Genomic DNA, 54,926 nt, shown 5'->3' on the forward strand with positions numbered 1-54,926 from the left:
CCCAACGGCTCGTGGAAATGGTAGGCGACGGTGTCGTCGTCGATCTGGCTCAGCGACCCCTCCTGCGCCCGGATCGCGGCGGCGAAGTACCGAAAATGATCCACCGCCAACGGAATATCGGCGGCCAACGTCTCCCGGATCGGCTTGCCGTTGTCCCACGACTCCGCCAGCGCGATCGACTCCAGATTCGCCTCGATCCGATCAGCGATCTTGTTCAGGATCACCGCCCGGTCCGCCGCCGAGGTCTTACCCCACCCCGGCGCGGCCGCATGCGCGGCATCCAACGCCAACTCGATATCGGCATCCGTCGACCGCGCCACCTCACAGAACACCTCACCGGTCACCGGCGTCGGGTTCTCGAAGTACTGACCACCCACCGGCGCCACCCACTCACCACCGATGAAGTTCTCATAGCGCGATTGGAACGACATCGTGGACCCGGTACCGGGACGGGCGTAAACAGTCATAAGTCCTCCTCTACGAGATACTTTCCTTGATCCGAACGGCACGAACGGCAGGTGCGGTCGATGATGGCAGCACCATCGCCATGTCCGCGGGATAACGCACGATCACGTCGACGCCGCCGGCGAAACGGTACGGCTGAGCAGCCAGCAGGCCGGCGAACTGCTTACGCAGACGGGACAATTCGGCACGCACGGTGACCACTCGGGTGCGGTCCCCGTACAGGTCGTCAGCGAGTTCGGGCGCCGACCGACCCCGCGGGTCCCGCGCCAGGATCAGCAGGATCTCGGCGTGCCGCAGCGAGATGTCGTGGCGCCAGCGCCCGAACTGCCCGGCGATGTCGAGGGCGGGCGCACCGGCCACGGTCAGGTCCAGCGACACCCGCGCCAGCGCGGGCTCGTCGTCGTCGTCGGTGGGCCGCACCAGCCAGCCGCCGGGCAGCAGATCGACATCGCACATGCCGAAAGTCGGGATCCAAGCCCGGCCGGGGCTGATGCCGTCGGGCAGCAGGATCCGATTGTGCAGCGGCAGCGAGTCGACCGCCGCGACCCAGCCCTCGGGGTCCACCGCGAGCGCGGGCTTGCCGATCCGGGCCAGGATCGGGGCGGCGACCATGCGCAGCCGATTCAGGGTGCGGTCATGTTGTTCTCGCAGATGCGATTCCGCCAGGCGCGCGACAGCGTCGACCAGCGCGACCGTCGTGGGATGCACCGTCGCCGCTGGGCCCGATACGTCCACCACGCCGATCACCTGCCCGGTGCGCGGATCGCGGATCGGCGCCCCGGCGCAGGTCCAGGAGTGATGCGTGCGCAGGAAGTGCTCGGCCGAGAACACCTGGACGGCGCGATTGGACACCAGCGCCGTGCCGATCGCGTTGGTGCCGACCTCCCCTTCGCCCCAGTGCGCCCCCTCGATGAAACCGAGCCGGTCGGCGTTGTTGAGCACGGCCGGCGAACCGGAGCGCCACAGCACCCGCCCCCCAGAGTCGGCCACCACCAGGATGTTCGTGCCGTCGGCGATGATCGACTCCAGCCCGCGGGACACCTCGTCGAGCACGGCCGTCAAGCCCGAGGCCCGGCGCAGCGTTTCCAGCGCCCCGGCCTCCACCACCGGCGGGGTGTGGCTGTCCGGATCGACGCCCGCCGCCTTCATCCGTCGCCACGAGTCGCCGATCACCTCCCGCGGGCGGGCGGGTGCCCGGCGACCCGCCATCGTCGCGTCATAGACAGCCGACATCAACCGCGCGTAGCTGCGCGGGTCTTCACCGACCGCGACCGCGGGCTCAGGCACATCCGCCCCATGCATCAATGCCGATTGTGCTCCGCATCTCAGCGGTAGACCAGGCCGCCGTCGATCAGACCGGACTGGCCGGTCATGTAATCGGCGTCCGGGCCGGCCAGATACGACACGAAGCCCGCCACATCGTCGGGCGTTTCGGCGCGGCCCAGTGCGATACCGCCGACGAACGTGTCGTAGGTGGCGCCTTCGGCCGCGCCGGTCAACTCGGCGAAGCGCTTGTCGATCTCGACCCACATGTCGGTGCCGACCACACCGGGGCAATATGCGTTGACGGTGATGCCGCCGGCCGCGAGCTCCTTGGCGGCGGCCTGGGTGAGTGCGCGGACCGCGAATTTCGATGCGCTGTACACGCCGAGCATCGCGAAGCCGTCATGCCCGGCGATCGAGGAGGCATTAATGATCTTGCCGGGCCTGCCCAGCTCCCTGAATTTCGCGGCGGCGGCCTGGATGCCCCACAGCACCCCGTTGACGTTGATCGCCCAGACCCGCGCCGCCTCGTCCGGTGTCACGTCCGCGATCGGGCCCACCAGCGCGATTCCGGCGTTGTTGACCATGATGTCGAAGCCCCCCAGCGCCTTGGCGGCATGATCGACCGCGGCGAAGACCTGGGCGCGCTCGCTCACATCGGCGGCGAACACCGTTGTTTTGCAGCCGATCTCAGCGATCTCGGCGGCAACCGCTTCGATGCCGTCGGTGCGGACGTCGACCAGCGCGATGTCGGCGCCGTCACGCGCCAGGCGCAGCGCGATGCCTCGCCCGATGCCACGGGCAGCCCCGGTGACCAGGGCGACTTTGCCGTTCAAGCTCATGGTGCTCCGTTCGGGTCGACCAGTACCTTCATCTTCTTGCCGGCGTGCAACGCCTCGAAGCCTTCGTCGACGACGTCGTCGAGGCCGATCTTGGCGACCCAGCCGGTGGTGTCGTAGGCACCGGCGGCCATCAACGCGATCACGGACTCGAAGTCCGCACCGGTGTAGCACAGCGAGCCCTGGATGCGGCTCTCGTTCATGACCACGTTGAGAAGTGGTGTCTCTAATGGCCTTTCGTAGATCGCCACACTGATCATCGGCTTGCGAGAGCCCACACAGGCCAACGCCGTACTCACTGCCGGGGTGACGCCCGCTGCGTCGAAGACCGCGTCCGCCCCGTCGCCGCCGGTGTGGTCGGCGATGAAGGCGGCGACATCGAGCGCCGCGGGGTCGAGGGTCTTGGCACCGAGCACTTCTATCGCGGCGCGCCGGGTGGCCGACGGTTCGACCACGAATACGTCCTCGAGTCCCTTGCCGCGCAAGGCGAACCACAGGCCGATGCCGATCGGCCCGGCACCGAAGACCGTCGCGGTGTCACCCGCGGCCACCTCCCCCAGCGTCGCGGCGTGGTAGGCCACCGACATCGGCTCGACGAGAGCACCGAGTTCCAGCGACACGGTGTCGGGCAGCCGGTGCAGCATCCCGGTGGGCACCACGGTGTATTCGGCCATCCCGCCATCGGACATCAAGCCGTGAAATCCGATCTGTTGGCACACGTTGTAGTTGCCGGCACGGCACGGCCCGCAGTGGTCGCATTTGTAGATGGGCTCGACGGCGACGCGGTCGCCCTCGGCCCAGCCGGTGACGCCGTCACCGACCGCGACGATGGTGCCGGAGAATTCGTGGCCCATCGTCAGGGGCAGCTGCTGCCCGGTCAGCGGATGCGGGGCGGTGGGCACGAAGATCGGTCCGGCGTAGTACTCGTGCAGATCGGTGCCGCAGATTCCGTTGTAGCCGACCCTGAGCTTCACGGTGCCCGGTGCCGGCTCCGGCTCGGCGACGTCGTCGATCTCGACCTTGTTCGGCCCGTAGTAGACAGCTGCTCTCATGCGGCAGTTCTATGTGACGGCGACCACAGCCGGAAAGAGTTGCAGGGGGTTGCAGCCTGCACTGCAACCTCTCGCAACTCTTGTCGGCACCGCGGTCACCGATGTGTCCTGGCTCACATGACATCAACTCTGCAACCCCAGACGGATCTGACCCCACAGCAGCGGGTCGACGCCTGGCTCGCCGATTTCGAATCCGCACTGGCCGACCGAGACATCGACCGGGTGGCCGGCATGTTCGCCACCGACAGCTTCTGGCGTGACCTCGTCTCGTTCACCTGGAACATCAAGACGATGGAAGGTCGCGACGCGATCTCCGGCATGCTCGCCGCCCGCCTCGACGACACCGACCCCACCGGCTTCCGGACCCGGGAGGCGCCGACCGCCGAGGGGGACGTCACCTCGGCGTTCATCGAGTTCGAGACGAAGGTGGGGCGCGGGACCGGGCATCTGCGGCTCAAGGGTGACCAGGGGTGGACCTTGCTGACCGCGTTGCAGGAGCTGACGGGCTTCGAGGAGGCCAAGGGGCCGACGCGGGTGCTGGGCGCGGTGCACGGTGACGACCCGGATACCCGGTCCTGGGCGCAGAAACGAGCCGACGAGGAAGCCGAACTGGGCCGGACGGTACAGCCGTATGTGCTGGTGGTCGGTGGCGGTCAGGGCGGGATCGCGCTCGGGGCACGGCTACGCCAACTCGGGGTGCCGGCCATCGTCGTCGACCGCCACGAGCGGCCCGGCGACCAGTGGCGCAAGCGGTACAAGTCGCTGTGCCTGCACGACCCGGTCTGGTACGACCACCTGCCCTACCTGCCGTTCCCGCAGAACTGGCCGGTGTTCGCCCCGAAGGACAAAATCGGCGACTGGCTGGAGTTCTACACCCGTGTCATGGAGGTGCCGTACTGGTCCAAGACCACCTGCCTGTCGGCGTCCTATGACGAGGCCGCCGGGCGGTGGACCGTCGAGGTCGACCGCGATGGCGAACGGCTGACGCTGCAGCCGACCCAGCTGGTGCTGGCCACCGGAATGTCGGGCAAGCCGAGTGTGCCGACGTTGCCGGGTCAGGAGATCTTCGTCGGCGACCAGCACCATTCCAGCGCCCACCCCGGGCCCGACCCTTACGTCGGCAAGAAGGCGGTGGTGATCGGGTCGAACAACTCCGCGCACGACATCTGCAAGGCGCTCTACGAGAACGGCGTCGACGTGACCATGGTGCAGCGGTCCTCGACCCACATCGTCAAGTCGGACACCCTGATGGACATCGGCCTCGGCGACCTGTACTCGGAGCGCGCACTGGCGGCCGGGATGACCACCGAGAAGGCCGACCTGACGTTTGCCTCGCTGCCCTACCGGATCATGCACGAGTTCCAGATCCCGCTCTATGACCGGATGCGCGAGCGCGACAAGGACTTCTACGACCGCCTGACCGCGGCCGGGTTCGAACTGGACTGGGGCGCTGACGGTTCCGGGCTGTTCATGAAGTATCTGCGACGCGGTTCGGGCTACTACATCGACGTCGGTGCCTGCGAGATGGTCGCCGACGGCAGGATCAAGCTGGCACACGGCCAGGTCGACCACCTCACCGAGGACTCGGTGGTGCTGGCCGACGGCAGCGAGCTGCCCGCCGACGTCGTGGTGTACGCGACCGGATACGGGTCGATGAACGGCTGGGCGGCCGACCTGATCGGCCAGGACGTAGCCGACAAAGTCGGCAAGGTGTGGGGGCTGGGCAGCGACACCCCCAAGGACCCCGGCCCGTGGGAGGGCGAACAACGCAACATGTGGAAGCCCACCCAGCAGGAGAACCTGTGGTTCCACGGCGGCAACCTGCACCAGTCCCGGCATTACTCGCTGTACCTGGCCCTGCAGCTCAAGGCCCGCTACGAAGGACTTGCCACCCCGGTTTACGGGTTGCAGGAGGTGCATCACCTGAGCTGAGCCGCTGCCCGCAGAATGGAGGGCATGTCCGAAGACGACCCCTACCTCTGGCTCGAAGAAATCGCCGGCGCCGAGCAGCTGGACTGGGTGCGCAAGCACAACGATCCGACTGTCGCCGAGTTCACCGACGAGACGTTCGAGCAGCTTCGCGCCGAGGCGCTGGAGGTCCTCGACACCGACGCGCGGATCCCGTACGTGCGCCGGCGCGGCGAATACCTCTACAACTTCTGGCGCGACGCGGCCAACCCGAGGGGATTGTGGCAGCGGACCACGCTGGACAGTTACCTGACCGAGTCGCCCGCCTGGGACGTCATCATCGACCTCGACGCGCTGGCCGGCGCCGAGGATGAGAACTGGGTGTGGGCCGGGGCGGACGTCATCGAGCCGGACCACACCCGGGCGTTGGTCAGTCTGTCACGGGGCGGCTCGGATGCGGCGGTCGTACGCGAATTCGACATGTCGACACGGGAATTCGTCGCCGGTGGGTTCGAGCTGCCGGAGGCGAAGTCACGGCTGACGTGGGAAGACCACGACACCGTGCTGGTGGGCACCGATTTCGGTCCGGGGTCGATGACCGAGTCCGGCTACCCGCGAGTGGTCAAGAGGTGGCGGCGTGGTCAGCCGCTCGCCAATGCCGAGACGCTGTTCACCGGCCCGGTCACCGACGTGCTCGTGGGGGCGTCGGTGGACCGCACACCTGGCTTCGAACGCACCCTGCTGCACCGGGCGGTCGACTTCTTCAACGACCAGGTCTACCAGCTGCGCTCCGGTGAGCTGGTACGCATCGACGCACCCACCGACGCCTCGTTGTCGGTGCACCGCGAATGGTTGCTCATCGAGCTGCGCAGCGATTGGCTGACCGGCACGGCGTCCTACCGAACCGGATCGCTGCTGGCCGCCGATTACGAGCAATTCCTGGACGGCACAGCGGATCTGGTCGTGGTGTTCGAACCCGACGAGCACACCAGCCTGCACCAGTACTCGTGGACCCGCGACCGGCTGTTGTTGGTGACTCTTGTCGACGTCGCCAGCCGGGTCGAGATCGTGACACCGGGATCGTGGAAGCGCGAGACGATTGCCGGTGTCGGCGACAATACCGTGATCGTTGCCACCGACGACACGGGTGACGAAATCTTTTTGGATTCCAGCGATTTCGCCACGCCGTCGCGGCTGCTCCACGGCAGCGCCGGTGGGGAGCTGACCGAGGTCAAACGCGCCCCCTCGTTTTTCGATGCCGCCGACCTGGAGGTGTCGCAACATTTCGCGACCTCCGACGACGGCACCGCGATCCCCTACTTCGTCGTCGGTCACAAACACAGCCATGCGACGGGCCCGACGTTACTGGGCGGCTACGGCGGATTCGAGGTGTCCCGCACCCCAGGGTATGACGGCGTCCTGGGCCGGTTGTGGCTGTCACGAGGCGGGACGTACGTGCTGGCCAACATCCGCGGCGGCGGCGAGTACGGGCCCGGCTGGCACACCCAGGCGATGCGGGACGGCCGACACAAGGTCGCCGAGGACTTCGCCGCGGTGGCACGCGATCTGGTCGACCGCGGGGTCACTACCGTGCCGCAGCTGGGCGCCCAGGGCGGCAGCAACGGCGGCCTGCTGATGGGCATCATGCTGACCAAGTACCCCGAACTCTTCGGGGCACTGGTGTGCCAGGTGCCGCTGCTGGACATGAAGCGCTTCCATCTGCTGCTGGCCGGCGCGTCGTGGGTGGCCGAGTACGGCGACCCGGACGACCCCGACGACTGGGCGTTCATCTCCGAATATTCGCCATACCAGAATATTTCGGCCGGCCGGCGCTATCCCCCGGTGCTGATCACCACCTCGACGCGCGACGACCGGGTGCATCCGGGTCATGCCCGCAAGATGACGGCCGCGCTCGAGGCTGCCGGACATCGAGTCTGGTACTACGAGAACATCGAAGGCGGACATGCCGGGGCGGCCGACAATGCGCAGACCGCATTCAAGTCCGCGCTGAGTTACTCGTTCCTGCAACGCATGCTGGGCTGAGCCGTTTCACCGATCAGCACCGCTTGAGGTCTTCGCGGGCGTCCGCCGGGGTGCGCCATGTGCCGTGCCCGGGCGGCGCTGCGCACCAGTCCCCGTTTCAGCGGTGACGTTCTGCCGAGTCGACGCCGCGGAGACGCGCTCACGCGCGCTGCCCGGCGACGGCGGGGCAGATGGGTTGGCGTGCGGCTTCGTGCCTGCCGCGCGTTGCGCATAGGTCAGACCGAACGAGATGTCGTCGCGGGCATTGAGCAAGCCGGCGGTGATGCTGGTTGCCGGATCGGAAACCGCCTGCACGGCCACCGTTGCCAGGCCGGAGATCCCGTGCTCGACCGCCTTCACAACACCGAGCGGTTCGCCTGAGCGGGCCGCCGACGTCGCCTCGTCTACCGCTCGGCCGATGACCTTGACAGCCCGCGACACCGCGAGCACCGTCGGCAAAGCGACTTCATTGATTGTCGCTGGGAGCACCTTGACCAGGCCCGCCGCGCTTTGTAGCGGATCACGCAGGATGAGCATCGCCTGATCGAGAACAGCCGCGATGTTCACGGGCCCAAGCCGGCTCACCAGAGACGGGACCTGCTGAGTACCGAACACCTGGTTGAAAGAGCTCGTTCCCATCTGCGACTTGAGATCATCGATGGCGAGGTTGAGGGTGACCCAGGTGCTGTTCTTGCTCGCCGACAGCATGTAGCCCACTTCGGCAGAGCGGAGTGCGAGCTGTTCGGCGCGCTCCGCGGCAGTGACGACTCCGGTGTCGGCCGGCAGGTAATCACGTACGTCATCGACGTTGACGACCTGCGTGGTCGGCGTGCCTGTCGGCAGCGCACCTGGATAGTTCTGCCAACGCAGCACGATGCTGCCTTGGCCGTAGCCGGAGGAGTCGAGCCAGTTGGGCACACCCGGATCGGTCGGGCTGATCACGTACCTCGTATAGCCGTCGGCGTCGGGGATGACCTGAGCGTTGGACAGACTGATCTGGTGCGACTGCCAGGGCAGGGTCTGAGTGAACACATCGGTGAGCTCGGCACCCGTGTAGTCCGCCTGGATCGTCGGCACCGTCAGTATCAGAGCCTGCCCGGGCTCGAGTTCGAAGTTGCCCCACACCGACGCCTGCGCGGTCAATCCGGTTACTGCCCCTGGTGATTCACGGATGGGCGTGGTGGTGTTGGCAGGTAGATAGAACACCTGACCCACCAGCTGTTGTCCCGTGCCGCTGTCCTGCTGAACGCTGGCCGCGATGGTGTCCAGGATCGACTTCGTCTCATCGGGGGTCAGGGCCGGCGGTATCACGCGCGGCGTCGAGGGAACATCCGTTCGCGCGATCGTGACCCGCCCCGGCGTGGCGCTCCAATCCGACAGACTGTCGCGCACGATGACCGAGTTGGCGCCGTTGGTCAACGGAAGCCAGTTGCCCTCGTGTGGCGTCGCACTGATGGTGACCGTGTAGGTGCCGTCGGCGTTGACCTGCAGCTGGTTGATGTTCAGGTTGGCAACGGTGGCCGGCAACGAGTTGGCCGTGGAGAGACCGGCTTGCAGTGAGATGTTCAGATCGGTCCCCTCGCCGACCCGACCGGTGATGACGTATGTGCCATCGGGATCCAGAACGGTGTAGCCGTACACATTGTCGGGGTTGATCTGCAGGGGTCGCGTGCGCGGCTCGCTGCCCGCCGCGTTGAGCATGTCGGCGATACGCAAGAGGTACGGGTTGGCCGAATCCCGGCCGGCCAGCAGCAGCTGGAGTTCCGAGTACGCGACATTCTGGACGTAATTGGGCAGGAGGGCACGATCTGCAGCGGTGACATACGGCAGGGCGCCGGCCGCGACGGCGGCCTGCTGCTGGGCGGCGAGCACGTCGTCGATGCTCGACTGCAGCTCCGAGGAGGTCGCCGACGCGCTCGGGGCCGTCAGCAGCGCGGCGACCAAACCGCCCAGCACGGCTGTCGTGGGACCCACGTGTCGCAGGGAAACCTGATATTTTTCAACACTTTTGGGCATCATGATCTCTCCATTGAGTTCGGTGTGCGCACAGGGAGCAAGCTGGCGTACGCGGGTCCCCCGTCGCCGACGCTAGCCTTATTGCATATTGATTTGCAATACGACTCTCGAAAATGAGGTAGAGTGCCGCTATGACGACGACCAAGTCACGCCGCGGGCGCGCACCCTCGGTCACCCCGACCAAGATCGCCGATGCCGTGCGCCGCGTCAGCGCAACCGATGCCCTGTCGATGGCCGCCGTGGCCGGCGAGCTCGGAGTGGACGTCACGACGCTCTACCGCCATGTGGGCGGGCTCGATGCGTTGCGTCAGATCGGCGCCGAACTGACCGCGCCCACGGTTGGCGAGTGGCCCACGCCGGCCGGTCAGTCGTGGCGCAGCTGGCTGACCGCATTGGCCCACTACTACCGTGGCGTGCTGCGCCGCAATCCAGACCTGGTCGAGTTTGCGCATACCGCGATCGATCCCGACTTCGAGCGGTTCGCCCACGCGACCCGAACCCTGGTCGACTTCGGCTTCGAACCGCGTGCCGCCGGCTTCGCCCACGGATTTCTCATCAACACCGTGGTCGGCTATGTCGAGCAGGAGCTTCGTGAAGCAGAACTCCTGGCCCGAGGCGAGTCGTCACTGGCGCGATATATGCGGGCGTTGCAGGGCGACCGCGCCGACGACCGAATCACCACCTTGCGCCAGCTTGACCTCACGCCGTCCGATTTCGACCCTGACATCGCCTTCGATCGCTTCCTGCGCTATGCCATCGACGGCATCGGAGCCCAACCGGGAGTACCAGCATGATCAAGACAATCGCCTTGGTGTCGGCACCCACCCTGCTCTACATGGCTGCCGTGGCCCTCGCCATGGCGTTGCTCTAGCCGCACACACATCTCCGGCCCGGCAGCGAAAAGCACTGTGCTGCCGGGCTATCCGGCTGTTCACTCAGGGCGTGCGAGCTGCGCAAGTTTTTTGCGACTTTATTTGCAAAACTATTGGCAATAGCGCTAGGGTCAGCCGCATGACGCCGTCGAGTCGTGGCTTGAGATCCCTGTCGAACCTGGACCAGCTCATCGTCGGCTGCCTGGTTCTGCTGCTACTGGTCTATGTGCTGGAGTTGATGCTGCTCGTGCCTTGCGGCGGCTGGCACAATCTGCCGACCTGCACCGCGTCGGTCAAAACTGATGGCGCCTGGACCGATTACTTCGCCATCGACCCGTTCTGGTCGACCATGCCGGACTGGTACGTCGTGGTGATGAACTTCCAGGATTTCTTGTTCAATCCGTTCTGGGCGCTGTCGCTGGTGATGTACCTGCTGCACCGGCAGGATGCCCGGTGGTTTCGTACCGCGACCATCATCGTGTCATCGATGATCATCACCACCAGTCTCGTCGTTTTCCTCACCCAGGCGGCATACCCCGGCATCACGGGCCGTCAGCTTGGCCTGTTGCTCGTCATCAACGCGGGCTGGGCGGTATTGCCCGCACTGTTCATCGTCCGCATGCACCGCGCTGGAGGAACCCGTGTCGACAGTCATTGAGAAGGGACCGGAAACGGACCAGGCGCCCCTGCCACCCGGGCCCCGTTATGCCAACCCGCTCAAGTTTTTTCGCGAGTTGAAGGCCGATCCGCTCGGTTACTACCGGCGGATCGTCAGCGAGTACGGCGATATCGGATACATCGACATGTGGCCCCGGCCGCAGGTGTGGACCATCCGGCCCGAACACTACCGGGAGATCCTCGTCAAGAATGTGGACAACTACCCCAAAGGCATCGCGTTCGAACGACTCAAAGTCATCGGCGGCAATGGCCTGTTCTTCAGCGAGGGCGAGACCTGGCGCAAGAACCGAAAGCTGGTGTCGCGGTCGTTCACACACCGGGCCCTAGGCAAATTGCTGATCCATATCAGCAGCGCCGCAGTCGATTTCACCGATCGAATGGCGGCACGTGCCGGCCAGCCCGCGTTCGACATCGTGCCCGATATGGCCAGTGTCGCCATGGACGTCGCCTGCCGATCATTCTTCGGCGACGACATCCTCGACCGGGCGATACCGTTGAGCACCGCGTTGTGGGAAACCGCCGAATACGCTGACAACGCGATGAACTCGCTGTTTCCGCCACCGATCTGGGTGCCGACTCGGGTCAACCGCAAGACCAAGAAGGCGTTGAAGGTCATGTTCGGCACGATTGACGACCTGATCAACGACGCCCGGCAACGCGGCGAGACCGAGAACGTTCTCGGCAAGCTGATCACAGCGGTGGACAACGGCGAACTCTCGCCCGGCGAGTTGAGAGACGAGATGTGGACCCTGCTCAACGCGGGCCACGAAACGACGGCCACTACTTTGGGTTTCGCGTTCCACTTCCTCAGTCAGCATCCGGAGGCGCGCCAACGAGTGGAGGCAGAGGCCGACGCTCTCGGCCACCGGGCGCCCACCCCGGATGACGTCGAGCGACTGGACTTCACCCGGCGCGTGGTCATGGAAACTCTCCGCCTCTTGCCACCGGCATGGGGAACTTCCCGGGAAGCAGTGAGCGACGGCGTCGTCGGCGGGTACCGGATACCCCGCAAGGCGATCGTGCAGCCGCTGTTCTTCCTCACCCAGCGCCATCCGGAATTCTGGGACCATCCCGACGATTTCGATCCCGATCGATTCACCCCCGAACGTTCAGCTGACCGTCCGGCAGAAGCGTTCTCGCCGTTTGCCCTCGGCGCGCGCCGGTGCATCGGAGAACGGTTCGCGATTCTGGAAGCAACACTCGTTCTCGCGACGTTCCACCAACGACTGGAGTTCCGGCTGTCACCGGGATTCACCGTCGAACCCGGCCTGCAGGGCTTCGGACCCATGCGGGCACTCACCGGCATCCCGATGACCGTCCATCACCGCCACTAGGAGAAACAATGACGCGCTACGCCTTTGACCCGTACGAGCTTCGTGACCTCGCCCTCGAGCACGTGGGTAAGCCAGTACCGCAGATCGCGACCGACCTCGAACACGATCTGGTCGCGCGGTACGGCGACATCATCCAGACGGATATGCCCTGGGTCACGACGCCGGCCGGCTTCGTGATGTACCAGGTGAAGATGATCTTCGCGCGACGCAACGAATACATCGGTTTGATGGGCGTGCCAGTAGCCTCGACCGGGCACACGGGTCGCCATCCGGTCACCTACTACGACACCATCTTGTCCGGCGCGTCCCGCAACGCCTCGGCAACCGAGTTGTGGCCAAGGACGTCAAAGCCGGCGACTTTCTCATCACCCGCCCGTGGGAGGCCTTCACCGCATCCATCGAGGACCACATCTTCTTCTTGGAGTACTGCCGCGGCCCGTTGGCGACGATCATGCCGTTCGGCCTGGCCAATTTCATCTTCGGAACCCTCGACGCCAAGAGCATGGGCCAGATCATGCGGACCAACGCGACGCTGAACTGGCGCAGCCGGGGCGTGCCGACGCCGCACCGCGACGATCCGGACATCTGATCCGCCGAGGTGAGGCGATCGACTGAATTGACCAGCGAATCTGGCGTAGTACGCTCTGACTAGCAGCTAACTCGCCAGGGGGTGTTCAATGCGGGTCGACGTCGATGAGATGCGCGCCGGAGCACACCGCTCCTATACCGCGGCTTCGTTCGCGATGGAGGGCGCTGAACAGCTCAATCGTGTCACGCCGGCGTCGGGTATCTTCGGCAGTTTCGCCGCGGCAGAATCGTTCCACGGCGCGCTGACCGAGGCGCACAGCAACCATGTCCAGCGGTTGCGCGATCACCAGAACCGCCTTGGGGTGCTCGGCGACAAGGGACACAAAACCGCATCCGCGTTCGTCGAGATGGAGGAACGCAACGCCGAGGCCCTGCGTTCGGTGCTGTGACCGAGTATCCGAGCCTGACTCACATCAGCATCGGCGCCCTCATCGGTGAGGCCGGTGGCGATCCATGGAAAGTCGACGAGTCGCTGCAAAGCGGGGATCCCGGCCAGATCGCCGAGCTGGGCCGCGCGTTCTATGGCGCCGGCGCCTGCACGGCCGAGACATACTCGGAATTTGCCCAGGCGCAGGCGCGGTTTCAGGCGTCGTGGAACAGGGAGAACGGCGAACACCCGATCAACGACAGCGCCGAGGTGCAGCGAGCGACCACCCGGCTGATGGTTCAACGTGACCAATTGCCGGCCATCGGCGTAGACCTGTCGAACATTGCCGCGACGCTCGCTGAAGCACAACGCTTTTCCGGCATGCACGTGGACAACCTGAACACTCAGTTGCACTACATCGATGCACTGATCGATCAAGCTCTGGCGCACGATCAGGACACGTCGGCGCTGGAGGACAACGCGATATCGGTCACCTCCGGGGTGCTGCATCAGGTAGAAGCCTTGCGCGACGACTACAGCGCCAAACTCGAGTCCTCGTTGACAGACCTGCGCGCCGAGCACGGCTACGACCCCGCGGCGATCGAAGATGTCGACGGCGACGGTGAGCCTGGCGGCGAGCAACGTGGCCGGGAGTCCACCGAGTACTACGACACGAACCAGCGGGCCAAGGACGAGGCGCTGGTCAACGGCGGCGGTCCGATGACGCCGGAAAAAGCCGATGCCGCAGCGCGTTTGCGTGATTTTGTGACGGCGACCAACCCCGCCGCCGATGCCGATGCACGACGGCTGGCCGGCGAACGCCTCGATGACTTCCGCATGGCGCACTTCGTGGGCCCCCTGCCGAAGGACCCCGTACTGGGCGGGGACGCCCGAACCCGAGCACAACACCGACTGGACATGCAGCGGCAGTTGGAGCAGGGGCTTTATGGCCTGCCACCGATGTCGGCCGACCAGGCAACACAGGCTCTGGACGACGGGGACCAGTTCGGCCGCGTCGTTGCGGTGAAGCAGGCGATGAATGCACTCACCAGCCAGGGCATGTCCGAGGACGGCGCGAAGGCCGTCATCAACAACATGCTGCATGGGACAAGCGATCTCGCTGATGTCACCGGTCCGGCAGCCAATGGTGTCGAGGCCTACGGGGAGCGGGTGCCTGCCGGGCGGCACGCGAAGTTGGAAGATGTGCTGTCACCCAGCGATGCCGCCAAGTGGGCGCATATCGCCGGCAAGGTCGGCCGATATGGCGACATCATTCAACTGGCCACCGCAATCAGCGATCGCGCCCAGGGCGGCAGCAACGAAGAACTCGGTAGTGCGCTAGGGAGTGTGGCGGGCGGTTCCGCCGCCGCATGGGGTGCCGCAGCGGTGGCTGGATCGTTCACCGGCCCATGGACCACCGCGGCGATTGTCGTTGCAGCGAGCCTGGTAGGCGGTGAGATCGGCGACCAACTGGGTGGCGGCATCGGGTCAATGTTCGACCCGGCCGTCGTATCCGGCGGCGGCGGTAGGAGTTGGTAAGAAATGCAACAGATCTTTGGATACACGACAATCGCCGCGCTGGGCGCCGCCGCAATCCTCAGCAGTTTCCCGCTATGGAGATCGGCGACATTGTCACCAGACTCCATTGAACGGCGAACATGGTGGACCTGCTGCGCAGTCGCCGTCGTGTCAGCGTTCTTGTGGCAATGGCCGCAGTGGGGACCCGCGCTTTTGGCATCACTGATGTTGGCATTGGCGTTGGTCGCCGTCGCCGGCCGATGGACCACCTTCATCAAGATCAACGGTCGCATCTACGCTGCCTCGAGCCGGCCCGACCGCCCGCCGGCTTTGGCTCCTGCCGATCCCGATGACTGACCGCTGCTGAGCCCTATCCCGTCTTTGCCAGGCTCACCAGCAACGAGACGATCACTCCGATGATCACCAGACCACCGCCCACCACCAGGGTGATGTTGAGCCACTGGTGCATGCTGTCCGCCGCGGTACCCACCAAGACGTCGGCGATACGCCGAATGTCGCCGGAGGTGTTGTCCAACACCGCGTTGAGCCGTCGGCGGCCGAATTCGATTGCGGCCCAACCGGCCGCGCCGACCAGCAGCGCCGACACCCCCAACGCCACCAGCATCTTGCCGCGGCTGCGCGCGACGAACAACGTGAACACCGCGCACAGCCCGGCCAGTACCGCCACGCCGATACTCACCCACGGCCCGTAGGTCGCCGCCGGTCGCAGCGCGCCGGGGCGCAGCACCGACGGAGCGTTGTCGGTCAGGGGAATCGGCACCGAGGTCGGCACCGTGATGTCGTAGTCGCTCAGCGTCTCCTTGAACGCGGTGTCGGAGAGCATCGGCGCGACGTCGATCACCCAGCGGCCCTGCTCGTCGACGCTCGAGCGGATCGAGTCGGTGAAAAGCCACCGGTGCGCGAAGCGGTTCGCCTGCGCGAACTGACCGGGAAACGATGGACTCGACGTGTAGGCGGCGGCAACCAGACTCACCGCCCCGGTGTTCACACCGCTTCCCAGCCGGGCCACCTGGGTCGTCAGCTCTGAGGCCATCGCCGACTGCAGTCCGGGATCGGCGGCCGCCTTCTGGGACAGCGCCGCATACCCGTCCGCGTCGACCAGGTTCTGCTGCACCCACGCCAGCGGCAGGGCGACCGCGAGCAGGATCGTCGTGACGAGCCACATCAGTAGCGTCGCCGCGAACCGCACGCGTCCTCCTCGGCGGGGACGCGCGGGTTCAGTCGGAGTGAGTCGCGCGGCCCACGATCAGGGGGTCGGGCTGACCGACCACCTCATGGTCCTTGTTGTCGTAGTTGAACTTACTCAGCACGTGGCGCATCGCGTTGATCCGCGCGCGTTTCTTGTCGTTGCTTTTGATGACGGTCCACGGCGCGACCTCGGTGTCGGTCCAGGCGAACATGTCTTCTTTGGCCGCGGTGTAGTCGTGCCACTTGTCCAGCGACGCCAGATCCGTCGGCGAGAGCTTCCACTGCCGGACCGGGTCGACCTGGCGGATGGTGAACCGGGTCCGCTGCTCGGACGGCGACACCGAGAACCACAACTTGGTCAGGCTGATGCCGTCATTGACCAGCATCTGCTCGAACAGCGGGGCCTGCCGGATGAACTCGGCGTGTTGCTTGGGCGTGCAGTAGCCCATCACGCGCTCCACCCCGGCCCGGTTGTACCAGGAGCGATCGAACATCACGATCTCCCCCGCCGCGGGCAGGTGGTTGACGTAGCGCTGGAAGTACCACTGGGTGGTTTCCTTCTCGGTCGGCTTCTCCAAGGCGACCACCCGCGCGCCACGCGGGTTGAGGTGCTCCATGAACCGCTTGATGGTGCCGCCCTTGCCCGCCGCATCGCGTCCTTCGAACACGATGACGTGCCGCAGCCCGTGGGCCTGGCTCCACTTCTGCAGCTTCAGCAGCTCGATCTGCAGGAGCCGTTTTTGCTCCTCGTACTCGTTGCGCGACAAGCGCTCCTCGTACGGGTAGTTCTCCCGCCAGGTGTCGACGGCCAACCCGGCGGCGTCGAGCAGCACCGGGTCGTCATCGTCGTCGTCGAAGATCGTGTAGCCATGGCTGTCGAGTGACACGCGCGGAAATTAGCAGCGGCGGACAAACCCGCGGTGACGTCTCGGTGAACGGCGGATTCCCAGTCGGGTCGGCCGCGGCTATCCGCGGCCCGCGCCGCGCGCCGACCGGCCCCGACCGTCGCCGGAATCGCCTTGACTCTTTGTGACTTTCGGCTTGGCCGCGGCCGACGAGCGCGCCGGGGTTGCGGGCTTGCGGGCGGACTGACCCTGCGCCCGGACCCGCGGAGACTCGACAGCCGGTACGTCGGCCTCGTCGGACGCCGAACTCTGCGGCGCGGCGCTGTCGGTATTCCTGGCCGCGGCCGGAGCCGACGACGACAACGTCGCGGAAGCGGTGAACGCGCTCGGGGTGATCGGGGTCGGCAGGTTGCTCAGCAGGGCGGACACCGCGGTCGAGAAGCTGGTGTAGGCGGCATAGGCCAGCCCGTCGTTCATGCCGAACCCGGACTCACCGATCGGCGCCGGCAGGAAGAACAGTGGCTTGAGGAGGTTGTAGGTCAGATTGCCCAGCAGCCCCTCTTGCAGGTCGGGATCCAGGACGCCGTAGATCAGATTGCTCACCAGGCCAGGGATGTCGGCGGGTGTCGCGATCGCCGACTCGATGGTCGCCTCCACGGTGGCGGGAAGGTAGGCCAGCCAGAATGCGACCGCCGACCCCAGCGTCACAGGAAGCGCGAGGGTGTCCTGCACCGCGTACACCATGCGGCCGACCGGGGTGTTGTACTGCTCCCACATCTGGTTGATCGCCGGAGTCGGATCCGGAAGGACCGTGCTGAACACGTCGTTGATTCCGTCGGCGACGCTGTTGATCGCGTCGTTCACGGCCGTCGCCAGCTGGGCGGGCAGCACCCCCACCAGCCGTTCGATCACGGAGTTCTTCACGTACCAGGGGTAGGCGTAGTAATAAGTCGTGGGGTCAGACGGGTCGACATAGTTGTTGGACGGGTTGAGGTAGAGCTGCAGCAGATAACTCACCGCGCTGCCGGGATTGTCGACCGCGGCCGCCGCCCAGAACACCGGGTTGAACGGGACGCCCCAGCCGAAATCGGAGTCATCCCAGTAATAGTTGAGCCCCAGCGCCAGATCGGTACCGATCACCACGGCATCGGTCACCGCGGAGACGACGTCGCCCAAGGCCAGCAACCCATCGGTGACGAACGACGCCGGGCGGACGTCGATGCCACTGAGCGTGGGCAGTGCTTCCGGCCCCGCGCCGACCACCGCTGGGGCGGCGGCCACCACGCCAGCGGTGAGTAACGCGGCGAAGGCGGCTTTCGGCCGAGCCGTGCTGAGCATGTGATCTCCCCCGATCCAGCGGCGCCGGCCGCATCGGGAGCATCGCACGGGGTTACAAATGCGTCAATAACCTGGAATTCAGTGCGGCGGCCACACCGACGAGTGAACCGCCCAGCAGCAGGCCCCCGATCGTGTCGGTGAAGTAGTGGTACGTCACCGCCTGGCCCAGCATCCCCAGCAGCGCCCAGGCCAGGGCGACCGCCACCAGCCACAACCGCTGACCCGCGATCAGGATCGCCATGCCCAACGCCACCGTCATCAGCGTGGTGTGCCCGCTCGGGTAGGCGAGCGAGCCACCCTTCTCCCGGCCGAACCACTGCTTGAGCAGCCGCGAAAGCCATACGGCCACAACCGAGTTGGCCACCACGAGGGCGGCGAGCAGCCAACGCTGCCGATAGACCGCCACCACCACTGCGCCGAGCAGGAGCACCGCGATTGTGCGCCGGTCGGTGAAGAACAACAGCAGGCCCAGCGTGCCACCGTTGGCGCGCTGGAACCAGTCGTCGATCGGCGTCGAGCCCGGCCCCACCGCCCAGCCGAGCAGCGCCATGGCCGCCGCCGCGATCAGCGGCCACCACCGGATCGCGGTCGTCCTCAGCGGGCGATCCCCCGCACGTAGGCCGCCTGACCGAGATGCTGGGCGCAGTCGTCGATGATGCTGACCAACCGGATACTCACCGTCACCGGCGGATCCCAGTTCGTGTCGATCACCCGGGCGAGCTCGTCGGTGGTCACGCTGGCAACGTATTCCAGGGTGGCCTTGTGCACGGCGTGGTAGTAGCCGGCCAGCAGATCGGCGGGGGCGCGGACCTTGCCCACCTCCTCGGGGGTGTGCCCGTAGCCGTGCGCGTCGCGGGGCAGGTCGAGACCGAAACGATCCACCCAGCCCCCGGCGAACCACACCTGATCGGTGCCGGCGATGTCGGCGAGCTGGGCGTCCTGGACGCGCGCGCTGTGCCAGACCAACCAGGCGATGCTGTTGGCGGTCGAGGTCGGCCGGAAGAACGAGACCTCGTCGGTCAGGTCGTCGGTGAGGTCGTTGACGTGTTCGATGATGCGGATGAAGGAATCCCGCAGCAGTTCGCGGGAGGCGGTGGCATCGGACAGTGAGTCGGTCATGGGCCCGACGCTACGCGCCGTGAAAAACCGCCTCGACGTTGTTGCCGTCGGGATCGCGGACGAAGGCGCCGTAGTAGCCGGGATGGTATTCCGGCCACAACCGCGGAGCGTGCAGCGATTCGGCGCCGAGGGCCAAGGCCGTGTGGAAGAACGCCTGCACCGATTCGGGGTCCTTGGCCTCAAACGCGATATGCACCTCACGGTTGGGTCCGGACGCCTCCCCGGCTGAAGCGTCGGCGATCCAGAACGCCGGCTTGCCCTCGACGCCGTAGCCGATGGCCGGGCCGAAATCCATCACCCGGTGGTAGCCCAGGACGTGCAGGACCTTGTCGTAGAACTCTTGGGATTTCGCATAGTCGTGGCAGTTGATTCCGAAGTGATCGATCACAGCCTCCATCCTGACAGCCGACGTAATCTGTGCCCATGAGCTACGACCTGGTCATTCGCAACGGCACCATCCTCGACGGTCTGGGCGGCGAGCCTTATGTCGGTGACGTCGCCATCTCCGACGGCATCATCGCCGAGGTCGGCACCGTCACCGAGAACGGCGCTCGCGAGATCGACGCCACCGGACTGCTCGTCACCCCCGGCTTCGTCGACCTGCACACCCACTACGACGGACAGGCCATCTGGTCAGATCGGATGACCCCGTCGTCGGCCCATGGTGTGACCACCGCGGTGATGGGAAACTGCGGTGTCGGATTCGCACCGTGCCGCCCGGAGGACCATGACGTACTCGTCGATGTCATGGCCGGTGTCGAGGACATCCCCGGTGTGGTGATGGTCGACGGCCTGCCGTGGACCTGGGAGACCTTCCCGGAGTTTCTCGACGCGCTGGAGTCGCGACGGCGCGACATCGACGTGGCCGCATTCCTGCCCCACTCACCGCTTCGGGTGTACGTGATGGGTCAGCGTGGCGTCGATCGTGAGCTGCCCACGCCGGAGGATCTGGCGATGATGCGCAAGCTCGCTGCCGAGGCGGTGCACGCCGGCGCGCTGGGCTTCGCCTCGTCGCGACTCACGTTGCACAAAACCTCCGGAGGACAGCCGATTCCGAGCTACGAAGCGCAGTACGAGGAAATCGAGGCGATCGCCCGTGGCGTCGACGACGCCGGCGGCGGTCTGCTGCAGTTCGTGCCGGATCTGATGGCCGGAGACTACGAGGGAGCGCTCAGCGCGGTGTTCGACGTCGGCTCCGAAGTCGGACTGCCGGTGACGTTCACCCTGGCGATCGGCAACGCCGGCCCGCCGATCCACCTCGATGCGTTGCGGATGGTCGAGAAGGCCAACGCCAACGGCGGTGACGTCACGGGACAGATTTTCCCGCGGCCGATCGGGCTGGTTCTCGGTTTGGACCTTTCCGGCAACCCGTTCGTGATGTATCCGGCCTACCGGGAGATCGCCGACCTACCCTTGCCCGCGCGCGTCGCCGAGATGCGCAAGCCCGAGGTTCGCGAGCGCATCCTGAACGACAAGCCTGCCGGCGACGGGCATCCGCTGATGTTCGCCGCTCAGGCGTGGGACTACATGTACCCGCTCGGCGATCCGCCGAACTACGAACCGTCGCCCGAGGATTCGATCGGCGCACGGGCTCGCGCTCGCGGCGTGAACCCCCTCGAGGAAGCCTACGACCGCCTTCTCGACGACGACGGTCACGCCATGCTGCTGGTCACGCTGGCCAACTTCCGCGACAACTCCCTGGATACGGTGGCGGAACTGATCCAGCGCGACGATGTCGTCCTGGGCCTCGGCGACGGTGGTGCCCACTACGGAATGATCTGCGACGCAAGCTTTCCCACCTACATGCTGACGCACTGGGTACGGGATCGGTCATCGGGCCGATTGTCGGTGCAACGGGTGATCCAGGAGCTCACATCGGTGCCTGCCCGCATCGCGGGACTGGCCGACCGCGGTCGGCTCGCCGTGGGCTACAAAGGTGACGTCAACGTGATCGACGCCGACGCGCTGCGGCTGCACCGGCCGACCGTCAAGTCCGACCTGCCCGCCGGGGGGCGGCGACTCGACCAAACCGCCGACGGCTACGTGGCCACGATCGTCTCCGGCGAGGTGATCGCGGAGAACGGGGTGCCGACCGCGGCGCGGCCGGGCAAGCTGGTCCGGGGACGTCAACCGGCACCCGCCAGGTGAGCCGCGTTCCACCGCTGGCGCCGCCGTGGAGTGACTCCGACGCCGCCGACATCGGCAGCTGGGGTCACCCCGACCGGACGTACGAGCCGCTGCTGCTGGTGCGATGCCTCCAGCGCCATCCCGACATGGCGCGCAAGCTGCGCAAGCTGGGCGAATCGCTCTACCTCGACACCCGGCTGCCGGCGCGGACCCGCACGATCGCGATCCTGCGCATCTGCGGACTGCTGCGCTGCGCTTACGAGTGGGGCGGGCAGGCCGCGTTCTGGGGACCGATCGCCGGGGTGTCCGGCGACGAGGCCGACGCACTCGCCGTCGGTGACGCCACCGACCCGCGGTGGAGTGACGCCGAACGCACGCTCATCGTCGCCGTCGACGAAATCGAGCGCACCGGATCGTGGTCGGCGCAGACCTGGGCGGCGCTCGGTGCCGGCCTCGACGACGAGCAGCGGATGGAACTGCTGATCGCCGTCGGCTGGTATCGCACGGTGTGCACGCTGTGTAACGGTCTCGACCTTCCGGTCGAAGGCTGGATGCGGCCGTGGCCGTCAGTTGCGTGATGCGTCTCGCTTGAGCGCGGGGTGGCTCTTGCTCAGCAGCGGTAGCAGCACACGGTGCGGCAGCGCCTGAAAGAGCCGGGTGCTGATCACGTTCTGGATACCGGCGATGACGTCACCCTTGTCGCTGTCGAGCGCATCGATGCCGATCTTGGCGACGGTGCGCGACGGCATCCACATGAACTTCGGGAAGGCGTCGGCGAACGCGCGTTCGTCCATCCCTGCCGCGCTCAGGAATTCGGTGCGTACCGGGCCGGGGTGCAGAACCGCCGCGGTGACGCCGGTGCCGGCAAGCTCGCCGCGCAGCCCGGCGGTGAAGCTGCGGACGAAGGCCTTGGTGGCGGCGTAGCCGGCCTGGCCGGGGAACGGTTGAAAACCAGCAGTCGATCCGACGTTGAGGATCGCGCCGCGGCCGCGCGGCACCATCTGCTGCACAGCGCGTGCGGTGAGATCGATGACCGCTTCGACGTTGACGCGTACCTGAGCGATCTCGTCGGCGACCGGTGCGGTGGCGACCGCACCGACCACACCGATGCCGGCGTTGTTGACCAGGATGTCGACGGTCAGGCCGCGCCGCTCGACCTCGTCGAAGAGGGCAGCGCGGGCGTCGGCATCGGCGACATCACACGCGATGACCTCGACGCGGACCTTGTCTTGCAGTTCGGTGGCCAGTTCTCTGAGCTTGTCCTCGCGGCGGGCGACCAACGTGACCCCGTGCCCGCGGGCGGCGAGTTCACGGGCGAGGTCGGCGCCGATGCCCGAGGAGGCCCCGGTGACGACGGCGGTGGACTCAGGAGACGGCGGCGGCAGCGGCATTTGGTTGGCAACCCTATGGCACAGCGCCGGTATTCCCTCGATGGCTTGGGGTTATCGTCGGCCCATGAGCGTCAAGGTGGATCTCGATCAGCTCGCCGGCACGCTGGCCGATTATCCGTTCGGCTATCTGATCACCGTGAGCGACGAGCACCGCGCGCACACCGTCGCGGTAGACCCCCGGCTCGTCGGGGGCGTACTCGACGTCGGCTCGGTGGGCAACAGCACCCGCCGCAACGCGCTGGCCCACTCCGACGTGACGGTGCTGTGGCCCCCTCGCGAACCGGGCGGGTACAGCCTCATCGTGGACGGGCACGCCGATTTCCACGGCGACGCGCTGCGGGTGATTCCGCAGCGGGCGGTGCTGCACCGGCCTGCCGTGCCGGGCGTGGCCACGGCATCTGGCTGCGGCGACGACTGCGTTCCGCTGGGGTGACCGACGCCTCGAACGTGTGCCCTATGCACGCAAATCGCCGAAAAACCGTGCACAAGGCCCACACTCGGCGCTAAATCGCGCATCCCGCCGCGCGCAATTTCGTTGCTACCCGTTCGACGATGACATTCGGTCGCTTCATCATTTCGGCGCTGATTCGCACAACCACCCAACCCGCAGCTTCCAACTGCGCAATCCGCTCCAGGTCCCACGCCCGCTGCCGGCCATCAGTCCAATGTTGAACACCGTCGTATTCGACGGCGACCTTCCATTCCCGCCAGCCCATGTCCACGCGAATATGTAGATCTCGGAATTCGATCTGTGTCTCCGGCCGCGGTAGGCCGGCCTGAACCAGTAGCAGTCGTAACCTGCTCTCTTGCGGCGATTCGGCGCCGCCGTCCACCAACGGCAGTGTCGAGCGCAGTCGGGACACGCCCCTAGCGCGAGGGTGCCTTTCGGCAATCGCCTCCACCGCGGCGTACTTCAGCCCAGTAGCGTTCATCAATGCGTCGAGGACGGGAATGGTCTGGACTAACTGACCGCGACGGCCGATATCGAAGGCGGTGCGCGCCGCCGTCGTCACCGGCATGCTTGCGGTCAGGCACGTCTCGTCGGACTCAAGGTCCCACGTGTGCACGACTATGCCGCGGGCGGCATGCCGGTCGGCACGAATAATTTCCGCCGGGGCCAAGGGATCTATCCACTTCGTGCCGAACGCAGCTGCGGCGGATAGTCCACACAATGTGGCTCCGGTAGCCAGGTGTGCAGCCCGCGCTCGCAATTGAGCGGTCAGTTCGACGTCGCGGGATAGGTAGACATCGCGATAGACCGCTTTGTATCCACGCGCCAGCGCTCTTCTGGTGATCTCACCGCGGCGCACCGCAGCACTTCCGATAAATGGTTGCACCTCGACACGATCACTGCCTCTCTCTCGACTGTGGGTGCTGTGCACGCGATTTCGCCAAATTCTGTGCATAAAGCCCACACTCGGGACAAACGAAAAAGCCCGGCTCGCGAAGCGAGCCGGGCTTTCCCGTTGGACAGACTTAGAAGTCCATACCGCCCATGCCACCGGTCGGGTCGCCCGCGGGTGCGGCGGCCTTCTCCGGCTTGTCGGCGACGACGGCCTCGGTGGTGAGGAACAGCGCCGCGATGGACGCCGCGTTCTGCAGCGCCGAGCGGGTGACCTTCACCGGATCGGCGACGCCGGCCTTGAGCAGGTCCTCGTACTCACCGGTGGCGGCGTTGAGGCCGGTTCCCGACGGCGAGTTGGTGACCTTCTCGGCGACAACGCCGGGCTCCAGGCCCGCGTTGAAGGCGATCTGCTTCAGCGGAGCCGACAGCGCAACCTTGACGATGTTGGCACCGGTGGCCTCGTCACCGGACAGCGACAGCTCGTCCAGGGCCGGAGCCGACTGCAGCAGAGCCACGCCACCACCGGCGACGATGCCCTCCTCGACGGCGGCCTTGGCGTTGCGCACGGCATCTTCGATGCGGTGCTTGCGCTCCTTGAGCTCCACCTCGGTGGCAGCGCCGGCCTTGATCACCGCAACACCGCCGGCCAGCTTGGCCAGGCGCTCCTGCAGCTTCTCGCGGTCGTAGTCGGAGTCGCTGTTCTCGATCTCGGCACGGATCTGGGCCACCCGGCCGGCGATGGCGTCGGAGTCACCGGCGCCCTCGACGATGGTGGTCTCGTCCTTGGTGACGACGATCTTGCGAGCCTGGCCCAGCAGGGAGATGTCAGCGGTCTCGAGCGAGAGGCCGACCTCCTCGCTGATGACCTGGCCGCCGGTCAGGATCGCGATGTCCTGCAGCATGGCCTTCCGGCGGTCACCGAAGCCCGGGGCCTTGACGGCGACGGACTTGAAGGTGCCACGGATCTTGTTGACCACCAGGGTCGACAGGGCCTCGCCCTCGACGTCCTCGGCGATGATCAGCAGCGGCTTGCCCGACTGAATGACCTTCTCCAGCAAGGGAAGCAGGTCCTTGACGGTCGAGACCTTCGACGACACCAGCAGGATGTAGGGGTCCTCGAGGACCGCTTCCTGACGCTCGGCGTCGGTCACGAAGTAACCCGAGATGTAGCCCTTGTCGAAGCGCATACCCTCGGTGAGCTCCAGCTGCAGGCCGAAGGTGTTGGACTCCTCGACGGTGATGACACCCTCGTTGCCGACCTTGTCCATGGCCTCCGCGATCAGGTCACCGATGGTCTGGTCGCCCGCGGAGATTCCGGCGGTGGCAGCGATCTGGTCCTTGGTCTCGACCTCCTTGGCGCTCTTGAGGAGCGTCTCGGTGATCTTCTCGACGGCCTTCTCGATGCCGCGCTTCAGGCCAAGCGGGTTGGCGCCGGCAGCGACGTTGCGCAGACCTTCGCGAACCAGAGCCTGAGCCAGAACGGTGGCGGTGGTGGTGCCGTCGCCAGCGACGTCATCCGTCTTCTTGGCAACTTCCTTGACCAGCTCAGCGCCGATCTTCTCGTACGGGTCCTCCAGCTCGATCTCCTTGGCGATGGACACACCATCGTTGGTGATCGTGGGGGCGCCCCACTTCTTCTCGAGGACGACGTTGCGACCCTTGGGGCCCAGCGTCACCTTTACCGCGTCGGCGAGGGCGTTCAGGCCCCGCTCGAGGCCGCGGCGAGCCTCTTCGTCGTAAGCAATGATCTTGGACATTGCGAAGTGAATCCTCCGGTTGGGGGTTACACGTCTCTTGGCCGGACGCAGTGCCCGCGACGGACGACCGTAGGTGTGTACGACTTCGGTCTCACCGTCCCGACCTAGCACTCACTGGTCGTGAGTGCCAACCACCTTTTTAGCACTCGCCCATGGTGAGTGCAAGATCAATCACAGCCGTTCACCCGGCGCGTAAACCGGCCACGACGACGTTGGTGATCCGATCGGCCACGTCTTCTCCGTAGGTCTGGCCGCTCTTGCAGACGACCAGAAGCGCCTTGAGTTCGGCGACGCCGACATCGGTGCGGGCGGTGCCGGCCTGCTGCGCCGCCGCCAGCATCTCGCCCAGCAGGCCGAGGAACTCCGCCTCGGCACCCGGAGCAGCCGTGTCGAGGTCGATCCCGTAACCGGCCAGTGCCTCGACCATCCCGTGGTCGGCGGCACCCGTGCGCGCGGTCTCCCGCATGAAGTCGAACAGCGCGGTGGCCGGTTCGGCGGCCAGCAATTCCCGGCCGCGTGCCACGACGAGCCGGATCCGCTCGCCGATGACCGCCTCGAACAGTGCTTCCTTGGTCGGAAAGTGGCGATAGACCGTGCCCGCGCCGACGCCTGCCCGGCGGGCGATCTCGTCGATCGGCACGCCGAGCCCTTGCTCGGCGAACACCTCGTAGGCCACCTGCAGCACCCGGGCCCGGTTGCGCGCCGCATCGGCTCGCAGCGGCCGACAGCTCAGAGCCACCTCGCATCCCTTCCCGCGTTGACAAAGCGGGGCGCACGTTCCGTATAGTCGAAGAAACCGGGGCGCGCGCTCCGTTTATCCATCGTAATCGAGGAGACGCCGTGCCCCACCCAAGCCCACACTGGACCACTGCCGACATCCCGGATCAATCCGGCCGCACGGCCGTGATCACCGGGGCCAACACCGGGCTGGGCTACGAGACCGCGCGGGGTCTTGCGGCCCGCGGAGCCCGGGTGGTGCTCGCCGTCCGCAACCTCGACAAGGGCAAGGCCGCCGCGGACCTCATCGTCCGGCGCTACCCCGGCGCCGACGTCACCGTGCAAGAACTCGACCTCACCTCGCTGGCGTCCATCCGCGGCGCCGCCGAGCAGCTGCGCGCCACCTACGACAGCATCGACCTGCTGATCAACAACGCGGGCGTGATGATGACGCCGAAGCAGACCACCGCCGACGGCTTCGAGCTGCAGTTCGGCACCAACCATCTGGGCCACTTCGCCCTCACCGGCCTGCTGCTGGACCGCGTGCTGGCGGCCAAGGGTTCGCGGATCGTCTCGGTCAGCAGCAACGGCCACCGCATGGGCCGCATCCGATTCGACGACCTGCAGTCCGAGCGCCGCTACAGCCGGACCGGCGCCTACGGCCAGTCCAAGCTGGCCAACCTGCTGTTCACCTACGAACTGCAGCGCCGGCTGGCCGGCACCGACACCATCGCCACCGCGGCGCACCCCGGCAGCTCGGCCACCGAACTGGGCCGCAACCTGCCGCGGATCGTCGAGTGGGGATTCGGCCTCACGGTGCAGAGCTCCGAGATGGGTGCACTGCCGACGCTGCGCGCCGCCACCGACCCGAGCGCGCCGGGCGGCCAGTACTACGGACCCGGCGGGTTCCTGCAGATGCGCGGCTACCCCAAGGCCGTCCGGTCCAACGGCCGCTCGCACGACATCGCCGCGCAGCGGCGGCTGTGGGCGGTGTCCGAGGAACTGACCGGGGTGGTGTACCCGCTCGGCTGAGCGGCAGACTGGAGGCCATGTCGCTGCTGCACGTGCCGCCCTATCCCCCGCCGCGCTACGACGGCGACGGCGAGGTCAGCGCCACCCTGCGCAAGGGCGACACCCCGGCCGACTTCCAGTCGTGGAGAGTCAGCTACACCTACCTGGCCACCGAGCGGTCCACCGGCGGGGAGTTCGGCCTGTACCGGGTGGACCTGGGGCCGCAGGCCGGTGGACCCGGCCCGCATTTCCACAAGGCCATGTCCGAATCGTTCTTCGTGCTGTCCGGGCAGGTTCGGCTCTTCGACGGCCGGGACTGGACCGTCGGCGACCAGGGCGACTACCTCTACGTCCCGCCCGGGGGCCTGCACGGCTTCGGCAACGTGTCCGACGAACCGGCGTCGCTGCTGATGCTGTTCACGCCGGGCGCGCCCCGCGAGTTCTATTTCGAGGGTCTGCCCCGCCTCGGTGAGCTGTCCGAGGAGCAGCGCACCGAGTTCTTCCACCGCAACGACAACTTCTTCCCCGAACCGCCCGTCGACAAAGATGCGTATCCGTAATCCGTTGCGCTAAGGTTCTTCTCGACCGAGAGGAGTCCCAGGGGTGCGGGCAGTTGATGCGCCCAGCACCCAGGCATTGCGGGGCTGGCAACGGCGGGCGTTGGTGAAGTATCTGGCCGCCAAGCCGCGTGATTTTCTGGCCGTCGCGACCCCGGGCGCCGGTAAGACCACCTTCGCCCTGCGGATCGTGGCCGAGCTTCTCGCCGAGGGCACCGTCGAGACCATCACGATCGTCGTCCCGACCGAGCATCTCAAGATCCAGTGGGCGCAGGCCGCGGCACGGCACGGGATCGCGCTGGATCCCAAGTTCTCCAACTCGAACTCGCAGACCTCGGCGGAGTACCACGGCGTGGTCGTCACCTACGCCCAGGTGGCCAGCCACCCCACCCGCCACCGGGTCCGCACCGAGAACCGCAAGACCCTGGTCGTGTTCGACGAGATCCACCACGGCGGCGACGCCAAGACGTGGGGCGACGCCATGCGGGAGGCGTTCGACGACGCGACGCGGCGCCTCGCCCTGACCGGGACACCGTTCCGCAGCGACGACAGCGCGATCCCGTTCGTGAACTACGAAGTCGGTCCGGACGGCTTCGCCCGCTCCCAGGCCGACCACACCTACGGCTATTCCGACGCGCTGGCCGACGGCGTCGTGCGACCGGTGATGTTCATGGCCTACTCCGGCGAGGCCCGCTGGCGCGACAGCGCCGGCGAAGAGCACGCCGCGCGCCTGGGCGAACCGTTGACCGCCGAGCAGACCGCCCGGGCCTGGAAGACCGCGCTCAACCCGGCCGGTGAATGGATGCCCGCGGTGATCGCGGCGGCCGACACCCGGCTGCGCGGCCTTCGCGAACACGTGCCCGACGCCGGCGGCATGATCATCGCCTCCGATCAGACCGCCGCCCGCGCCTACGCCGACCTGCTGCGCAAGATCACCGGTGAAGCGCCCACCGTCGTCCTCTCCGACGACAAGGGCGCCTCGGAGCGCATCTCGCAGTTCTCGGCGAGCACGTCGCGCTGGCTGGTGGCCGTGCGCATGGTCTCCGAAGGTGTCGACGTGCCCCGCCTGGCGGTCGGTGTCTACGCCACCAGCGCGTCGACGCCGCTGTTCTTCGCCCAGGCAATCGGCCGGTTCGTGCGCTCCCGGCGACCGGGCGAGACGGCCTGCATCTTCCTGCCGTCGGTGCCCAACCTGCTGATGCTGGCCAGCGAGATGGAAGCCCAGCGCAACCACGTGCTCGGCAAGCCGCACCGGGAGAACCTCGACGACGACCCCCTCGAGGCGGAGCTGGCCAAGCAGAAGCGCGACGAGCCCGACGAGGGCGAGAACAAGATTGAATACCTCGGCGCCGACGCCGAGCTGGATCAGGTGATCTTCGACGGCTCGTCGTTCGGGACGGCGACACCGGCCGGCAGCGAGGAAGAGGCCGACTACCTCGGCATCCCCGGCCTGCTCGACGCCGAATCGATGCGAGACCTGTTGCGGCGCAGGCAAGAAGAGCAACTCACCAAGCGCACCGCCAGCGGTGAGGCACCGCGGCTGACCACTCATGGCCAGCTGCGGGACCTGCGCCGCGAGCTCAACGCCCTGGTGTCACTGGCGCACCACCGCACCGGCAAGACGCACGGCCAGATCCACAACGAACTGCGCCGGGTCTGCGGCGGGCCGCCGGTGGCGGCGGCCACCAGCGATCAGCTCAAGGCCCGCATCGAAGCGGTTCGCGGCCTCACGTCATCGACCTGACGTCGGCCAGCGTGCCCAGGTTGGCCAGCGAGTTGTCCAGATGGGACACCGGGAACGCCGGGAAGGGGATGTTCTCCCGGATCTCCGGCGGCACCTTGGACCAGTCGTAGGTCAGCGTCACCCGGGTCTGGTCGGCGGCCACCGGCTCCAGGTCGTAACGCCAGGTCCAGCCGCCGAGTTCCAGGCTGCCGTCCTGCGCCAGCCCGCCCGGTGCCCAGGCGATGACGCGATCGGGTTCGAGCGCGACGACCTGGTTGGCCATCTCGTAGTGCTTGTCGGGGTGGCCCTCGTGATACATGGCGACCCGGAAGACCTGCCCGACGTGGCGCAGCGGCTGCGGGTCCACCGGGTCGCGGACCCAGCCGGTGCCGTCGATGTCCTTATGGGTGGTCGGGTCGGCGAGCACGCCGAACACGGCGGCGGCCGGTGCGTGGAGGACGGCGGTGACAATCAGAATTTCGGTCATGCTCTGGCTGACCGCCGCGGCCGGGAAAACTCATCGCTAGAGCCCGCCGTGGCTGCACGGCTGGCGATGACATCGTGAGGATCCGAGCTTGTCATCCCTGAACTGTTGCAGACCAACAACTTTCAATCGCCGGTGTCAGCGGACTGCAGGGGTGAACCGTCGACAACGTCCCGGCTAGCGCAAGTTGGGCCCTGTCAATCCGCGAGCAACGGAATATCGAGGTCGTAGGTCAGCACGATTGCGGTTGCCAGTCGCCTTTCCTGCGCCTCGGAGAGATAGCCGACCGTTTTCCCGAGCAGCGCCCGCGGGATCGTCACCACATTGTCCACTGATATGGCCCCCGCCTGGTCCAGACCGTTCTCCGGGCCGACGGGCACTTCACTACTGAGGCCCTTCACCGTCGACGTGATCGGGGCAACCGTCACCTTGGTCATCGCCGGCCGGGCGATTGCCCGCGTCAAGACAGCAACCGGCCGGGTCTTATCAAGTTTGGCCAGACAGATCTCCCGCCCGCTCATTCCTTGACACCGATATTGGCCACGGTCCATTCGACCAGGCTGTCGAGGTCGTCATCTGTTCCGACTCGACGAAGGGTCTCGGCATCACTCGCAGCTGCCAAGCGACGCAATTCGCGTTCAAGGGCCGCTTCTACCAGGGACGCGCGACTACGCGCGCGGCCCGAGGCGACAAGCCGGTCCAGCTCAGCGACCAATGAATCGGCCAAGCGAATCGCGATCTGAGTGCTCATGTACCAAATCTACCACGTGCATCCCAATTCGGGATGCACGTGGTAGACGCATACACCTACAGCCCGAGCAGCCCCGGCAGTCCGGCGACCGAATCGATGACATGGCTGGGCTGCATCGCGAATTCGTCTGCCGCCCAACGGTCCAGCGTGTCCTGGCGGAACTTGCCGGTGCGCACCAGCACCCCGGTCATGCCGACCACCTGGGCGGCGAGCACATCGTTGTTGAGGTCGTCGCCGACCATGTACATCTCGTCGGGGTCGACACCGAGCCGAGCGGCCGAGGCCAAGAACCCCGCCGGCGCGGGCTTGCCGACGGCCGTGGCCTTACGCCCGGAGGTCTCCTCCATGCCGATCAGGTACATTCCGGTGTCGATCCGCAGCCCCTCGGTGGTGGTCCACGCCGTGCTGCGGTGCATGGCCACCACCGGGATCCCCTGGGCCATCCATTCGTAGACCCGGCTCAACGTGCGGTGGCTGTATTCCGGCCCCGCCCCGCCGAGCAGGATGACGTCGGGGACCTCGGGATCGATGCCGTCGTCGTAGACCACAGAGTCGATGATGTCGATGCCCGGCATGTCGTCGGTGATCTGGCCGTTGTTGACCAGGAAGCACCGCGCGTCCGGATAGTTGGCGCGCACGTAGTCGGCGGTCAACGCCGCGGCGGTGATCACCTCGTCGGGACGCACCTCGATACCGGCCTGCGACAGCGCCGCGGCGATCTGCTGGCGGGTGCGGGTGGTGGTGTTGGTCAGATAGGAGCAGGCGATCTGGTGGTCGGCCAGCACCGCGAGCGCCTCGGCCGCACCGGGGATCGGCTTCCACGAGGTCACCAAGACGCCGTCAATGTCGAACAGCACCCCGCCGATAGCCATACCGCGACAGTAAACGGCCACCGGTCGGACGCAACTTGGGCCGACGTATCGTCGTCGCATGAGCAGCAAGTGGACCGAAGCGAACGTCCCCGATCAGCACGGCCGCGTCGCGATCGTCACGGGCTCCAACACCGGCCTGGGCTTCGACACTGCGCGCGTGCTGGCCGAGCGCGGCGCCCGGGTGGTGATGGCGGTCCGCGACACCGCCAAGGGCGATGCCGCCGCAGCGCAGATCCGGCGCGCCGTCCCGAGTGCCGACGTCGCGGTGCACCGACTCGATCTCGGCTCGCTGGCTTCGGTGCGCGAGGCCGCCGCCGAGCTCGGCAACAGCTACCCGCGCGTCGACCTTCTGATCAACAACGCCGGGGTGATGTACCCACCCAAACAAACCACCGCCGACGGTTTCGAGCTGCAGTTCGGCACCAACCATCTGGGTCATTTCGCGCTGACCGGGCTGCTGCTGCCCAACCTGCTGCCGGTCGACGGGTCGCGGGTGGTGGTGGTCGCCAGCATCGCGCACGACATCCGGGCCAGGATCGACTTCGACGACCTGCAGTGGGAACGCCGCCGCTACGAACGCGTCGCCTCCTACGGGCAGTCGAAATTGGCCAACCTGATGTTCGCCTATGAATTGCAGCGCCGGCTGGCCGCCGCGAACGCGAAAACCATTGCGGTGGCTGCCCATCCGGGTGTGTCGAACACCGAGCTGACCCGCCACGTGCCCGGCGCGTCGCTGCCCGGAGTCAAGATGCTCGCCGGTCTGGTGCTCAACAGCCCGGAGCTGGGTGCCCTGCCGACATTGCGCGCGGCGACCGACCCCGCTGTCGTCGGCGGCCAGTACTACGGTCCGGACGGGTTCCGCGAGATCCGCGGCTATCCGAAACTGGTGCAGTCCAGCCGCCAGTCGCACGACCGGGCCGTGCAGCAGCGGCTGTGGGCGGTGTCCGAGGAGCTCACCGGCGTGAGCTTCGACATCTGATGCGCACCGTCGCCGAACACCAGCGCGTCGTCGCCGAACTGATCGCTGCCCGCCCGGCGACGGCGGTAGGCCTGACCGAGGCCGAAGGGCTGGCGCTGGCCGCCGACGTGACCGCACCGCTGTCCCTGCCGGTGTTCGACAACTCCGCGATGGACGGTTACGCAGTCCGCGCCGACGACGTCGCCGGAGCTGACAGCGCACCGGTGAGACTTCCTGTCGCCGAAGACATTCCGGCGGGCCGAACCGACCCGCTCACGCTGGCTCCGGGCACCGCGCACCGGATCATGACCGGGGCGCCGCTGCCGGCGGGTGCGACGGCGGTGGTGCCGGTCGAGGCCACCGACGCCGGTGTCGAAACCGTCGAGATCCGCGCGGCTGCCAAGGCCGGCCAGCACATCCGCCGCGCAGGCGAGGACGTGACCGCGGGGACGACGGTGCTGCAGACCGGTCACCTGGTCACCCCGGCCGCACTCGGCCTGGCCGCCGCACTCGGACTGGGGTCGCTGACGGTGCGGCCGCGCCAGCGGGTGCTGGTGATGTCGACGGGCACCGAACTGGTCTCGGCCGGCACCGAACTCAAGCCCGGCCAGATCTACGAGTCCAACGCCATCATGGTGGCCGCCGCGGTCCGCGAGGCGGGCGGCGACGTGGTGGCCACCCCGACGTCCAGTGATGACGTCGCCCAGTTCAGCTCGGTGCTCGAAGGCTATGCCGGGCAGGCCGACCTGATCATCACCACCGGCGGCGTCAGCGCCGGTGCGTACGAGGTGGTCAAGGACGCCTTCGGCGCAGGCTCCGGTGGTGGCGTCGAGTTCGTCAAGGTCGCCATGCAGCCCGGGATGCCGCAGGGCGCGGGCCTCATCAATGGGTGCCCGATCGTCACGCTGCCCGGCAACCCGGTGAGCGCGCTGGTGTCCTTCGAGGTGTTCGTCCGGCCGGCCCTGCGGGCGGCGATGGGCCTGCCGCACCCGCACCGGCCGCGGCGCACCGCGGTGCTGGCCGACGGGCTCACCTCGCCGAAGGGCAAGCGTCAGTTCCGCCGCGGGGTCTACGACGCGGCGGCGGGCACGGTGACCACCTACGGGCCGCCGGCGTCGCATCATCTGCGCTGGCTGGCCTCGGCGAATTGCCTGCTGGAGATCGCCGAAGACGTCACCGAGATGGCCGCAGGCGAGCAGGTCCAACTGTGGGACCTGTCCTAGCGCGGCCGGACTGCGGGCGCACGTAGAATCGTCGCCGATGGCCAGACGCCCCCGCACCGCGGAAGACACCATGAAGTCCGGCCCCCAGCGGCTGGTCGCGCTGGTGCGTTCCTCCGTTCCCCCTGTTCACCCCGCCGGGCTTCCGTTCATCTCGGCCGGTCTGGCCGTGGCGGCCGTCGGCCGTAGGAACCGCTGGATCCGCCGAGCGGGCCTGGTGGCTGCTGCGGCCAACGCCGGCTTCTTCCGCCACCCACCGCGGACGCCACCGACCCGCCCGGGCGTGGTGGTGGCCCCCGCCGACGGGCTGATCTGCCTGGTCGAAGAGGCCGAACCGCCCGCCGAACTGGGCCTGCCCGCGGGACCGCGGCCGCGGGTCAGCATCTTCTTGTCCCTGCTCGACGCCCACGTGCAGCGGCTCCCGGTCGGCGGCGAGGTGCTGGCTGTCCAGTACCGGCCCGGGAGCTTTCATTCCGCCGACCTGGCGGCGGCCAGCGAGGACAATGAGCGCAACAGCGTGCTGATCCGCACGCCGGAAGGACGGGAAGTGGTGGTCGTGCAGATCGCCGGCCTGGTCGCGCGTCGCATCATCTGCGATGTGCACGCCGGGGACAAGGTCGCCATCGGCGACACCTACGGGCTCATCCGGTTCGGCTCGCGGCTGGACACCTATCTGCCGGCCGGCTCGCAGCTGCTCGTCGAGCCCGGCCAGCGGGCGCTGGCCGGTGAGACGGTGTTGGCGCAGCTGCCGTGATCAAACCCCGCCCCCGCCCGCTCATCAGCACCCGTCTGCTGCCCAGCGCGGTGACCGTGCTGGCCATCTGCCTGGGCTTGACGTCGGTGAAGTACGCCCTGGACCACCGGCCCACCGAGTCGATGGCGTTCTTGGCGGCCGCGGCCATCCTGGATGCGCTCGACGGGCGGATCGCCCGGGTGCTCAAGGCCACCTCCCGGATGGGCGAGGAGATCGACTCGCTGGCCGACGCGGTGAACTTCGGGGTGGCCCCGGCCTTCATCGTCTACGCCCTGCTGCTGGCCGACACCCGCATCGGCTGGGTCGTGGTGCTGCTCTATGCGGTGTGCATCGTGCTGCGGCTCGCGCGCTACAACGCATTGCTCGACGCGGATCTGCCTGCCTACACCAAGGAGTACTTCGTCGGGATGCCCGCGCCGGCCGGCGCGATCGGCGCGATCGGCCCGCTGGCCGCCAAGATGCAGTGGGGCGACGGCTGGTGGACGTCGTACTGGGCGGTGTCGATCTGGATGGTGGGTGTCTCGCTGCTGGTGGTCAGCCGCCTTCCAATGCGCAAGGTGCACACCTTCACCGTGCGGCCCAACATGGTGGCCCCGATGCTGGCCCTGCTGGCGATCGCGGTTGCCGCGGCCTTCGTCTTCCCGTATCTGGTGATCCTGGTGATCATCGCCGCCTACGTCGTGCACATCCCATTCGCCTTCCGAAGCCAGCGGTGGGTCGCCGCGCATCCCGAGGCGTGGAACGACCAGCCGCGCCAGCAGCGCGCCGCGCGCCGGGCGATCCGCCGGGCCAAACAACCGACGCGGCGCCGGTCGGTGGCCCGGTTGGGCCTGCGCAGGCCGGGCGGGTAGGGCATGCCCGCGAATCTGGCGCTGACGGCACGGTTGAACACCTCGGCGCTGGACTCCCGCCGGGGCGTGGTTCGGTTGCACCCGGAGGCCATCGCCGCCCTGGGCATCCGGGAGTGGGATGCGGTGTCGCTGACCGGTTCGCGCACCACCGCGGCGGTCACCGCGATCGCCTCGCCGGACACCCCGGCCGGCACCGCACTGCTCGACGACGTGACCCTGTCCAACGCCGGTCTGCGGGAGGACACCACCGTGCTGGTGGCGCCGGTCACCGTCTTCGGCGCCCGCTCGGTGACCCTGCGCGGCTCGAACCTGGCCACCCAGTCGGTGTCGTCGGCGACCCTGCGCCAGGCGTTGCTGGGCAAGGTGATGACGGTCGGGGACACGGTGTCGCTGCTGCCGCGCGATCTCGGTCCCGGCACGTCGACGACGCAGGCGAGTTCGGCGCTGGCGTCCTCGGTGGGCATCACGTGGACCTCGGAGCTGCTCACCGTCACCGGCACGGACCCGGCGGGACCGGTGAGCGTGCAACCGAATTCGTCGGTCACCTGGGGTGACGGCGTGCCCGGGTCCGCCGCGCCCGGCCCGACCGCGGCGGTCAGCCCGCCGATGGTGTGGCCGGCCTCGCCGGCGGTGTCCGTCGACGACCTCAAGGGTCAGCACGTGCAGGCCGGCCGGCTGGCCGAATGGCTCAAGCTCGCCCTCGACGAGCCCCAGCTGCTGGAAAAGCTTGGCGCCACACCGAATCTGGGAGTCCTGGTCACCGGCCCTGCCGGGGTCGGCAAGGCCACGCTGGTCCGCGCGGTGTGCGCCGGGCGGCGCCTGGTCGAACTCGACGGGCCCGACACCGGCGCGCTGGCCGCCGCGGATCGCCACCGCGCCGTGGTCGACGCCGTCGCCACCGTCACCGCGGGTGGTGGTGTCCTGCTGATCACCGACATCGACGCACTCTTGCCCACGCCTGCCGAGCCGGTGGCGGCCAAGATCCTGACCGAATTACGCAAGGCCGTCGCCGCGCCCGGGGTCGTGCTGGTGGCCACCTCCCAGCAGCCCGACGCGGTCGATCCGCGGCTGCGCGCGCCCGACCTGTGTGACCGCGAGCTGGGCTTGAGCCTGCCCGACGGCACCACCCGCAAGGCACTGCTGGAGGTGCTGCTGCGTGATGTCCCCGCCGAGGATCTGGCATTGGACCAGATCGCCGAGCGCACACCGGGATTCGTGCGGGCCGATTTGGCGGCCCTGGTGCGGGAGGCGGCGCTGCGGGCGGCCGCCAGAGCCAGCGAGGATGGTAAGCCGCCGGCCCTGACCCAGGCCGACTTCGCCGGGGCGCTGACCGTCATCCGGCCGCTGTCGCGCTCGGCGACCGAGGAGGTCTCGGTCGGATCGGTGACCCTCGACGACGTCGGCGACATGGTCGAGGTCAAAGCGGCCCTCACCGAGGCGGTGCTGTGGCCGCTGCAGCACCCGGACACCTTCGCCCGCCTGGGCGTCGAGCCACCACGGGGGGTGCTGCTCTACGGGCCCCCGGGCTGCGGCAAGACGTTCGTGGTGCGCGCGCTGGCCAGTTCCGGGCGGTTGAGTGTGCATGCCGTCAAGGGCGCCGAACTGATGGACAAGTGGGTCGGCTCCTCAGAGAAGGCCGTCCGCGAATTGTTCCGGCGGGCAAGGGATTCCGCGCCGTCACTGGTATTCCTCGACGAGATCGACGCGCTCGCACCCCGGCGTGGGCAAAGCTTCGACTCGGGAGTCACCGACCGGGTGGTGGCGGCGCTGTTGACCGAACTCGACGGCATCGAGCCGCTGCGCGACGTGGTGGTGCTCGGCGCCACCAACCGCCCCGACCTGATCGATCCGGCCCTGCTGCGACCAGGCCGCCTGGAGAAGCTGGTGTTCGTCGAGCCGCCCGACGCCGACGCTCGCCGCGACATCCTGCGCACCGCAGGCAAATCCGTGCCGTTGTCGCCGGAGGTGGACCTCGACGCGCTGGCCGGCGAGCTGGACGGGTACAGCGCCGCCGACTGTGTCGCACTGCTGCGCGAGGCCGCGCTGACCGCGATGCGCCGTTCCATCGACGCCGCGGATGTCACCGCCGACGACGTGGCCAAGGCCCGCGAGACGGTGCGCCCGTCGCTGGATCCGGCTCAGGTGGAATCGCTGCGGGCGTTCGCCGCGGGCCGTTGATCAGCTAGCCGGCCTCGGCCAGCGCGGCGAGCCGGTCGATCGAGGCCAGCAGCTTGTCCGCCGTGGTGGCCGCAGCGCGCGCCAGCCGGTTCGGATCGCTCAGATCGGTCCAGTCATAGGTGTGGGTGACCACGGTGGTGGTGTCGTCGACGGGCTCGAGCTGCCAGCGCCACAGATGCCCCGGCGGGGCGGTGCCCGGCTCGGCCGGACGCCAGGCGATCAGCCTGCCCTCGTCGAACTCGACGATGTGGTTCTCCCGCACGGGCCCTTGGGTGAGCGTCATGGTGAACACGTCGCCCACACCTCGGATGCGCTGGCCCGCGGCGGCCTGCGCGAGGTTCTCGTTGCCGTCCCATTCGGGCTGCCGAGCCGGGTCGGCGATCAGCTCGAAGAGGGCGGCGGCGGGTGCGGCGATCCGGCGGCTGGCACTGACGATGCGATCGGCCATGCGGCCATTCAACCGCATCCGTTGACAGTCCATTAGTGACATGTCAGAGTTGGACGGTATGACCGCTACCGTGCTCCGGATCGGCGACCACGACCGGACAGCTGCCGCCGACCTGCTCTCCCAAGCCCTCGCCCAGGGCTATCTCGACCTCGACGAGTACGAGGCCCGCGTCCAGGCCGTGTTCGGCGCACGCAGCGCGGAGCATCTGAACCTCGCGCTCGCCGACCTCCCCCATGACCGGATCCAGCGCGCCGACCCCCGCCGACTGGCCGCCCGCCGGCGAGCGGCCCGCGCCTCGGTCCGATTCCACCTGGCCGGCTACCTGGCGATGGTCACGATCGTCGTGACGGTGTGGCTGGCCGTCGCGCTCACCACCGGGCAGACCGCGTACTTCTGGCCGGTCTGGCCGATTCTCGGCGGGGCCGTCGGATTGCTGGGTCACGCCCTTCCGGTGCGCTTCGGAGCCCTGCCCCCTACCGGGTTCGGATGCCGAAATATGCTGTTGCCCAGCCATATTCGCAGGTAAAGCGGGAGCACACGCCGGCACGTCCGGGTCACCGGGAAATCTGCCCCAGTGTCAACACCGTAGACTGTTGACAGGACATAGCCGAAAAACTTTGGCTGACACCCCGACCGACCGGTAGATCACCGACGCGCTGGCGCGCCCAGATTGCAGCGCCGGCACGTCCTATAGATCGGAGTGCCATGCTCGTCATCCTGATCGCGCATGCGATCGCCGCCGCCGTGGCGCCGGCGCTCGTGTACCGATGGGGACGGCTGGCCTTCTACCCACTCGCACTCGTACCCGCCGGATCGCTGATCTGGGTGGCGCTCAACTGGCCGCATGGCGGGCGGGTGGCGGCGGTGGACATCCCGTGGGTGCCCGAGCTGTCGATGAACATCACCCTGCGCTTCGACACCCTGACCGCGATCATGAGCGTGCTCGTGCTGGGGATCGGCGCGCTGGTGCTGTTCTACTGCGCCGAGTACTTCCACCACCGCGACGGCCACACCGAGAACCGGCTGCCCAGTTTCGCCGCGGAGCTCGTCGCCTTCTCCGGCGCCATGTTCGGCCTGATCGTCAGCGACAACATGCTGCTGCTCTACACGTTCTGGGAACTGACCACGGTGTTGTCGTTCCTGCTCGTCGGACACTATGCCGAGCGTGCCACCAGCCGCCGGGCCGCGATGCAGGCGTTGCTGGTCACCACCGCGGGCGGGCTGGCGATGCTGGCCGGCGTCGTCGTCCTCGGCCACGCCGCAGGCACCTACCTGCTGTCCGAGCTGGTGGCCGACCCGCCGCAGGGCACCGCCGTCTCCGTCGCGATCGTCCTGGTGCTCGTGGGCGCGCTCTCGAAATCGGCCATCGTGCCGTTCCACTTCTGGCTGCCCGGTGCCATGGCCGCGCCGACCCCGGTCAGCGCCTATCTGCATGCCGCCGCGATGGTGAAGGCCGGCGTCTACCTGATCGCCCGGCTGGTCCCCGGCTTCGCCGACTCGCCCGGCTGGCGGCCCACCGTGATCACCCTCGGGGTGCTGACCATGCTGCTGGCCGGCTGGCGCGCGGTCCGCGAATACGACCTGAAGCTGATCCTCGCGTTCGGCACGGTCAGCCAGCTGGGGTTCATCACCGTCATGGTCGGCGCCGGCGGCCGGGACCTGATGCTGGCCGGGCTGGCCATGCTGTGCGCGCATGCGCTGTTCAAGGCGACCCTGTTCATGGTCGTCGGCGTCATCGACCACTCGACCGGCACCCGCGACATCCGCAGGCTGGCCTGGCTGGGCCGCCGGATGCCGGCGTTGTTCGTCATCGCCGCCGCGGCGACGGCGAGCATGGCCGCGCTGCCCCCGTTCCTGGGCTTCGTGGCCAAAGAAGCCGACTTCGAGACCATCGCGCACAGCGAATCGCTGGGACCGTGGGCACCGGTGGTGCTCGCCGGGGTGGTGACCGGGTCGGTCTTCACCACCATCTACAGCCTCCGGTTCCTGTGGGGTGCGTTCGCGCGCAAGGGATCTGCCGGCCCGACGACGTTGGTGGCCAACCTGCACCGCCCGGCCGCGGTGTTCCTGGTGGCTCCGGCGATCCTGGCGGCGGCCGGGTTGTTCTTCGGCTTGGTGCCGCACCGCCTGGACGCCACCCTCGACGGTTACGCCGAGACGATGCCGGCCGCCGGCGCCGACGACGGGCAGTACACGCTGGAACTCTGGCACGGCTTCGGTCTGCCGCTGCTGCTGTCGGTGGTGGTGCTCGCGGTGGGCACCGCGGCGTTCTTCAGCCGCGAGCGCCTGCGCCGTGCCCGGCTGGGAGCCTGGCAACCGCTGGGCAACGCCGACCGGATCTACGACGCCGTCATCCGCGGCGCCGACGTCGCCTCGGTCCGGCTGACCGCGATCACCCAGCGCGGGTCGATTCCGGTCACGCAGTCGGTCATCCTGACCACCCTGGTGCTGTTCCCGGTCGCGGTGCTGGCCTTCGGCGCCACCAACCATCCGCAGTTCCGGCTGTGGGATTCCCTGGTCCAGCCGGTGGTGGGCCTGCTCATCCTGGCCGCCGCGGTGGCCGCGACCGTGATGCGCAACCGGCTGGCCGCCGTGCTGCTGGTCGGCATCACCGGCTATGGCTGCGGCGCCATCTTCGCCTTCCACGGCGCCCCCGACCTGGCCCTGACGCAGTTCCTGGTGGAGACCCTGACGCTGGTGATCTTCGTGCTCGTGCTGCGCACGCTGCCCGCCGAGGCCGACGAGGCCAACATCCGCCGCTACCGGCTGCCCCGGGTGGCGCTGTCGGTCGCGGTCGGGGCCACCGTCACCACGCTGGCGGTGTTCGCGATGGCCGCCCGCACCGGGACGCCGATCGCCGACCTGCTGCCCGACGCCGCCTACTACCGCGGCCACGGCGCGAACACGGTGAACGTGCTGCTGGTCGACATCCGCGCCTGGGACACCCTCGGGGAGATCTCGGTGCTGGTGGTGGCCGCCACCGGCGTCGCGTCCCTGGTGTTCCGCAACCGCAGGTTCGGCTCGGCGCCGCGGGTGTCCGACGTCGGCCAGCCCGACATCGGGGCGCTACCCACGACCGCCTACAGCCCCGCCGCCGGCGACACCACCTGGTTGCGCGGCAGCGAGCTGCGCGACCCGCGCAACCGCTCGCTGGTGCTCGAGGTCGCCACCCGGATGATCTTCCCGCTGATCATGGTGCTGTCGGTGTACTTCTTCTTCACCGGGCACAACACCCCCGGCGGCGGGTTCGCCGGCGGGCTGACCGCCGGCCTCGCGCTGGTGTTGCGCTACCTGGCCGGCGGGCGCTATGAGCTCGGCGAGACGCTGCCGCTGGACGCCGGCAAGATCCTCGGCGCCGGGCTGGCCCTGTCCGGCGGCACCGCGGTGGGCTCGATGCTGCTGGGCGCGCCCGCCCTGTCGTCGGCGGTGATCACCCTGCACCTGCCGCTGCTGGGCACGGTGAAGTTCGTGACCGCGCTGTTCTTCGACCTGGGGGTCTACCTGATCGTGCTCGGGCTGGTGCTCGACGTGTTGCGCAGCCTCGGCGCGCGGATCGACGAGGAGCTGGCCACCACCCGCCCCGCGCTGAAGGTGAGGGCATCGTGACCGTCTACCTGGTTCCTCTGATCATCATCGGCGGCCTCACCAGTTGCGGGGTCTACCTGCTGCTGTCGCGCAACCTGACCCGGATGCTGCTGGGCCTGCTGCTGGTCGGCAACGCCGTCAACCTACTGATCCTGACCGTGGGCGGGGAATCGGGTAACCCGCCCATCCGCGGGCGCACCAGCGGCGCGGAGACCACGACGGCCGACCCGCTGGCCCAGGGCATGATCCTGACCGCGATCGTGATCGCGATGGGGATCGCCGCGTTCGTGCTGGCGCTGACCTACCGGTCATTCCGGTTGACCACCGAGGAGGAAGTGGGCAACGACCCGGAGGACACCCGGGTGTCGAAGCTGTCCGGCGAGGAGGCTTCCTCGATCGACGAGGACGCCCCGCAGCATGTCGCCGCGCGGGATACCGACGAGCCCGACGAACTCGACGCGCTGCCCGGACACGAGGGGTCGCGATGAACCTCTCGGGTGTGCTGATGCCGCTGCCGGTGCTGATCCCGTTGGTGGCGGCCGCGCTGACGCTGATCGCCGGGCGCCGGCCGCGGCTGCAGCGGCTGATCACCCTGGTCGCCCTGACCGGGGTCCTGGCGGTGTGCGCAGTGCTGCTGTACCTGACCGACCGGGACGGCACCCAGGCCCTGCACGTCGGCGGTTGGGGACCCACCGACGCCGGACTCGGACCGCTGGGCATCACGCTGGTGGCCGACCGGCTTTCGGCGCTGATGCTGGTGGTCTCGGCGATCGTGCTGCTCGCCGTGGTGTTCTACGCCATCGGGCAGGGTATCCGCGACGGCGATCAGCATCAGCCGGTGTCGATCTTCTTGCCGACTTATCTGGTGCTGTCGGCCGGGGTGTGCACGGCGTTTTTGGCCGGCGACCTGTTCAACCTGTACGTCGGGTTCGAGGTGCTGCTGTCGGCGAGCTTCGTGCTGCTCACCATCGGCGCCAGCAAGGAGCGGGTGCGCGCCGGCATCTCCTACGTGATGGTGTCGATGGTGTCGTCGCTGATCTTCCTGATCGGCCTGGCCTTGGTGTACGCGGCGACCGGCACGCTGAACATGGCCGAGCTGTCGCTGCGGCTGCACGACGTCAGCTCCGGCACCCGAAGCGCGGTCTTCGCGGTGCTGCTCGTGGCGTTCGGCATCAAGGCCGCGGTGTTCCCGCTCTCGGCCTGGTTGCCCGACTCGTATCCGACGGCACCGGCGCCGGTCACGGCGGTGTTCGCCGGGCTGCTGACCAAAGTCGGTGTGTACGCGATCATCCGGGCGCACTCGCTGCTGTTCCCGGCGGGCGGCCTGGACAACGTGTTGCTGGTCGCCGCGCTGCTGACCATGCTGGTCGGCATCCTGGGCGCGATCGCCCAGAACGACATCAAACGTCTGCTGTCGTTCACCCTGGTCAGTCACATCGGCTACATGGTGTTCGGCGTCGCGCTGTCCAGTCAGCTGGGCATGTCCGGGGCGATCTACTACGTCGCCCACCACATCGTCGTGCAGACCACCCTGTTCCTGGTGGTCGGCCTGATCGAGCGGCAGGCCGGCGCCTCGACGCTGCGCCGCCTGGGTGGGCTGGCCGCGGCCAGCCCACTGCTGGCGTTCGTCTTCATGGTGCCGGCGTTGAATCTGGGTGGTATTCCGCCCTTCTCGGGGTTCATCGGCAAGGTCGCACTGTTGGAGGCCGGCACGGCCAACGGCTCGGTTCTGGTCTGGCTGCTGGTCGCCGGGTCGGTGGTGACCAGCCTGCTGACGCTGTACGTGGTGGCGCGGGTGTGGACCAAGGCGTTCTGGCGGGCCCGGGTCGACGCGCCCGAAGGTGAGCTCGCCGACTCCGCACCCTCGGTGCTGCTCGACGACTACTCTGCGGACGTCGCCTTCGACGACCGCGACGACGTCGGCCGGATGCCGGTCGGAATGGTCGCTCCGACAATGGGTTTGATCGCCGTCGGGGTGGCGCTGACAGTCGCCGCCGGGCCGATCTTCGGGTACACCGATCGAGCCGCCGACGAGGTGCTCGATCGCAGCCAGTACATCACCGCGGTGTTGGGCGGCCACCGATGAGGGCGTGGACGCTGCGGATCTGGACGCTGGTGTTCCTGACGCTGGTGTGGCTGCTGCTGTGGGGCAGCGTGTCGGTGGCCAACGTGCTGTCCGGCCTGGCGGTGGCGCTGGGCATCACGCTGCTGTTGCCGCTGCCCGCGGTGCCGGTGCAGGGCCGGGTGCATCCGCTGTCGCTGGTGTGGCTGGCGCTGCACGTGGCGTGGTGGCTGGCGCAGTCGTCGGTGCAGGTGGCGTGGCTGGCGGTCCGGCCGGGGGCCCCGCCGCTGTCGGCGGTGCTGCGCGGGCACCTGGCGCTCAAGTCGGATCTGGTGCTGGCATTGGCGGTCAACATCATGAACCTCACGCCCGGCACCATCGTCCTGGAGATCGATCAGGCCCGGCGGCTGGTCTACGTGCACGTGCTCGACGTCGGGTCGCAGCGCTCGGTGCAGCGGTTCTACCGGCAGATGGCCCAGCTCGAGCGGCTGCTCATCGCGGCGTTCGAGCGGGATTCCGAATGGCGGCCCGCCGCAACCGAATCCGAGGAGGTCCCCTCATGACCATCGTTTGGGTGCTCTCGGGCGTGATGCTGGTCGCGGCCGCCGCGGTGACGATGGTCCGGCTGCTGGCCGGCCCCAGCACGCTGGACCGGCTGGTCGCCGTCGACACGCTGGTGGCCGTGACGATGTGCGGTGTCGGTACCTGGGCGGCGTTCAGCCTGGACACCACCGTCACCTACAGCCTGGCTGCACTGGCGTTGATCAGCTTCGTCGGCTCGGTCAGTGTGGCCCGCTTCCGGGTGCCCGACCTCGCCGGGAAGTCGTCCGAACGGGACGGCCGGCTGTGAGCACCCCCGATCTGGTTGCCGCGGTGCTGGTGCTGGCCGGTTCGGGGCTGGCGCTGACCGCGGCGGTGGGCGTGCTGCGGTTCCCGGACACCCTGACCCGCATGCACGCCGCGACGAAACCGCAGGTGCTGGGGCTGCTGCTGGTCCTGGCCGGGGCCACGATCCGGCTGCGCGGCAACGTCGACGTCGGCATGCTGGTGCTGACCGCGATGTTCACCCTCATCACCGCCCCGGTGGTGGCGCACCGGGTGGGACAGCTGGCTTACCGTGAGCAGAAGGTCGGCGACGAGCTGACCGTCGACGAGATGCGCGACGACACCGAGAGAACGAACCCGTGAGCCGAACCGACAACGACAGCTGGGACATCACCGAAGGCGTCGGCGCCACCGCGCTGAGTGTGGCCCGCGCCCGGGCGGCCGAGACCGACGCCGCCTGCCCGCTGTACACCGACCGCTACGCGCACTTCTTCGTCGAAGCCGCCGTCGAGGCGGGCTGGACGTCGCCGTTCCTCGACGACCACCCGGCGCGCGCCAAAGCGATGGCGGCCTATATCGCCTCGCGCACCAAGTTCTTCGACGAGTTCTTCATCGCCGCCGGCGCCAACGGCGTAGACCAGGCGGTCATCCTGGCCGCCGGCCTGGACACCCGGGCCTGGCGGCTACCGTGGATCAGCGGCACCACGGTCTACGAGATCGACCAGCCGAAGGTGCTCGAGTTCAAGGACCGGGTGCTGCGCGCGCAGCACGCGCGGCCCGCCGCGAAGTACGCCGGGGTCGCGGTCGATCTGCGTCATGACTGGCCACAAGCGTTGCGCGGGGCCGGTTTCGATCCGTCCACCCCGACGGCATGGTCGGCCGAGGGACTGCTGCCCTATCTGCCGGCCACCGCCCAGGACGCGTTGTTCGAGCAGATCGACGCGCTCAGCGCGGCGGGCAGCCGGCTGTCGGTCGAGGCGTTCGGCGAGGTGTTCTACTCCCCGGAGTTGTTGGCCCGCCGCAAAGAGCGGATGGAGCAGGCGCGCCAAGCGGCCGCGGCGGCCGGTGGCCCGGAGATCCCCGACGTCAGCCGGCTGTGGTACCTGGAGGCCCGCACCGATGTCGCCGCGTGGCTGACCGAACACGGCTGGGAGGTCAGCGCGATCGCCGCGGCCGACCTGATGTCGCACTATCAGCGCACGGCACCCGAGGACCTCGAGGACGCCGTCCCCGACACCGTGCTGCTGGACGCCCGCAAGCTGTGAGCTCTCGCGCACAGGCGGTCAGCAGCAGTGGATTTCAGACTCCGGCCGCGCCGTCGATGCGTTCCCGAAGCAGGTCGGCGTGCCCGCAGTGGCGGGCATATTCGGTGAGCATGTGCGTGTAAATCCACCGCAAACTCACCTCGCCGCCCATGAAGTGGCTGGTGTCATCGAGCGCTCGCGCCGCACAGTTCGCGCGCGCGTGCCGGATTTCGTCCTGCCAGATCTGGACGGCGGTGCGATAGGTCGACTGCTCGCTCACCGTGAACCCACCGTCGTGTCCTTCGGGATGGTCGGGTGGTCCGAAGATCGGCGGCGCCTGCTCTCCCGCAAGGACACGACGGAACCAATTCCGCTCCACCTCAGCGGCATGCTGAAGTAAGCCGACCAACGTCAGCTCGGACGGCGGCACCGACGCAACGCGCAACTGTTCGTCGTCTAGGCCTTCGCATTTGGTGGCCAAGGTGGCGCGGTAGAAATCCAGCCAACTCTCCAGTGTGGTTCGCTCATCGGCATTCAGCGGCGGCATCGGCCGCTCGATCGACGTCACGCACCCATGGTGTCATCCCACTCCGACAGTGCCGGGCATCCCCCGTCAGATGTGCGGCTGTCGCAGGCGCTAGTCCCCGTCCGAGGCGATCTGGAATTCGACCATGGCCGTGACGGTTTCGATCGCATCGGTGAGGGCGTCCACCCGGTCGGCCAACGTCGGCGCGGCCAGAACGGCGTAGCGGTCGGCCTGCCCCATCGGAACCCGCGAGGCCAGCTCGTAGATGTGCAGTGCCGGGTCTTCGGCGATCTCGGGCTCGACCGCCAGTGCGTCGGGGCGCAGCCGGGCTCCGCGTGACGACACGATCATCTCGAACAGCACCAGCATCTGGTCGATGACCTCGCCGATCCGTTCGGGGGTCACCGGCGGGCCCGGCTCGTCGGGCCACGGTTCCACCACGGCCCGCGGATACGGATCGTCAGACAGCCACTGAAGCACCCGGATGCGTTCGCCGACAACCGCGTTCAGCTGATACTGCCCCATGCCCTGATCGGCGTACTCGGTGATCCGGGCCAGCGCACCGACATCGCTGCGGACGTCGCCACCGCCGACCTCGCGGCCGCGGGTGATCAGCACCACCCCGAACGCGGGATCGGTCATGTCCAGGCAGTCCCGCACCAACTGCGCATAGCGTGGTTCAAAGATCCGCAGCGGCAACGACTCCCCGGGCAGCAGCGCCGACTGCAGCGGGAACATCGGTTGGGTCGCCATGGCTAGCGGATGCCCTGCCCCATCACCACATCCTTGACCGGCGCGCTCGGGTCGACGAAACCGCACAGCGCACCGGCCACCCCCGCCCACAGCTCCGGGTTCATGGCGACCAGCTGATTGCCGCTCTCACCGATGGCCTTGATCACCTCACGGCGGGTGACGACATCCATGGTCAGGTACTCACGGCAGGTCGTGGTGAGCAGATCGGCGGGCACCATGCCCTTACCCGCCTCCCCCGGTGTTGCCACCGGGGTCCCGGTGATCGCCTTGGCGCATCCGCCGCCGGTCACGACCACCGCGGCGGCCAGCGCCGCCAGACCCAGTCGACGCATCGTCATGGGTGCCTCCCTAGATATCGAGCTCCCCGACCAACGAGTCGACCACGGCGCGCAGGTCGCCGCCGCTGCGCTGCGCCACCCGGTGTTGCCGCTGATACGACGCACCGTCACGTGGGATGTCGGCGACCGCGGCCAATTCGTCGGCGCAGTGCAGAGATTCGGCGATCGGTTGCAGCCGGGTGAGCAGATCGTCGAGGTCCTCGGTGACCAGCCGTTCGTTGCTGTCGGCGTCGAGGATGATGATGGCGTCCAGGCCGTAGCGGGCTGCGCGCCACTTGTTCTCCTGCACGTGCCACGGCGGCATCACCGGCAGCTGCTCACCGGCTTCCAGGCGGCGGTCCAGATCGACCACCAGGCAGTGCGTCAGCGCCACCAGCGCGGCGAGCTCCCGCAGGTTGGACACGCCGTCGAACACCCGCACCTCGATGGTGCCCAGATGCGGTGACGGCCTGATGTCCCAGCGGACCTCGTTGATGTGGTCGATGATGCCGGTCTTCTTCTGGTCGTGCACGAACCGCTCGAACTGCCGCCAGGTCTGGAACTGGAAGGGCAGCCCGGCGGTCGGCAGCTGCTGGAACATCATCGCCCGGTTGCTGGCGTAGCCGGTGTCCTCGCCGGCCCAGAACGGCGACGACGCCGACAGCGCCAGCAGATGCGGGTACTGGTTCAGCAGCGAGGAGATGATCGGCATCACCTTGTGCGCCGAGGACACCCCGATGTGGACGTGCACGCCCCAGATCAGCATCTGCCGTCCCCACCACTGGGTGCGCTTGATCAGCTCGGCGTAGCGCGGCGCGTCGGTCAGCTTCTGCGCCGACCACGACGCGAACGGGTGAGTGCCCGCGCAGAACAGCTCCATGCCGCGCTCGTGCACGATGTCGCGTGCGCTACGCAGGGTGGTGGCCAGGTCGACCATCGCCTCGTCGACGGTGTCACAGACACCGGTGACGACCTCGATGGTGTTGCGCAGCAATTCCTTGTGGACGTGTGGGCTTTCGCCCACATCGGCGATCACTTCGGCCGCCTCGTTGCTCAGATCGCGGGTGACCGCGTCGATGAGGGCGAACTCCCACTCGACACCGAGGGTCGGCCGGGGCGAACCGGCGAAGTCGATCCGGCCGGGCTTGCCCGCTGACGGCTTAGCCGGTGCCGATGACACCGCAGGCCACCCGCTTGCCGGCGTCACCGGTGGCCATGGTGGTTTCGTCCGGGCCGGGGGCACCACCGTTGATCTGCTGATAGCGCTCCGGCGGGATGTTGGCGAAGTTGTCGGCGTCCGCGTGGATGATGATCGCGGTCCCGTTACCGGCCAGCAGATCCTCTTTGGTGAACGCGTTGGTGGTGGTCACCAGCATCGCCGAGCCGTCCTCGCGGACCTGCAGCGAGGACAGGTCACCGCTGGCGGGGTGTCCGGAGTGGCCGCCGGCCTGGAAGTGGCCGCCGGCGGACAGGAAGTCACCGGGTGCGCCGCCGGCCGGGGCCACGGAGTTGGCCTCGCACTTGGCATAGGAGTGCAGGTGCAGCCCGTGGAAACCCGGGGTCAGCTTGCCGGTCCCGGTGGTCTGGATGGTGACGGTGGCGAAACCGTCGGCGAAGTCGAAGGTGGCGGCGGCGACCTGGGTGCCGTCCGGCGCCTTCAGCTGCGCGGTCAGCGTCTCGCCGTGGGCGGCCGGCGCCTCGGGCGCGCCGTGCGACTCTTCGCCCGCCGCCGCCGGTGCCGGCGAGCCGGTCCACACGGCCGGGGTGGTACCCGGTTGTGAGGCGATCGGTTCGTTCGGGCTGCACGCGGTCAACAACGCGACGGGAGCAACGAACATGACGGCGGTGGCAGTTCTCAACGGGCTCACTGACTTGACCATGTGCCGAAGCCTATCCGGTCACCAGAACGATCACGCCCGGTGGTTGCTCGGCAATTTCCGGGATTCGGGGTGCAGCCGGCGCGCTGAGCACTTTGGCGACCGCCTCGGCCGCGGCCTGCTCGCCCTCGGTCGTGCCGTAGTACACCGTCGTCTCGGGCAGCGGCGGCACCTGGAGGTTGCTGGTCTCGGTGACGTTCCAGCCTGCCTCGCGCAGCCGGTCGCCGATCCGGCCGGCGGCGCCTTCGCCCTCGCCGACGTTGAACACCCGCACGTCGGCCTTGGGTTCCGGTGCGGCCGAGGTCTTGGTGGTGGTGGTGACGGTGCGCACCGAGGTGTCGTCGCTGCTGGTGTCGTTGCCGGAGCCCATGGCCTGGAAACCGACCAGCAGGAAGATCACGCCCAGGAACAGCAGCACCATCACCATGGCCCGCAGTGGCAGGCCCGAGGAGTCAGGAACGCGGTCGTTCATCGCGCCCACTGTAACCAGGGCCGGTGCCTAGGGAGAAAAATCAGGGGACCTCGAAGCCGAGTCGCCGCGCCGCGCGCGCCTTCTGCCTGCTGGCCCGCAGCCGCCGAAGCCGCTTGACCAGCATCGGATCGGCTGCCAGCGCCTCCGGCCGGTCCACAAGGGCGTTGAGCACCTGGTAGTAGCGGGTGGCCGACATGGAGAAGAGCTCCTTGATGGCCTCTTCTTTGGCGCCGGCGTACTTCCACCACTGCCGTTCGAAGGCCAGGATGTCGTATTCGCGGCGGGTCAGCCCGTCGGGGAGGTCAGCGTCGTCATTGGACCGCTCGGCCCGTGCCATGGCGCCGTCCATTTCGATCTGCTGACCCTTTCGAAGACCCGCTGAATACGTCCCTGTGCTCGGCGCTCATTCAATCACGGTTGTGCCGGTTGGGATGGCAGCCGAGCCCGCGCGTCGGCTGACTTAAGCTTGCCGATCATGGCAGTCAGACCAATCGTGATCCTGGGTGATCCCGTTCTGCACAATCCGACCGCTCCGGTGCCGGTCGGCGACGACGGTTCGCTGCCCGCGGATCTGGCCGAGCTGATCACCGACATGTACGACACCATGGACGCCGCCAACGGAGTCGGGCTGGCCGCCAACCAGATCGGCGTGGGGTTGCGGCTGTTCGTCTACGACTGCGCCGACGAGCGGGGCCAGACCACCCGCCACCGAGGGGTGGTGATCAACCCGGTGCTCGAGACCTCGGAGATCCCCGAGACCATGCCCGACCCGGACAACGACGACGAGGGCTGCCTGTCGGTGCCCGGCGAATCGTTTCCGTGCGGCCGGGCCAAGTGGGCCCGGGTGACCGGCCTGGATGCCGACGGCAACCCGGTCACCCTGGAGGGGCATGACCTGTTCGCCCGCATGCTGCAGCACGAGACGGGCCACCTCGACGGCTTCCTCTATGTCGACAAGCTGATCGGGCGGCACGCCCGCGCCGCCAAACGCGCGGTGAAGTCGAACGGCTGGGGGGTGCCCGGCCTGTCCTGGACACCGGGCAAGGTGCCCGACCCGTTCGGTCACTGACCCCGATGGCCAGCCTGCCGCCGGTCGGCAGCCGGGTGAGCATCCGCTATCGCCTGCCCGCGGGGGCCGCGCATGCGATGACCGACGTGATCGGCGAGCTGCTGGCCGTCGACCCGACGATCGTGCTCGCCACCAAGTCCGACGGCCGGGTGCAGGTGTCACCGACCGATGTGGTGGCGGTCCGCGAGCTCAGCATGGTCGCGGTCCGCAACTCCGAGATCCGGGCGCTCGAGCACGCGGCGGCGCTGGCCTGGCCGGGCACCGAGCAGAGCTGGCAGGACGGCTGGTTCCTGCGGGCCGGTGGCGGTTACACCAGCAGGGCCAACTCGGCTGTGCCGCTGGATGTCTCGACAACCATCGCCGGCCTGCCTGCGATCGTCGAGTGGTATCGGCAGCGGGGGCTGCCGCCGTGGCTGGCCCTGCCGGAGCGGCTGCTGCCGATTCGCGCCGAGGGGGTCAAGCACAACCGGGTGATGGTCACCGACCTCACCGACACCGGCGGCGGTCCGGATCCGGCGGTGACGCTGCACGACCGGCCGGATGCCGGGTGGCTCGAGTGCTATCAGCGCGAGGTGCCGGTCGAGGTGCTGACCGCGGTGGTCGACGGCGACGTGGTCTTCGCCGCGATCGCCGACGAGGCGGTCGGTCGCGGTGCGGTGACGGGCGCCCCGGACGGCACCCGCTGGCTGGGGATCTCGGCGGTGCAGGTCGGTGGCGCACACCGCAGGCGGGGCCATGCCCGCCGGCTGTGCGGGAGCCTGCTGGAGTGGGGTGCGCAGCTGGGCGCGACCAGGGCCTACGTCCAGGTGCTCAGCGACAACACCGGCGCGATCCTGCTCTACCACTCGCTGGGATTCCGGCTGCATCATCACCATCGCTACGTCGATGCGCGGTCGTTGACCGCACGTACGCTGTAGCCCATGTCCGCCGACGTCTTGCGCCTGGCCACCTGGAATGTGAATTCGATTCGCGCCAGGGTGGGCCGGGTCGTCGACTGGTTGCAGCGCGGTGACGTCGACGTGCTGGCCATGCAGGAGACCAAGTGCGCCGACGACCAGTTCCCCACCATGCCGTTCCTGGAGGCCGGCTACGAGGTGGTGCACTGCGGGTTCAACCAGTGGAACGGGGTGGCGATCGCCTCGCGGGTCGGCCTGGACGACGTCGAGGTCGGTTTCGACGGGCAGCCCTCGTGGGGCAAGGACGGCACTGACGCCAAGGCCGAGGCCCGCGCGCTGGCCGCCACCTGCGCCGGGGTCCGGGTGTGGAGCCTGTACGTGCCCAACGGCCGGACACTGGCCGACCCGCATTATCAGTACAAGCTGGAATGGCTTGCCGCGCTGCGCAATACGGCCGAGTCCTGGCTGCAGGACGATCCGCAGCAGCAGATCGCGCTGGTCGGCGACTGGAACATCGCCCCGGACGACGACGACGTCTGGGACATCGCGGCGTTCGACGGGGCCACCCATGTGTCGGCCCCGGAGCGCGCGGCGTTCAATGCGATCGTCGAGACCCGGTTCACCGACGTGGTGCGTCCGTTCACTCCCGGTCCGGGCGTGTACACGTACTGGGATTACACCCAGCTGGCGTTTCAGAAGCGCCGCGGGATGCGCATCGACTTCATCCTGGGCTCACCGGGTCTGGCGCAGCGGGTGACGCACGCCGAGATCGTCAAGGACGAACGCCGTCCGGGCAAGAAGGGCGACCCGGCACCCAGCGATCACGCACCGGTGCTGGTGGAGCTGAGCCGGTAGCCGCTCAGACCGTGGTCGGCTCGCTGACCTTCACCAGCATCTTGCCGATGTTGGCACCGGTGAACAGGCCGTTGAGGGCGTCGACGCAGGATTCCAGCCCGTCGAACACCGTCTCGCGGTGCACCAACTTGCCCTCAGACTCCCAGCGACGCAGATCGGCGAAGGCCTCGTCGAAGCGCCCCCACATGTCCAGGGCGTTGAATCCTTGCATGGTGGCGGTCTTGGCCAGCAGGTTGACGTAGTTGGACGGCCCCGGATGGTCGCCGCTCAGGTAGCTGGAGATGACGCCGCACAGCACCACCCGGGCCTTGGGGGCCAGCCGGCCCAGCACCGCGTTGAGGATCGGGCCGCCGACGTTGTCGAAGTAGACGTCCACGCCTTTGGGGCAGTGTTGTTTGAGTGCGGCGGGGATGTCGTCGTGCTTGTAGTCGATGCAGGCGTCGAAGCCGAAGTCCTCGACCACCGCCCGGCACTTGTCCGGGCCACCGGCGATGCCGACCACCCGGGCACCGGCGATCTTGGCGATCTGTCCCGCCACCGAACCGGTGGCGCCCGCCGCCGCGGAGACCACGACGGTCTCCCCTTCCTTCGGGCGGCCGATGTCGGTCATCCCGAAATAGGCGGTGGCGCCGGTCGGGCCGTACACGCTCATGATGGCCAGTTGGTCGGTTTCACCGGGGATCGGCGTGCTGAACACGTCGTCGCGGATGACGGCGTAGTCCTGGAATCCGGTCAGGGTGGTCACCACGTCGCCGACGGCGAACGCCGGGCACCGGGATTCGACCACCTCGCCGATCCCGGCCGCCCGGATGACCTCGCCGAGTTGTACCGGCGGCAGGTAGCTCGGCTGGTCGTCGAGCCAGGTGCGCGCTGCGGCGTCGAGCCCCACGTAGGTGGTGCGCAGCAGCGCCTCGCCATCGGCGAGTTCGGGTGCGGCGGTGGTGACCAGCTCGGTGTCGGCGGCTTGCACCAGGCCGGTCGGGCGGCGGCGAAGGAGGATCTGGCGGTTCGTCAGCACGGGCACGGTCAGTGAAACTACCGAAGCCCGCACTGCTTTGGAGCGCAGTTGGGACAGTCCCGCGCTACGGTATCCACCGACGCGTGAAGGCTTCAGACAAGGAGGCCGGGATGTTCGAATCGTTCAAGCGCGGTTGGAGCATGGCCGGGGCGAGCTGGTCGGTCCTGAAGGCCTATCCGAAACTGGCGCTGTTCCCGGTGCTCTCCGGCATCGCACTGATCGCGGTGAGCGCTGTCATGATCATCCCGACGGGCGTGGTGGCGACCGCCGATGCAGCCCTGAACGTCTCCGAGAAGGCAGAACAGTCGATCGTCCTCGCCGCGTTGTTCGTTTGGTATTTCCTCTGCACATTCGTCATCGTGTTCTGCAACGCCGGGCTGATCGCATGCACGCTGCAGAGCTTCGCCGGCCAGGCACCCACGATCGGTTCGGGATTCGCCGCGGCGGGCAAGCGCCTGCCGCAGATTCTGGGCTGGTCGCTGGTCGCAGCGACCGTCGGCGTGATCTTGCAGGCCTTGCAGACGCTGTTGACCGACAAACTCGGGTTCATCGGCGAACTGCTCGGCGCCATCTTCAGTGGGATCTGGGGAGTCGCCACTTATTTTGTGGTCCCAGTACTCGTGACCGACGGGGTCGGACCGATCAAGGCGGTCAAGCGTTCATCGGGCATCCTGCGCCGCACGTGGGGTGAATCCCTCGCCGGCTCAGGCGGACTGGGCCTCATCTCACTTCTGTTCGTGCTTCCGTTGATCGCCTTCGTCGCCGTCGGCGTGATGCTGGCCAACGGCGCCGGCGGCACTGCCGCGGGAGGGGCGGTTCTGGCGGCGCTGATCGCGATCGGGGCGGTGTA

General features: G+C 67.9%; 59 protein-coding genes and 1 pseudogene (2 of these 60 only partly in view). 32 read left to right on the top strand and 28 right to left on the bottom strand.

The features are described 5' to 3' along the window. The 4 genes in view from adh to MSZK_RS07280 are tightly spaced (at most 23 nt apart) and all read right to left on the bottom strand, a layout consistent with a single transcriptional unit that may run on beyond the window. Positions 1-467, bottom strand: the start of a protein-coding gene (gene adh, locus MSZK_RS07265) for an aldehyde dehydrogenase (RefSeq protein WP_099246312.1). Its footprint begins 1,054 nt before the window's first position; the window shows 467 of its 1,521 coding nt (coding positions 1-467); the start codon lies at positions 465-467; its stop codon lies beyond the left edge, outside the window. 10 nt (positions 468-477) lie between these two features. Then, the gene (locus MSZK_RS07270; RefSeq protein WP_099246314.1) at positions 478-1,767 is read right to left on the bottom strand and encodes a GAF domain-containing protein; all 1,290 of its coding nucleotides are present in this window, start codon (positions 1,765-1,767) and stop codon (positions 478-480) included. A 23-nt stretch (positions 1,768-1,790) separates the two neighbouring features. Beyond that, the gene (locus tag MSZK_RS07275; RefSeq protein WP_099246316.1) at positions 1,791-2,570 is read right to left on the bottom strand and encodes an acetoin reductase; all 780 of its coding nucleotides are present in this window, start codon (positions 2,568-2,570) and stop codon (positions 1,791-1,793) included. Beyond that, positions 2,567-3,619, bottom strand: coding sequence for a 2,3-butanediol dehydrogenase (locus tag MSZK_RS07280; protein WP_099246318.1), 1,053 nt, complete (start codon positions 3,617-3,619; stop codon positions 2,567-2,569). Before MSZK_RS07280 ends, MSZK_RS07275 begins: the two co-directional genes overlap by 4 nt. Before the next feature lie 117 nt (positions 3,620-3,736). Here MSZK_RS07280 and MSZK_RS07285 point away from each other — a divergent pair, with 117 nt between their 5' ends. Next, positions 3,737-5,551: an NAD(P)/FAD-dependent oxidoreductase gene (locus tag MSZK_RS07285; RefSeq protein ID WP_199203226.1), complete on the top strand. Its 1,815-nt coding sequence runs from the start codon at positions 3,737-3,739 to the stop codon at positions 5,549-5,551. Positions 5,552-5,566: 15 nt separating this feature from the next. Continuing rightward, positions 5,567-7,570 carry a prolyl oligopeptidase family protein gene (locus MSZK_RS07290; RefSeq protein ID WP_199203227.1) on the top strand — a complete coding sequence of 668 codons (2,004 nt, stop codon included), beginning with the start codon at positions 5,567-5,569 and terminating at the stop codon, positions 7,568-7,570. Positions 7,571-7,576: 6 nt separating this feature from the next. Here MSZK_RS07290 and MSZK_RS07295 read toward each other — a convergent pair whose 3' ends face one another. Then, complete coding sequence (locus MSZK_RS07295) at positions 7,577-9,523, bottom strand: DUF1214 domain-containing protein (protein WP_099246322.1); 1,947 nt, start codon at positions 9,521-9,523, stop codon at positions 7,577-7,579. 173 nt (positions 9,524-9,696) lie between these two features. Between MSZK_RS07295 and MSZK_RS07300 the strand changes: the two genes are divergently transcribed. The 7 genes and pseudogenes from MSZK_RS07300 (at position 9,697) to MSZK_RS31975 (ending at position 15,279) form a co-directional block, all read left to right on the top strand. Continuing rightward, positions 9,697-10,359, top strand: coding sequence for a hypothetical protein (locus tag MSZK_RS07300; protein WP_099246324.1), 663 nt, complete (start codon positions 9,697-9,699; stop codon positions 10,357-10,359). A 148-nt stretch (positions 10,360-10,507) separates the two neighbouring features. Beyond that, positions 10,508-11,095 carry a hypothetical protein gene (locus MSZK_RS07305; protein ID WP_142389891.1) on the top strand — a complete coding sequence of 196 codons (588 nt, stop codon included), beginning with the start codon at positions 10,508-10,510 and terminating at the stop codon, positions 11,093-11,095. Further along, positions 11,079-12,449 carry a cytochrome P450 gene (locus MSZK_RS07310; RefSeq protein WP_158230557.1) on the top strand — a complete coding sequence of 457 codons (1,371 nt, stop codon included), beginning with the start codon at positions 11,079-11,081 and terminating at the stop codon, positions 12,447-12,449. The genes MSZK_RS07305 and MSZK_RS07310 overlap by 17 nt, the downstream gene beginning before the upstream one ends. A gap of 8 nt (positions 12,450-12,457) precedes the next feature. Continuing rightward, a pseudogene (locus MSZK_RS33545) lies at positions 12,458-13,038 on the top strand (hypothetical protein). A gap of 88 nt (positions 13,039-13,126) precedes the next feature. Beyond that, the gene (locus tag MSZK_RS07320) at positions 13,127-13,426 is read left to right on the top strand and encodes a DUF2563 family protein (protein WP_099246332.1); all 300 of its coding nucleotides are present in this window, start codon (positions 13,127-13,129) and stop codon (positions 13,424-13,426) included. Continuing rightward, positions 13,423-14,943 carry a hypothetical protein gene (locus tag MSZK_RS07325; protein WP_099246334.1) on the top strand — a complete coding sequence of 507 codons (1,521 nt, stop codon included), beginning with the start codon at positions 13,423-13,425 and terminating at the stop codon, positions 14,941-14,943. Before MSZK_RS07320 ends, MSZK_RS07325 begins: the two co-directional genes overlap by 4 nt. A gap of 147 nt (positions 14,944-15,090) precedes the next feature. Further along, positions 15,091-15,279: a hypothetical protein gene (locus tag MSZK_RS31975; RefSeq protein ID WP_142389892.1), complete on the top strand. Its 189-nt coding sequence runs from the start codon at positions 15,091-15,093 to the stop codon at positions 15,277-15,279. A 13-nt stretch (positions 15,280-15,292) separates the two neighbouring features. Here the strand turns inward: MSZK_RS31975 and MSZK_RS07330 are convergent, their stop codons facing one another. The 6 genes from MSZK_RS07330 to MSZK_RS07355 form a co-directional block, all read right to left on the bottom strand. Continuing rightward, entirely contained in the window at positions 15,293-16,132 is an 840-nt protein-coding gene (locus MSZK_RS07330) for a hypothetical protein (protein ID WP_099246336.1), read from the bottom strand. Between the two features lie 28 nt (positions 16,133-16,160). Then, positions 16,161-17,018, bottom strand: a complete 858-nt coding sequence (gene ppk2 / locus MSZK_RS07335) for a polyphosphate kinase 2 (RefSeq protein WP_099246338.1) — start codon at positions 17,016-17,018, stop codon at positions 16,161-16,163. 78 nt (positions 17,019-17,096) lie between these two features. Then, the gene (locus tag MSZK_RS07340; RefSeq protein ID WP_099246340.1) at positions 17,097-18,314 is read right to left on the bottom strand and encodes a hypothetical protein; all 1,218 of its coding nucleotides are present in this window, start codon (positions 18,312-18,314) and stop codon (positions 17,097-17,099) included. Positions 18,315-18,366: 52 nt separating this feature from the next. Then, entirely contained in the window at positions 18,367-18,864 is a 498-nt protein-coding gene (locus MSZK_RS07345) for a phosphatase PAP2 family protein (RefSeq protein ID WP_099246342.1), read from the bottom strand. Between the two features lie 44 nt (positions 18,865-18,908). Continuing rightward, positions 18,909-19,433, bottom strand: coding sequence for a mycothiol transferase (locus MSZK_RS07350; RefSeq protein ID WP_142389893.1), 525 nt, complete (start codon positions 19,431-19,433; stop codon positions 18,909-18,911). Between the two features lie 10 nt (positions 19,434-19,443). Further along, positions 19,444-19,821 carry a VOC family protein gene (locus MSZK_RS07355; protein ID WP_099246514.1) on the bottom strand — a complete coding sequence of 126 codons (378 nt, stop codon included), beginning with the start codon at positions 19,819-19,821 and terminating at the stop codon, positions 19,444-19,446. 35 nt (positions 19,822-19,856) lie between these two features. On the opposite strand from MSZK_RS07355, the gene MSZK_RS07360 reads away from it, so the two are divergent. Both MSZK_RS07360 and MSZK_RS07365 read left to right on the top strand, forming a co-directional pair. Next, positions 19,857-21,581 carry an amidohydrolase family protein gene (locus MSZK_RS07360; protein ID WP_099246345.1) on the top strand — a complete coding sequence of 575 codons (1,725 nt, stop codon included), beginning with the start codon at positions 19,857-19,859 and terminating at the stop codon, positions 21,579-21,581. Next, positions 21,578-22,138: a carboxymuconolactone decarboxylase family protein gene (locus tag MSZK_RS07365; protein ID WP_099246347.1), complete on the top strand. Its 561-nt coding sequence runs from the start codon at positions 21,578-21,580 to the stop codon at positions 22,136-22,138. The genes MSZK_RS07360 and MSZK_RS07365 overlap by 4 nt, the downstream gene beginning before the upstream one ends. On the opposite strand, the gene MSZK_RS07370 is transcribed toward MSZK_RS07365, so the two are convergent. Beyond that, on the bottom strand, positions 22,127-22,951 hold the full coding sequence (locus MSZK_RS07370; protein WP_099246349.1) for an SDR family oxidoreductase: 825 nt from the start codon (positions 22,949-22,951) through the stop codon (positions 22,127-22,129). The two genes, MSZK_RS07365 and MSZK_RS07370, sit on opposite strands and share 12 nt — an antisense overlap. Before the next feature lie 64 nt (positions 22,952-23,015). Between MSZK_RS07370 and MSZK_RS07375 the strand changes: the two genes are divergently transcribed. After that, positions 23,016-23,384: a hypothetical protein gene (locus tag MSZK_RS07375; protein ID WP_099246351.1), complete on the top strand. Its 369-nt coding sequence runs from the start codon at positions 23,016-23,018 to the stop codon at positions 23,382-23,384. 70 nt (positions 23,385-23,454) lie between these two features. On the opposite strand, the gene MSZK_RS07380 is transcribed toward MSZK_RS07375, so the two are convergent. From MSZK_RS07380 to MSZK_RS07395, 3 genes are all read right to left on the bottom strand, one after another. Further along, positions 23,455-24,288, bottom strand: coding sequence for a DUF559 domain-containing protein (locus MSZK_RS07380; RefSeq protein WP_233211158.1), 834 nt, complete (start codon positions 24,286-24,288; stop codon positions 23,455-23,457). 139 nt (positions 24,289-24,427) lie between these two features. Next, the gene (gene groL / locus MSZK_RS07385) at positions 24,428-26,053 is read right to left on the bottom strand and encodes a chaperonin GroEL (RefSeq protein ID WP_099246355.1); all 1,626 of its coding nucleotides are present in this window, start codon (positions 26,051-26,053) and stop codon (positions 24,428-24,430) included. A gap of 181 nt (positions 26,054-26,234) precedes the next feature. Then, positions 26,235-26,792, bottom strand: coding sequence for a TetR/AcrR family transcriptional regulator (locus MSZK_RS07395; RefSeq protein ID WP_099246357.1), 558 nt, complete (start codon positions 26,790-26,792; stop codon positions 26,235-26,237). 101 nt (positions 26,793-26,893) lie between these two features. Between MSZK_RS07395 and MSZK_RS07400 the strand changes: the two genes are divergently transcribed. Genes MSZK_RS07400 through MSZK_RS07410 form a run of 3 tightly spaced genes read left to right on the top strand, consistent with a single transcriptional unit; the run spans position 26,894 to position 30,082 of the window. Then, a complete protein-coding gene (locus tag MSZK_RS07400) occupies positions 26,894-27,802 on the top strand; it encodes an SDR family NAD(P)-dependent oxidoreductase (protein WP_099246359.1) in 909 nt (302 codons plus the stop codon). Between the two features lie 17 nt (positions 27,803-27,819). After that, on the top strand, positions 27,820-28,341 hold the full coding sequence (locus tag MSZK_RS07405) for a cupin domain-containing protein (protein WP_099246361.1): 522 nt from the start codon (positions 27,820-27,822) through the stop codon (positions 28,339-28,341). Positions 28,342-28,384: 43 nt separating this feature from the next. Further along, positions 28,385-30,082: a DEAD/DEAH box helicase gene (locus MSZK_RS07410; protein ID WP_099246363.1), complete on the top strand. Its 1,698-nt coding sequence runs from the start codon at positions 28,385-28,387 to the stop codon at positions 30,080-30,082. On the opposite strand, the gene MSZK_RS07415 is transcribed toward MSZK_RS07410, so the two are convergent. From MSZK_RS07415 to MSZK_RS07430, 4 genes are all read right to left on the bottom strand, one after another. Then, the gene (locus MSZK_RS07415) at positions 30,066-30,548 is read right to left on the bottom strand and encodes a polyketide cyclase (RefSeq protein WP_099246365.1); all 483 of its coding nucleotides are present in this window, start codon (positions 30,546-30,548) and stop codon (positions 30,066-30,068) included. The two genes, MSZK_RS07410 and MSZK_RS07415, sit on opposite strands and share 17 nt — an antisense overlap. Before the next feature lie 194 nt (positions 30,549-30,742). Then, positions 30,743-31,066 (bottom strand): type II toxin-antitoxin system PemK/MazF family toxin, encoded by a 324-nt coding sequence (locus MSZK_RS07420; protein WP_099246367.1) that lies wholly within the window; start codon positions 31,064-31,066, stop codon positions 30,743-30,745. Continuing rightward, entirely contained in the window at positions 31,063-31,296 is a 234-nt protein-coding gene (locus MSZK_RS07425; protein WP_099246369.1) for a YlcI/YnfO family protein, read from the bottom strand. Before MSZK_RS07425 ends, MSZK_RS07420 begins: the two co-directional genes overlap by 4 nt. A gap of 56 nt (positions 31,297-31,352) precedes the next feature. Then, on the bottom strand, positions 31,353-32,168 hold the full coding sequence (locus tag MSZK_RS07430) for an HAD-IIA family hydrolase (RefSeq protein WP_099246372.1): 816 nt from the start codon (positions 32,166-32,168) through the stop codon (positions 31,353-31,355). 58 nt (positions 32,169-32,226) lie between these two features. Here MSZK_RS07430 and MSZK_RS07435 point away from each other — a divergent pair, with 58 nt between their 5' ends. From MSZK_RS07435 to MSZK_RS07455, 5 genes are read left to right on the top strand one after another with little or no spacing between them, the layout of a single operon-like run. Beyond that, positions 32,227-33,147 (top strand): SDR family NAD(P)-dependent oxidoreductase, encoded by a 921-nt coding sequence (locus tag MSZK_RS07435; protein WP_099246374.1) that lies wholly within the window; start codon positions 32,227-32,229, stop codon positions 33,145-33,147. Next, positions 33,147-34,349 carry a gephyrin-like molybdotransferase Glp gene (glp, locus tag MSZK_RS07440; RefSeq protein WP_099246376.1) on the top strand — a complete coding sequence of 401 codons (1,203 nt, stop codon included), beginning with the start codon at positions 33,147-33,149 and terminating at the stop codon, positions 34,347-34,349. The genes MSZK_RS07435 and glp overlap by 1 nt, the downstream gene beginning before the upstream one ends. 37 nt (positions 34,350-34,386) lie before the next feature. Beyond that, positions 34,387-35,100 carry a phosphatidylserine decarboxylase gene (locus tag MSZK_RS07445; protein WP_099246378.1) on the top strand — a complete coding sequence of 238 codons (714 nt, stop codon included), beginning with the start codon at positions 34,387-34,389 and terminating at the stop codon, positions 35,098-35,100. Next, positions 35,097-35,951 (top strand): CDP-diacylglycerol--serine O-phosphatidyltransferase, encoded by an 855-nt coding sequence (pssA, locus tag MSZK_RS07450; protein ID WP_099246380.1) that lies wholly within the window; start codon positions 35,097-35,099, stop codon positions 35,949-35,951. The genes MSZK_RS07445 and pssA overlap by 4 nt, the downstream gene beginning before the upstream one ends. Positions 35,952-35,954: 3 nt before the next feature. Next, positions 35,955-38,129, top strand: coding sequence for an AAA family ATPase (locus MSZK_RS07455; protein WP_099246382.1), 2,175 nt, complete (start codon positions 35,955-35,957; stop codon positions 38,127-38,129). Between the two features lie 4 nt (positions 38,130-38,133). Here the strand turns inward: MSZK_RS07455 and MSZK_RS07460 are convergent, their stop codons facing one another. Then, on the bottom strand, positions 38,134-38,577 hold the full coding sequence (locus MSZK_RS07460) for an SRPBCC family protein (RefSeq protein WP_099246516.1): 444 nt from the start codon (positions 38,575-38,577) through the stop codon (positions 38,134-38,136). A 58-nt stretch (positions 38,578-38,635) separates the two neighbouring features. On the opposite strand from MSZK_RS07460, the gene MSZK_RS07465 reads away from it, so the two are divergent. From MSZK_RS07465 to MSZK_RS07500, 8 genes are all read left to right on the top strand, one after another. Next, positions 38,636-39,103: a DUF1707 domain-containing protein gene (locus MSZK_RS07465; protein ID WP_099246384.1), complete on the top strand. Its 468-nt coding sequence runs from the start codon at positions 38,636-38,638 to the stop codon at positions 39,101-39,103. Positions 39,104-39,282: 179 nt separating this feature from the next. Continuing rightward, positions 39,283-42,183, top strand: a complete 2,901-nt coding sequence (locus MSZK_RS07470) for a Na+/H+ antiporter subunit A (protein ID WP_099246386.1) — start codon at positions 39,283-39,285, stop codon at positions 42,181-42,183. Then, the gene (locus tag MSZK_RS07475) at positions 42,180-42,650 is read left to right on the top strand and encodes a Na(+)/H(+) antiporter subunit C (protein WP_099246388.1); all 471 of its coding nucleotides are present in this window, start codon (positions 42,180-42,182) and stop codon (positions 42,648-42,650) included. Before MSZK_RS07470 ends, MSZK_RS07475 begins: the two co-directional genes overlap by 4 nt. Further along, a complete protein-coding gene (locus tag MSZK_RS07480) occupies positions 42,647-44,248 on the top strand; it encodes a Na+/H+ antiporter subunit D (RefSeq protein ID WP_099246390.1) in 1,602 nt (533 codons plus the stop codon). The genes MSZK_RS07475 and MSZK_RS07480 overlap by 4 nt, the downstream gene beginning before the upstream one ends. Next, positions 44,245-44,787 (top strand): Na+/H+ antiporter subunit E, encoded by a 543-nt coding sequence (locus tag MSZK_RS07485; protein ID WP_099246392.1) that lies wholly within the window; start codon positions 44,245-44,247, stop codon positions 44,785-44,787. The genes MSZK_RS07480 and MSZK_RS07485 overlap by 4 nt, the downstream gene beginning before the upstream one ends. Beyond that, positions 44,784-45,074, top strand: coding sequence for a monovalent cation/H+ antiporter complex subunit F (locus MSZK_RS07490; RefSeq protein ID WP_099246394.1), 291 nt, complete (start codon positions 44,784-44,786; stop codon positions 45,072-45,074). The genes MSZK_RS07485 and MSZK_RS07490 overlap by 4 nt, the downstream gene beginning before the upstream one ends. Beyond that, the gene (mnhG, locus tag MSZK_RS07495; RefSeq protein WP_099246396.1) at positions 45,071-45,412 is read left to right on the top strand and encodes a monovalent cation/H(+) antiporter subunit G; all 342 of its coding nucleotides are present in this window, start codon (positions 45,071-45,073) and stop codon (positions 45,410-45,412) included. The genes MSZK_RS07490 and mnhG overlap by 4 nt, the downstream gene beginning before the upstream one ends. Next, on the top strand, positions 45,409-46,314 hold the full coding sequence (locus MSZK_RS07500; protein ID WP_099246398.1) for an SAM-dependent methyltransferase: 906 nt from the start codon (positions 45,409-45,411) through the stop codon (positions 46,312-46,314). Before mnhG ends, MSZK_RS07500 begins: the two co-directional genes overlap by 4 nt. A 34-nt stretch (positions 46,315-46,348) precedes the next feature. On the opposite strand, the gene MSZK_RS07505 is transcribed toward MSZK_RS07500, so the two are convergent. The 7 genes from MSZK_RS07505 to MSZK_RS07535 all read right to left on the bottom strand — a co-directional run bounded on the left by MSZK_RS07505 (position 46,349) and on the right by MSZK_RS07535 (position 50,587). Continuing rightward, complete coding sequence (locus MSZK_RS07505; RefSeq protein WP_233211159.1) at positions 46,349-46,861, bottom strand: DinB family protein; 513 nt, start codon at positions 46,859-46,861, stop codon at positions 46,349-46,351. Positions 46,862-46,930: 69 nt separating this feature from the next. After that, positions 46,931-47,572, bottom strand: coding sequence for an LON peptidase substrate-binding domain-containing protein (locus MSZK_RS07510; RefSeq protein WP_099246400.1), 642 nt, complete (start codon positions 47,570-47,572; stop codon positions 46,931-46,933). Between the two features lie 2 nt (positions 47,573-47,574). After that, positions 47,575-47,910: a hypothetical protein gene (locus tag MSZK_RS07515; RefSeq protein WP_099246402.1), complete on the bottom strand. Its 336-nt coding sequence runs from the start codon at positions 47,908-47,910 to the stop codon at positions 47,575-47,577. Between the two features lie 10 nt (positions 47,911-47,920). Next, positions 47,921-49,069 (bottom strand): glutamate--cysteine ligase, encoded by a 1,149-nt coding sequence (locus MSZK_RS07520; protein WP_099246404.1) that lies wholly within the window; start codon positions 49,067-49,069, stop codon positions 47,921-47,923. Continuing rightward, positions 49,050-49,769 (bottom strand): superoxide dismutase family protein, encoded by a 720-nt coding sequence (locus tag MSZK_RS07525; protein ID WP_099246406.1) that lies wholly within the window; start codon positions 49,767-49,769, stop codon positions 49,050-49,052. Before MSZK_RS07525 ends, MSZK_RS07520 begins: the two co-directional genes overlap by 20 nt. Positions 49,770-49,779: 10 nt before the next feature. Beyond that, complete coding sequence (locus tag MSZK_RS07530; RefSeq protein ID WP_099246408.1) at positions 49,780-50,238, bottom strand: LytR C-terminal domain-containing protein; 459 nt, start codon at positions 50,236-50,238, stop codon at positions 49,780-49,782. A 40-nt stretch (positions 50,239-50,278) separates the two neighbouring features. After that, on the bottom strand, positions 50,279-50,587 hold the full coding sequence (locus MSZK_RS07535) for a DUF3263 domain-containing protein (protein ID WP_099246410.1): 309 nt from the start codon (positions 50,585-50,587) through the stop codon (positions 50,279-50,281). Between the two features lie 126 nt (positions 50,588-50,713). Between MSZK_RS07535 and MSZK_RS07540 the strand changes: the two genes are divergently transcribed. From MSZK_RS07540 to MSZK_RS07550, 3 genes are read left to right on the top strand one after another with little or no spacing between them, the layout of a single operon-like run. Then, positions 50,714-51,307, top strand: a complete 594-nt coding sequence (locus MSZK_RS07540) for a peptide deformylase (protein WP_099246412.1) — start codon at positions 50,714-50,716, stop codon at positions 51,305-51,307. Between the two features lie 5 nt (positions 51,308-51,312). Continuing rightward, the gene (locus MSZK_RS07545) at positions 51,313-52,224 is read left to right on the top strand and encodes a GNAT family N-acetyltransferase (protein WP_099246414.1); all 912 of its coding nucleotides are present in this window, start codon (positions 51,313-51,315) and stop codon (positions 52,222-52,224) included. Between the two features lie 18 nt (positions 52,225-52,242). Then, positions 52,243-53,058 carry an exodeoxyribonuclease III gene (locus tag MSZK_RS07550; RefSeq protein WP_099246520.1) on the top strand — a complete coding sequence of 272 codons (816 nt, stop codon included), beginning with the start codon at positions 52,243-52,245 and terminating at the stop codon, positions 53,056-53,058. Positions 53,059-53,062: 4 nt separating this feature from the next. Here the strand turns inward: MSZK_RS07550 and MSZK_RS07555 are convergent, their stop codons facing one another. Next, a complete protein-coding gene (locus tag MSZK_RS07555) occupies positions 53,063-54,082 on the bottom strand; it encodes an NADP-dependent oxidoreductase (protein WP_099246416.1) in 1,020 nt (339 codons plus the stop codon). A gap of 77 nt (positions 54,083-54,159) precedes the next feature. Between MSZK_RS07555 and MSZK_RS07560 the strand changes: the two genes are divergently transcribed. Further along, on the top strand, positions 54,160-54,926 hold the 5' portion of the coding sequence (locus MSZK_RS07560; protein WP_099246418.1) for a DUF6159 family protein. 136 nt of this gene lie beyond the right edge of the window; the window shows 767 of its 903 coding nt (coding positions 1-767); it begins with the start codon at positions 54,160-54,162; its stop codon lies beyond the right edge, outside the window.

The organism is Mycobacterium sp. shizuoka-1 (assembly GCF_002723835.1).
Lineage (GTDB): Bacteria > Actinomycetota > Actinomycetes > Mycobacteriales > Mycobacteriaceae > Mycobacterium.

Excerpts from the sequence above, each read along its gene's own strand:
- MSZK_RS07270 (WP_099246314.1), bottom strand. The coding sequence starts at position 1,767 with ATGCATGGGGCGGATGTGCCTGAGCCCGCGGTCGCGGTCGGTGAAGAC.
- MSZK_RS07275 (WP_099246316.1), bottom strand. The coding sequence starts at position 2,570 with ATGAGCTTGAACGGCAAAGTCGCCCTGGTCACCGGGGCTGCCCGTGGC.
- MSZK_RS07280 (WP_099246318.1), bottom strand. The coding sequence starts at position 3,619 with ATGAGAGCAGCTGTCTACTACGGGCCGAACAAGGTCGAGATCGACGAC.
- MSZK_RS07285 (WP_199203226.1), top strand. The coding sequence starts at position 3,737 with ATGACATCAACTCTGCAACCCCAGACGGATCTGACCCCACAGCAGCGG.
- MSZK_RS07290 (WP_199203227.1), top strand. The coding sequence starts at position 5,567 with ATGGAGGGCATGTCCGAAGACGACCCCTACCTCTGGCTCGAAGAAATC.
- MSZK_RS07300 (WP_099246324.1), top strand. The coding sequence starts at position 9,697 with ATGACGACGACCAAGTCACGCCGCGGGCGCGCACCCTCGGTCACCCCG.
- MSZK_RS07320 (WP_099246332.1), top strand. The coding sequence starts at position 13,127 with ATGCGGGTCGACGTCGATGAGATGCGCGCCGGAGCACACCGCTCCTAT.
- MSZK_RS07340 (WP_099246340.1), bottom strand. The coding sequence starts at position 18,314 with ATGCTCAGCACGGCTCGGCCGAAAGCCGCCTTCGCCGCGTTACTCACC.
- MSZK_RS07345 (WP_099246342.1), bottom strand. The coding sequence starts at position 18,864 with ATGGCGCTGCTCGGCTGGGCGGTGGGGCCGGGCTCGACGCCGATCGAC.
- MSZK_RS07350 (WP_142389893.1), bottom strand. The coding sequence starts at position 19,433 with ATGACCGACTCACTGTCCGATGCCACCGCCTCCCGCGAACTGCTGCGG.
- MSZK_RS07360 (WP_099246345.1), top strand. The coding sequence starts at position 19,857 with ATGAGCTACGACCTGGTCATTCGCAACGGCACCATCCTCGACGGTCTG.
- MSZK_RS07370 (WP_099246349.1), bottom strand. The coding sequence starts at position 22,951 with ATGCCGCTGCCGCCGCCGTCTCCTGAGTCCACCGCCGTCGTCACCGGG.
- MSZK_RS07375 (WP_099246351.1), top strand. The coding sequence starts at position 23,016 with ATGAGCGTCAAGGTGGATCTCGATCAGCTCGCCGGCACGCTGGCCGAT.
- groL (WP_099246355.1), bottom strand. The coding sequence starts at position 26,053 with ATGTCCAAGATCATTGCTTACGACGAAGAGGCTCGCCGCGGCCTCGAG.
- MSZK_RS07405 (WP_099246361.1), top strand. The coding sequence starts at position 27,820 with ATGTCGCTGCTGCACGTGCCGCCCTATCCCCCGCCGCGCTACGACGGC.
- MSZK_RS07415 (WP_099246365.1), bottom strand. The coding sequence starts at position 30,548 with ATGACCGAAATTCTGATTGTCACCGCCGTCCTCCACGCACCGGCCGCC.
- MSZK_RS07420 (WP_099246367.1), bottom strand. The coding sequence starts at position 31,066 with ATGAGCGGGCGGGAGATCTGTCTGGCCAAACTTGATAAGACCCGGCCG.
- MSZK_RS07425 (WP_099246369.1), bottom strand. The coding sequence starts at position 31,296 with ATGAGCACTCAGATCGCGATTCGCTTGGCCGATTCATTGGTCGCTGAG.
- MSZK_RS07430 (WP_099246372.1), bottom strand. The coding sequence starts at position 32,168 with ATGGCTATCGGCGGGGTGCTGTTCGACATTGACGGCGTCTTGGTGACC.
- MSZK_RS07435 (WP_099246374.1), top strand. The coding sequence starts at position 32,227 with ATGAGCAGCAAGTGGACCGAAGCGAACGTCCCCGATCAGCACGGCCGC.
- glp (WP_099246376.1), top strand. The coding sequence starts at position 33,147 with ATGCGCACCGTCGCCGAACACCAGCGCGTCGTCGCCGAACTGATCGCT.
- MSZK_RS07445 (WP_099246378.1), top strand. The coding sequence starts at position 34,387 with ATGGCCAGACGCCCCCGCACCGCGGAAGACACCATGAAGTCCGGCCCC.
- MSZK_RS07455 (WP_099246382.1), top strand. The coding sequence starts at position 35,955 with ATGCCCGCGAATCTGGCGCTGACGGCACGGTTGAACACCTCGGCGCTG.
- MSZK_RS07460 (WP_099246516.1), bottom strand. The coding sequence starts at position 38,577 with ATGGCCGATCGCATCGTCAGTGCCAGCCGCCGGATCGCCGCACCCGCC.
- MSZK_RS07465 (WP_099246384.1), top strand. The coding sequence starts at position 38,636 with ATGACCGCTACCGTGCTCCGGATCGGCGACCACGACCGGACAGCTGCC.
- MSZK_RS07470 (WP_099246386.1), top strand. The coding sequence starts at position 39,283 with ATGCTCGTCATCCTGATCGCGCATGCGATCGCCGCCGCCGTGGCGCCG.
- MSZK_RS07480 (WP_099246390.1), top strand. The coding sequence starts at position 42,647 with ATGAACCTCTCGGGTGTGCTGATGCCGCTGCCGGTGCTGATCCCGTTG.
- MSZK_RS07485 (WP_099246392.1), top strand. The coding sequence starts at position 44,245 with ATGAGGGCGTGGACGCTGCGGATCTGGACGCTGGTGTTCCTGACGCTG.
- MSZK_RS07490 (WP_099246394.1), top strand. The coding sequence starts at position 44,784 with ATGACCATCGTTTGGGTGCTCTCGGGCGTGATGCTGGTCGCGGCCGCC.
- MSZK_RS07510 (WP_099246400.1), bottom strand. The coding sequence starts at position 47,572 with ATGGCGACCCAACCGATGTTCCCGCTGCAGTCGGCGCTGCTGCCCGGG.
- MSZK_RS07515 (WP_099246402.1), bottom strand. The coding sequence starts at position 47,910 with ATGACGATGCGTCGACTGGGTCTGGCGGCGCTGGCCGCCGCGGTGGTC.
- MSZK_RS07525 (WP_099246406.1), bottom strand. The coding sequence starts at position 49,769 with ATGGTCAAGTCAGTGAGCCCGTTGAGAACTGCCACCGCCGTCATGTTC.
- MSZK_RS07530 (WP_099246408.1), bottom strand. The coding sequence starts at position 50,238 with ATGAACGACCGCGTTCCTGACTCCTCGGGCCTGCCACTGCGGGCCATG.
- MSZK_RS07535 (WP_099246410.1), bottom strand. The coding sequence starts at position 50,587 with ATGGACGGCGCCATGGCACGGGCCGAGCGGTCCAATGACGACGCTGAC.
- MSZK_RS07540 (WP_099246412.1), top strand. The coding sequence starts at position 50,714 with ATGGCAGTCAGACCAATCGTGATCCTGGGTGATCCCGTTCTGCACAAT.
- MSZK_RS07545 (WP_099246414.1), top strand. The coding sequence starts at position 51,313 with ATGGCCAGCCTGCCGCCGGTCGGCAGCCGGGTGAGCATCCGCTATCGC.